Origin of the sequence: Alistipes sp. Marseille-P2263 (genome assembly GCF_018101075.1) — a bacterium.
In the GTDB taxonomy this organism is placed as follows: Bacteria; Bacteroidota; Bacteroidia; order Bacteroidales; family Rikenellaceae; genus Alistipes; species Alistipes dispar.
This window is the reverse complement of the sequence record NZ_JAGQEJ010000009.1, coordinates 1-57,254: the sequence shown is the minus strand read 5'-3', so window position 1 is coordinate 57,254 and position 57,254 is coordinate 1. Positions and strand designations below refer to the sequence as shown.

Annotated in this window: 57 protein-coding genes (1 of these 57 running past the window's edge); 12 read left to right on the top strand and 45 right to left on the bottom strand. The window is 56.4% G+C overall.

Features of this window, described 5'->3' with window-relative positions; all coding sequences use genetic code 11:
* The 21 genes from KB554_RS11005 to KB554_RS10905 form a co-directional block, all read right to left on the bottom strand.
* Window positions 1-698 carry the beginning of a hypothetical protein gene (locus tag KB554_RS11005; protein WP_211036128.1) on the bottom strand. Its footprint begins 1,795 nt before the window's first position, so 698 of the gene's 2,493 nt are visible here — the first part of the coding sequence; its start codon is at window positions 696-698; its stop codon lies off the left edge, out of view.
* Between the two features lie 43 nt (window positions 699-741).
* Window positions 742-2,376 (bottom strand): RagB/SusD family nutrient uptake outer membrane protein, encoded by a 1,635-nt coding sequence (locus KB554_RS11000; protein WP_242116261.1) that lies wholly within the window; start codon window positions 2,374-2,376, stop codon window positions 742-744.
* 13 nt (window positions 2,377-2,389) lie between these two features.
* The gene (locus tag KB554_RS10995; protein WP_211036127.1) at window positions 2,390-5,599 is read right to left on the bottom strand and encodes a TonB-dependent receptor; all 3,210 of its coding nucleotides are present in this window, start codon (window positions 5,597-5,599) and stop codon (window positions 2,390-2,392) included.
* Between the two features lie 277 nt (window positions 5,600-5,876).
* Window positions 5,877-6,299 (bottom strand): hypothetical protein, encoded by a 423-nt coding sequence (locus tag KB554_RS10990; RefSeq protein ID WP_211036126.1) that lies wholly within the window; start codon window positions 6,297-6,299, stop codon window positions 5,877-5,879.
* A gap of 66 nt (window positions 6,300-6,365) precedes the next feature.
* Window positions 6,366-6,773: a hypothetical protein gene (locus tag KB554_RS10985; RefSeq protein ID WP_211036125.1), complete on the bottom strand. Its 408-nt coding sequence runs from the start codon at window positions 6,771-6,773 to the stop codon at window positions 6,366-6,368.
* Between the two features lie 48 nt (window positions 6,774-6,821).
* Entirely contained in the window at window positions 6,822-7,088 is a 267-nt protein-coding gene (locus KB554_RS10980) for a hypothetical protein (RefSeq protein WP_211036213.1), read from the bottom strand.
* On the bottom strand, window positions 7,085-7,588 hold the full coding sequence (locus KB554_RS10975) for a hypothetical protein (RefSeq protein ID WP_211036124.1): 504 nt from the start codon (window positions 7,586-7,588) through the stop codon (window positions 7,085-7,087). The genes KB554_RS10980 and KB554_RS10975 overlap by 4 nt, the downstream gene beginning before the upstream one ends.
* A gap of 80 nt (window positions 7,589-7,668) precedes the next feature.
* Window positions 7,669-8,010, bottom strand: a complete 342-nt coding sequence (locus KB554_RS10970) for a hypothetical protein (RefSeq protein WP_211036123.1) — start codon at window positions 8,008-8,010, stop codon at window positions 7,669-7,671.
* Window positions 8,011-8,028: 18 nt separating this feature from the next.
* Complete coding sequence (locus KB554_RS10965) at window positions 8,029-8,916, bottom strand: hypothetical protein (RefSeq protein WP_211036122.1); 888 nt, start codon at window positions 8,914-8,916, stop codon at window positions 8,029-8,031.
* Between the two features lie 560 nt (window positions 8,917-9,476).
* Window positions 9,477-9,638, bottom strand: a complete 162-nt coding sequence (locus KB554_RS10960; RefSeq protein ID WP_211036120.1) for a hypothetical protein — start codon at window positions 9,636-9,638, stop codon at window positions 9,477-9,479.
* Between the two features lie 25 nt (window positions 9,639-9,663).
* Window positions 9,664-9,951, bottom strand: a complete 288-nt coding sequence (locus tag KB554_RS10955; protein WP_211036119.1) for a hypothetical protein — start codon at window positions 9,949-9,951, stop codon at window positions 9,664-9,666.
* 23 nt (window positions 9,952-9,974) lie between these two features.
* Window positions 9,975-16,724, bottom strand: a complete 6,750-nt coding sequence (locus KB554_RS10950) for a hypothetical protein (protein WP_211036118.1) — start codon at window positions 16,722-16,724, stop codon at window positions 9,975-9,977.
* 51 nt (window positions 16,725-16,775) lie between these two features.
* The gene (locus KB554_RS10945; RefSeq protein ID WP_211036117.1) at window positions 16,776-17,261 is read right to left on the bottom strand and encodes a hypothetical protein; all 486 of its coding nucleotides are present in this window, start codon (window positions 17,259-17,261) and stop codon (window positions 16,776-16,778) included.
* Window position 17,262: 1 nt separating this feature from the next.
* A complete protein-coding gene (locus tag KB554_RS10940) occupies window positions 17,263-20,631 on the bottom strand; it encodes a hypothetical protein (RefSeq protein ID WP_211036116.1) in 3,369 nt (1,122 codons plus the stop codon).
* On the bottom strand, window positions 20,631-20,825 hold the full coding sequence (locus KB554_RS10935) for a hypothetical protein (RefSeq protein WP_211036207.1): 195 nt from the start codon (window positions 20,823-20,825) through the stop codon (window positions 20,631-20,633). Before KB554_RS10935 ends, KB554_RS10940 begins: the two co-directional genes overlap by 1 nt.
* 35 nt (window positions 20,826-20,860) lie before the next feature.
* Window positions 20,861-21,346: a hypothetical protein gene (locus KB554_RS10930; protein ID WP_211036115.1), complete on the bottom strand. Its 486-nt coding sequence runs from the start codon at window positions 21,344-21,346 to the stop codon at window positions 20,861-20,863.
* Between the two features lie 3 nt (window positions 21,347-21,349).
* Window positions 21,350-22,096: a BACON domain-containing protein gene (locus KB554_RS10925; protein ID WP_211036114.1), complete on the bottom strand. Its 747-nt coding sequence runs from the start codon at window positions 22,094-22,096 to the stop codon at window positions 21,350-21,352.
* Between the two features lie 372 nt (window positions 22,097-22,468).
* On the bottom strand, window positions 22,469-23,023 hold the full coding sequence (locus KB554_RS10920; RefSeq protein ID WP_211036113.1) for a hypothetical protein: 555 nt from the start codon (window positions 23,021-23,023) through the stop codon (window positions 22,469-22,471).
* Window positions 23,024-23,045: 22 nt separating this feature from the next.
* A complete protein-coding gene (locus KB554_RS10915; RefSeq protein WP_211036111.1) occupies window positions 23,046-23,546 on the bottom strand; it encodes a glucosaminidase domain-containing protein in 501 nt (166 codons plus the stop codon).
* 2 nt (window positions 23,547-23,548) lie between these two features.
* The gene (locus KB554_RS10910; protein WP_211036110.1) at window positions 23,549-24,724 is read right to left on the bottom strand and encodes a BACON domain-containing protein; all 1,176 of its coding nucleotides are present in this window, start codon (window positions 24,722-24,724) and stop codon (window positions 23,549-23,551) included.
* Window positions 24,725-24,752: 28 nt separating this feature from the next.
* Window positions 24,753-25,835 (bottom strand): head maturation protease, ClpP-related, encoded by a 1,083-nt coding sequence (locus KB554_RS10905; protein WP_211036109.1) that lies wholly within the window; start codon window positions 25,833-25,835, stop codon window positions 24,753-24,755.
* Window positions 25,836-26,005: 170 nt separating this feature from the next.
* Between KB554_RS10905 and KB554_RS10900 the strand changes: the two genes are divergently transcribed.
* The 7 genes from KB554_RS10900 to KB554_RS10870 all read left to right on the top strand — a co-directional run bounded on the left by KB554_RS10900 (window position 26,006) and on the right by KB554_RS10870 (window position 32,131).
* The gene (locus KB554_RS10900) at window positions 26,006-26,458 is read left to right on the top strand and encodes a DUF1804 family protein (RefSeq protein ID WP_211036106.1); all 453 of its coding nucleotides are present in this window, start codon (window positions 26,006-26,008) and stop codon (window positions 26,456-26,458) included.
* A complete protein-coding gene (locus KB554_RS10895; RefSeq protein ID WP_211036105.1) occupies window positions 26,455-28,026 on the top strand; it encodes a hypothetical protein in 1,572 nt (523 codons plus the stop codon). The genes KB554_RS10900 and KB554_RS10895 overlap by 4 nt, the downstream gene beginning before the upstream one ends.
* A gap of 1 nt (window position 28,027) precedes the next feature.
* Window positions 28,028-28,456, top strand: coding sequence for a phage protein Gp36 family protein (locus KB554_RS10890; RefSeq protein ID WP_211036103.1), 429 nt, complete (start codon window positions 28,028-28,030; stop codon window positions 28,454-28,456).
* 3 nt (window positions 28,457-28,459) lie between these two features.
* The gene (locus KB554_RS10885) at window positions 28,460-29,749 is read left to right on the top strand and encodes a DUF935 family protein (protein ID WP_211036101.1); all 1,290 of its coding nucleotides are present in this window, start codon (window positions 28,460-28,462) and stop codon (window positions 29,747-29,749) included.
* A 62-nt stretch (window positions 29,750-29,811) separates the two neighbouring features.
* The gene (locus tag KB554_RS10880; RefSeq protein WP_211036099.1) at window positions 29,812-30,957 is read left to right on the top strand and encodes a hypothetical protein; all 1,146 of its coding nucleotides are present in this window, start codon (window positions 29,812-29,814) and stop codon (window positions 30,955-30,957) included.
* A gap of 131 nt (window positions 30,958-31,088) precedes the next feature.
* Window positions 31,089-31,679, top strand: a complete 591-nt coding sequence (locus KB554_RS10875) for a hypothetical protein (protein ID WP_211036097.1) — start codon at window positions 31,089-31,091, stop codon at window positions 31,677-31,679.
* Window positions 31,676-32,131 (top strand): hypothetical protein, encoded by a 456-nt coding sequence (locus KB554_RS10870; RefSeq protein WP_211036095.1) that lies wholly within the window; start codon window positions 31,676-31,678, stop codon window positions 32,129-32,131. Before KB554_RS10875 ends, KB554_RS10870 begins: the two co-directional genes overlap by 4 nt.
* A gap of 3 nt (window positions 32,132-32,134) precedes the next feature.
* On the opposite strand, the gene KB554_RS10865 is transcribed toward KB554_RS10870, so the two are convergent.
* The 6 genes from KB554_RS10865 to KB554_RS10840 all read right to left on the bottom strand — a co-directional run bounded on the left by KB554_RS10865 (window position 32,135) and on the right by KB554_RS10840 (window position 35,041).
* Window positions 32,135-32,404, bottom strand: a complete 270-nt coding sequence (locus tag KB554_RS10865; protein ID WP_211036206.1) for a transposase — start codon at window positions 32,402-32,404, stop codon at window positions 32,135-32,137.
* Between the two features lie 128 nt (window positions 32,405-32,532).
* Entirely contained in the window at window positions 32,533-32,745 is a 213-nt protein-coding gene (locus tag KB554_RS10860; protein WP_211036092.1) for a hypothetical protein, read from the bottom strand.
* The gene (locus KB554_RS10855; protein WP_211036091.1) at window positions 32,732-32,923 is read right to left on the bottom strand and encodes a hypothetical protein; all 192 of its coding nucleotides are present in this window, start codon (window positions 32,921-32,923) and stop codon (window positions 32,732-32,734) included. Before KB554_RS10855 ends, KB554_RS10860 begins: the two co-directional genes overlap by 14 nt.
* Window positions 32,924-32,945: 22 nt before the next feature.
* Window positions 32,946-33,689: a BRO family protein gene (locus tag KB554_RS10850; protein ID WP_211036089.1), complete on the bottom strand. Its 744-nt coding sequence runs from the start codon at window positions 33,687-33,689 to the stop codon at window positions 32,946-32,948.
* Window positions 33,690-33,907: 218 nt separating this feature from the next.
* Complete coding sequence (locus KB554_RS10845) at window positions 33,908-34,276, bottom strand: hypothetical protein (RefSeq protein ID WP_211036087.1); 369 nt, start codon at window positions 34,274-34,276, stop codon at window positions 33,908-33,910.
* A gap of 117 nt (window positions 34,277-34,393) precedes the next feature.
* A complete protein-coding gene (locus KB554_RS10840) occupies window positions 34,394-35,041 on the bottom strand; it encodes a DUF3164 family protein (protein ID WP_211036085.1) in 648 nt (215 codons plus the stop codon).
* A gap of 70 nt (window positions 35,042-35,111) precedes the next feature.
* Between KB554_RS10840 and KB554_RS10835 the strand changes: the two genes are divergently transcribed.
* A complete protein-coding gene (locus KB554_RS10835) occupies window positions 35,112-35,345 on the top strand; it encodes a hypothetical protein (protein ID WP_211036084.1) in 234 nt (77 codons plus the stop codon).
* A 548-nt stretch (window positions 35,346-35,893) separates the two neighbouring features.
* Here the strand turns inward: KB554_RS10835 and KB554_RS10830 are convergent.
* The 12 genes from KB554_RS10830 to KB554_RS10775 all read right to left on the bottom strand — a co-directional run bounded on the left by KB554_RS10830 (window position 35,894) and on the right by KB554_RS10775 (window position 44,277).
* Window positions 35,894-36,529: a hypothetical protein gene (locus KB554_RS10830; protein ID WP_211036082.1), complete on the bottom strand. Its 636-nt coding sequence runs from the start codon at window positions 36,527-36,529 to the stop codon at window positions 35,894-35,896.
* Window positions 36,526-36,765: a hypothetical protein gene (locus KB554_RS10825; RefSeq protein ID WP_211036081.1), complete on the bottom strand. Its 240-nt coding sequence runs from the start codon at window positions 36,763-36,765 to the stop codon at window positions 36,526-36,528. Before KB554_RS10825 ends, KB554_RS10830 begins: the two co-directional genes overlap by 4 nt.
* On the bottom strand, window positions 36,762-36,938 hold the full coding sequence (locus KB554_RS10820; RefSeq protein ID WP_211036079.1) for a hypothetical protein: 177 nt from the start codon (window positions 36,936-36,938) through the stop codon (window positions 36,762-36,764). Before KB554_RS10820 ends, KB554_RS10825 begins: the two co-directional genes overlap by 4 nt.
* Before the next feature lie 205 nt (window positions 36,939-37,143).
* The gene (locus tag KB554_RS10815; RefSeq protein WP_211036076.1) at window positions 37,144-37,770 is read right to left on the bottom strand and encodes a hypothetical protein; all 627 of its coding nucleotides are present in this window, start codon (window positions 37,768-37,770) and stop codon (window positions 37,144-37,146) included.
* Window positions 37,767-37,928 carry a hypothetical protein gene (locus tag KB554_RS10810; RefSeq protein ID WP_211036074.1) on the bottom strand — a complete coding sequence of 54 codons (162 nt, stop codon included), beginning with the start codon at window positions 37,926-37,928 and terminating at the stop codon, window positions 37,767-37,769. Before KB554_RS10810 ends, KB554_RS10815 begins: the two co-directional genes overlap by 4 nt.
* Window positions 37,929-38,652: 724 nt before the next feature.
* The gene (locus KB554_RS10805; RefSeq protein WP_242116264.1) at window positions 38,653-39,300 is read right to left on the bottom strand and encodes a DNA methyltransferase; all 648 of its coding nucleotides are present in this window, start codon (window positions 39,298-39,300) and stop codon (window positions 38,653-38,655) included.
* Window positions 39,301-39,390: 90 nt separating this feature from the next.
* Window positions 39,391-39,855: a hypothetical protein gene (locus KB554_RS10800; RefSeq protein ID WP_211036070.1), complete on the bottom strand. Its 465-nt coding sequence runs from the start codon at window positions 39,853-39,855 to the stop codon at window positions 39,391-39,393.
* Between the two features lie 4 nt (window positions 39,856-39,859).
* Complete coding sequence (locus KB554_RS10795) at window positions 39,860-40,192, bottom strand: DUF4406 domain-containing protein (RefSeq protein ID WP_211036068.1); 333 nt, start codon at window positions 40,190-40,192, stop codon at window positions 39,860-39,862.
* Entirely contained in the window at window positions 40,192-40,842 is a 651-nt protein-coding gene (locus KB554_RS10790; RefSeq protein WP_211036067.1) for a hypothetical protein, read from the bottom strand. Before KB554_RS10790 ends, KB554_RS10795 begins: the two co-directional genes overlap by 1 nt.
* Window positions 40,843-40,873: 31 nt before the next feature.
* Window positions 40,874-41,752: an AAA family ATPase gene (locus KB554_RS10785; RefSeq protein ID WP_211036205.1), complete on the bottom strand. Its 879-nt coding sequence runs from the start codon at window positions 41,750-41,752 to the stop codon at window positions 40,874-40,876.
* A gap of 1 nt (window position 41,753) precedes the next feature.
* Window positions 41,754-43,829, bottom strand: a complete 2,076-nt coding sequence (locus tag KB554_RS10780) for a kinase (protein ID WP_211036065.1) — start codon at window positions 43,827-43,829, stop codon at window positions 41,754-41,756.
* A gap of 262 nt (window positions 43,830-44,091) precedes the next feature.
* Window positions 44,092-44,277: a hypothetical protein gene (locus tag KB554_RS10775; RefSeq protein WP_211036063.1), complete on the bottom strand. Its 186-nt coding sequence runs from the start codon at window positions 44,275-44,277 to the stop codon at window positions 44,092-44,094.
* A gap of 90 nt (window positions 44,278-44,367) precedes the next feature.
* Here KB554_RS10775 and KB554_RS10770 point away from each other — a divergent pair, with 90 nt between their 5' ends.
* A complete protein-coding gene (locus tag KB554_RS10770; RefSeq protein WP_211036061.1) occupies window positions 44,368-44,829 on the top strand; it encodes a hypothetical protein in 462 nt (153 codons plus the stop codon).
* Between the two features lie 777 nt (window positions 44,830-45,606).
* Here KB554_RS10770 and KB554_RS10765 read toward each other — a convergent pair.
* The 4 genes from KB554_RS10765 to kbl form a co-directional block, all read right to left on the bottom strand.
* Window positions 45,607-47,472, bottom strand: a complete 1,866-nt coding sequence (locus KB554_RS10765) for a hypothetical protein (protein WP_211036059.1) — start codon at window positions 47,470-47,472, stop codon at window positions 45,607-45,609.
* Between the two features lie 72 nt (window positions 47,473-47,544).
* A complete protein-coding gene (locus KB554_RS10760) occupies window positions 47,545-49,830 on the bottom strand; it encodes a hypothetical protein (RefSeq protein ID WP_211036057.1) in 2,286 nt (761 codons plus the stop codon).
* A gap of 1,112 nt (window positions 49,831-50,942) precedes the next feature.
* A complete protein-coding gene (locus tag KB554_RS10755) occupies window positions 50,943-51,416 on the bottom strand; it encodes a winged helix-turn-helix transcriptional regulator (RefSeq protein ID WP_141428308.1) in 474 nt (157 codons plus the stop codon).
* A 9-nt stretch (window positions 51,417-51,425) separates the two neighbouring features.
* Window positions 51,426-52,613 (bottom strand): glycine C-acetyltransferase, encoded by a 1,188-nt coding sequence (gene kbl, locus KB554_RS10750; protein ID WP_141428307.1) that lies wholly within the window; start codon window positions 52,611-52,613, stop codon window positions 51,426-51,428.
* Between the two features lie 276 nt (window positions 52,614-52,889).
* Here kbl and galE point away from each other — a divergent pair, with 276 nt between their 5' ends.
* Entirely contained in the window at window positions 52,890-53,918 is a 1,029-nt protein-coding gene (gene galE / locus KB554_RS10745) for a UDP-glucose 4-epimerase GalE (RefSeq protein ID WP_211036055.1), read from the top strand.
* A gap of 144 nt (window positions 53,919-54,062) precedes the next feature.
* Here galE and KB554_RS10740 read toward each other — a convergent pair whose 3' ends face one another.
* Complete coding sequence (locus KB554_RS10740) at window positions 54,063-55,373, bottom strand: DUF2807 domain-containing protein (RefSeq protein ID WP_211036053.1); 1,311 nt, start codon at window positions 55,371-55,373, stop codon at window positions 54,063-54,065.
* Between the two features lie 301 nt (window positions 55,374-55,674).
* On the opposite strand from KB554_RS10740, the gene KB554_RS10735 reads away from it, so the two are divergent.
* Together KB554_RS10735 and pth are read left to right on the top strand one after the other, a co-directional pair.
* Window positions 55,675-56,250 (top strand): 50S ribosomal protein L25/general stress protein Ctc, encoded by a 576-nt coding sequence (locus KB554_RS10735; protein WP_141428304.1) that lies wholly within the window; start codon window positions 55,675-55,677, stop codon window positions 56,248-56,250.
* Window positions 56,251-56,263: 13 nt separating this feature from the next.
* The gene (pth, locus tag KB554_RS10730; RefSeq protein ID WP_211036051.1) at window positions 56,264-56,827 is read left to right on the top strand and encodes an aminoacyl-tRNA hydrolase; all 564 of its coding nucleotides are present in this window, start codon (window positions 56,264-56,266) and stop codon (window positions 56,825-56,827) included.
* A 65-nt stretch (window positions 56,828-56,892) separates the two neighbouring features.
* Here the strand turns inward: pth and KB554_RS10725 are convergent.
* Window positions 56,893-57,254: GDP-mannose 4,6-dehydratase (locus KB554_RS10725; protein WP_211036049.1), on the bottom strand; the 362-nt coding region annotated here is incomplete at its 5' end.

Below are 57,254 nucleotides of genomic sequence, written 5' to 3'. Positions count from 1 at the left end.
ACCCTGTTCGGGTCGCGGGCGTCGATGATCGTCCACACGTCGCGGCTCTGGACGTTCATCTGCTGGCCGACCAGCGCCGTGACGAGGGTGCTGTTATAGACCTTCACGCGGTAGTAGCCCGGAAGGTCCGTGCGCTGGTAGATTTCGACCTCGACTTCGGGGTAGGGGTTGAACGTCGAGACGTCCATCGAGTAGATGTCGCCGATCACCTCGTCGCGCCATTTGCCTTTGGTCGCTTCCCCTTCGGTCACCAGCTCCCAGCCCGCGCGGAGCACCGAGAACGAAAGGCTCGTAGCCCTGGGACCGTAGATCGAAATGTAGTGCGGATCTACGATGCGGATGTCGCACGTGTAGGTCTCGCCCTCCTTGGCGTTGGGGAAGGAGACGGTGAATTCGGTCTCCTCCTCGCCCGGACCGAAGACGATCGGTTCGATTTCGAAAATCTCCTCCGCGCTGGTCGTGATCTCGACCGGAACCGTGATGGCGTCGAGATACCGGGTGCGGCGGACCTTGTAGGTGATCTCGGGCTCTTCCGCGGGATCCAGCTCCACCTCCGTCGGCGAAGTCTGGGTCGGGAAATAGACGCCGTAGTTATCCGGGTCCTCCTCGGAGCCGGCCGTGTAGGTCGGGTCGTCCGAGCAGCCGACGGCCGCGAATGCCGCCAGGAATGCCCATAAGATGTATTTGAGTGTCTTCACAATTCGCTGATTTAAATGTTAGTAAGCATTTTTGCGCAGCAGGTCAGCCCTTCCACGGCTCGACCAGTCCCGACGGGTCGGGGTTGTTCTGCGTGGCGATGACGGGGTTGTTCTGCGTCTCGGAGCGGATGATTACGAAATTCCAGTAGGGAGCGCGTCCCTCGACGTTGAGGCGGTACGACGAGGGCGCGTTGGTCCCGACGTAACCGCGCTTGCTGGACATGTCGAGCCGCTTCATGTCGAACATGACGATGCCTTCGCCCCAGAACTCGATGCGCTTCTGGAGCATCAGCTCGTTGATGAATCCTTCGAGCGTTCCCGACTTGCTCGTGCAGTCGTAGGTCGCGCCGTTCATCATGCGGTAGGAGGTCATGAACTCGTTGAGCAGGCGGATGCCGCCGGCCAGGTCGCCGGCCTGCGCCGTGGCCTCGGCCTCGATGAAGTACATCTCCTCGACGCGCATGCAGCAATGGTCGGCCGCGCCGCCCACCTTGTAGTCGGCATAGGCGCCCTGCGCCGGGCGGAACTTGATGTTGGCGAAGTCGGCCAGCGACTCCTTGAAGTAGGTGTCGGCATCGGGACGGCAGCTCTTGTAGGCGTAGGAGCTGCGGTCGGGGTCGAGCCACGAGTGGCGGCGGAAGTCGCGCGAGTCGATGCTGTAATAGAGGTTCCGGTTGATGCCGCGGCCGGCGTGGTAGGGAGCCCAGTCGTTTTCGCAGCTCATGTGCACGGTGAAGCAGAAGAGGTTGGCGACGCTCTCGCTCGGCAGGGCGAGGCCCCAGATCCAGGCGTCGTTCGACGTGGCGCTGTTGAAGCCGTTCGTGGGGTCTTCCCACTGCTCCTGCGTCAGGGGCGTGCAGCCGCTGGCGGTGATGGCCAGCCGGGCGTACTCGGCGGCCTGGCGGTACGACTCAGCGTCGTTCTTGGCCGTGCCCCGCTCGAGCCAGGCCCGGGCCTTCAGTCCGTAAACCAGCGCCAGGCTGATCGTGTACTTGTCGGGCGCGGTGTAGTTCTCGAGCAGCTCCTCGGCGTTGTCCAGATCGGGGAAGATCACCTTGTCGTAGATGTCATCGACCTTGGCGCGGGGGTTGTTCTTGGCTTCGGCCTCGGTGGTCTCGGGCAGCACGACGGGCACGCCCAGCCCCAGCAGTTCGGGCGCTTCGGTCACCGTGTTCTCCTTGAATTCGTACAGACGCACCAGATCGAGGTAGAACATGGCCCGGTAGGTGTAGGCGAAGCCCAGGTAGGAGCGCTGCGTGGCGTCGAGCGAGGAGAAGTCCGAGGCGTCGATCTGCTTGATGACGTTGTTGGCCATCATGATCCACGTGTAGTAGTTGTCCCACGTGAGCGCGCCCACGGCGTAATCCGAACCGAGCGATACGTTGGTTCCCCACTGCGTGAACCAGTCGTAGCCGATGTTGCCCGTAACGACCAGATCGCCCGTCATGGACTCCGTGGCCAGGTGGATGGCCGGCAGCGAGAAGTCCCATGCGGCGCCGTCCTGCGCGTAGCCGGTCGAGTTATACATGACGAGGGCCGCCGGGATGCCGCGGACGAGCGTCTCGAGGGTCACCTGGTCCTCGGTGGCGATCTGCGTGGGCGTGGCATCCTTGATACAGCCGCTCAGCGCGAGGGTCATGGCTGCCGCCGCGGCCGATATTTTGAGAATGTTTTTCATATGCGGAAAAGCGTTAGAATTGGATATTGATACCGCCCGAAATCGTGCGTACCGGCGAGTAGGCGGCCTGGGAAGTGGATCCCGTGTAGGAGTAGCGGGGATCGAATCCCTGACGCTTGGACCAGTAGCAGACGTTCTCGCAGGCGAGGTAGATGCGCAGGCGGTCCACGCCGAACTTCTGCGTGAACTTCGCCGGCAGCGTATAGCCCACGTTGATGTTCTGCAGGTTCAGGTAGCTGGCGTCCATGAGGAAACGGTCGGAGGTGGCGTTCTGGTCCTGATCCTCGTATTGCAGGCGCGGGATGTCCGACGAGGGGTTCTCCGGGCTCCATGCCTTGAGGATGTCCTTGTGCCAGTTCATGCCCGTCGATTTGTTGGCCGGCGAGTACATGGCCGCCGCATAGCCCGAGTCGTAGGCCAGGCCGCCGATCTGGTAGGTGAAGGCCACGCTCAGGTCGAAGCCGCGGTAGCTGACGCTCGTGCCGAAGCCGCCGTAGAGGTCGGGAATGGGGTCGCCGCAGAGGTAGTCCGACGCCTTGGCGAACTCGGTGGTCGTGACGCGCTTGCCCGTGGGGTTGCCCTTGCCGTCGGTCTCGTCCATGTACCACATGGATTTGCCGTCCTCCGAGACGCCGGCGTACTTCTTCATGTAGAAGGTGTACATGGGAAGTCCTTCGCCGTAGAAGCTCGTGCCGCTGACGTAGCCGTAGTACCCCTCGACCTGCTTGTTGCGGCGTTCGGGCGGCAGCATGGTGATCTTGTTGCGCAGGTGCGTCATGTTGAGGTTGATGTCCCAGACGAGGTTTTCGCGGCGGATCGGCGTAAAATTCAGTTCGATCTCGATACCGCTGTTGCGCATGTCGCCCACGTTGGCGTAGTAGGAGGAGTAGCCCTTCGAAGGCGGCACGGGGAATGCCAGCAGCATGTCGGTCGTCTTGCGGAGGAAGTACTCGATGCCGCCGGATACGAGGCCCTGGCGGAAGCTGAACTCCACGCCGGCGTTGAAGTTGGAGTTGGTCTCCCAGGTGATGTTCTCGGAACCCTTGTCTTTGAAGACGGTCGATACCTCGCCGTTGGCGTTGTTGATCGAGTAGGTGTCCGTATAGCGGAAGTCGCCGATGTTGTCGTTGCCCTGCGAACCGATCGAGGCCTTCAGCTTGAGGTTGTCGAGCCACTTCTCGGTTCCGGCCATGAAGCCTTCGCGGCTGATGATCCACGCGCCGCCCAGCGACCAGAAGTTGCCCCAGCGGTGGTCGGTGTGGAAGCGCGACGAGGCGTCGCGGCGGTAGGAGGCCGAGAAGAAGTACTTGTTCTCGTAGTCGTACATGACGCGGGCGAAGTAACCCTCGTTGTTGTACTCGGTGCGGTAGGACGCGGCCGACTGCTTGTCGATGATCGCTCCGGCCAGCTCGTCGTTGTCGTCGGTGAGCATGTGGCTCTTGCCGGCCGAGAGGACGGAGACGACGGAGTTGTAGTATTCGTGGCCGGCCATGACGTTGATGTTGTGCGGGCCGATCTGCTTGGTGTAGTTCAGAATCTGCTGCGTGTTGTACTCCAGTTGGCGCTGGTGGCCCTTCTGGAGCAGGCCCTCCTCGCTGACGAACTGCCCGAAGTAGGGGTTGTAGTAGATCGTCGAGCGCGCCTCGTCGAGCGTCACGCCGGCGTTGAACGTGAACTTGAAGTCCTTGAGGAACGTGACGTCGAAGTAGGCCGTGCCGTTGAAGGCGTTGCCTTCGCTCTCCTGCTTGTTGAGGCGCGACTCGGAGAGGGCGTTGCTGTTGGTGAAGAGCGAACGTTCCATGCCGGCGTTGTCGCCGTTGCCGTAGTCGTAGAGCTTGATGCCGTCTTCGTTGTACCTGATGCGGCCCTCGCCGTCGCGGATGTAGAGCGGGTAGATCGGGCCGACGGTCGTCGTGTAGGCGAAGACGTTGCCCGACGAGTTGCTGGCGCCGCTGTCGTCGATCTGGTTGTAGCGGTAGCGCGAATAGGTGGCGTTGGCGCCGAACTTGAGCCACTTCTTGGCCTGGTAGTCCATCTTCAGGCGGCTGGTGAAGCGCTCCATGTCCGAGTTGTAAACGATGCCCTCGTTGTCGAGGTAGCCGAACGAGGCATAGACCGAGGTCTTCTCGCCCGATCCGCTGATGCTGACGTTGTACTCCTGGCGGAGCGAGGTCCGGTAAGCGGCGTCGGTCCAGTCGTCGGGACGGACGTAGTACTCCTCGCCCTTGTAAACGAGGCGGCGGCCCAGCGTGGCCAGCGGATTGACCTTGCCGTTGATGCCGATGAACTGCTGCCCTTCGGGAAGCGTGTAGATCATGTAGCCCAGACCGCCGTCGCCGGCCGCACCCGTGAGGTTCTGGTTGGCCTTGTTGTGGGCCTCCATGGCGCTCATGTCCGAGCTGAGGTAATAGTTCTTCAGGGCGCCGTAATGCGTCTCGTAGAACTGCGCCGGGTTGGTGATGTACTCGTAATCCTTGACGGCGCGCGAATTGACGCCCCACTTGGCGTCCACCGTGACCACGGCTTCGCGCGACCTGGCCTTCTTGGTGGTGACCATCACCACGCCGTTGGCGCCGCGGGCGCCGTACAGGGCGTTCGAGGCGGCGTCCTTCAGCACGGTCATCGACTCGATGTCGTTCGGGTTGAGGTTGTTCAGGTCGCCCGAATAGGGCATGCCGTCCACGATCCACAGCGGGTCGTTGCCGGCGTTGAGCGAGCTGAAGCCGCGGATGCGGATCGAGGGGCTCGAGCCGGGCTGTCCCGAGGTGTTGGCGATCTGCACGCCGGCGACCTTTCCGGCCAGAGCCTGCGCCACGTTGGACTGCTGCGACTTGGCGATGTCGTCCGACTTGATGACGGCGGCCGAACCGGTGAAGGCCTCTTTCTTGGCCGTACCGAACGCCATCACGATCACGTCGTCGATGGCCTGCGCGTCCTCTTTCAGGACGATGTCGATGTGCGTCTTCCCGGCCACGGCGATCTGCTGCGACTGGTAGCCGATGAACGAGACGAGCAGCGTCCCGTCTTCGGGGGCTTCGATGACGAAACTGCCGTCCGCGTTGGAGGTGGTTCCGGATGCCGAGCCGCCGACCAGAATGGTCGCGCCCGCCACGGGCAGGCCCGTGTGGTCCTTGACCGTGCCGGTTATCCGGAGCTGCTGCGCGAAAGTCGCGAAGCAGACGCCCAGAGTGACCGTCAGTGTGATGAGGAGTTTTCTTGTCATATTGAAAAGTTTGGAAATTGCGTTTGCGCCCGAAAGTGCCGGCCGCGGGGCCCGCCGCCTTCGGGAAAGGCCCTGAAAATTTCCCCCCCCCGGTCCGGCCGCCGGGCCGGAATCCGGAGAGAGTATAATCGCCAAATCCAAATGTAGCCTTTATAAAAAACGAAATGTGTCAAACTTATGGCAAAACGAAATGCGAACCAAAAACCACACAACTACCATTTAATCGACATTCAAATAAAAATGGAATACAATTATTTTGTATTCCATTTTATTATTGTTACGACTGTAGTTTGAGACAATTACATTTACAACAAACGAAATCGTGAATATCGGCCCATAGCAGGCTGTTCACGTCTCCTGTCAGATAGGCGACCTCCTCTCCCTGCATTAGCATTCCAGAAGCGGCTGCGATGTCGTCGCAGAGGTGTCTGAGTTCGTGTTCGAACGAGTTGAGGAATTGCGCCTGCGAGGTCGCGAGGCCCACGACGACCACGGATCGGCGCATCGTCTTGTTCGAGTAGGTGAACCCCGAATCCATATCCGCCCGCAGGAGGTTTCCCCTCACCCGTTCCAGAATCGTGCCGGGACACTCTATCTCCTTCAAAGAGGAGAGGATAGAGCGCGTATGATAGCCATGCACGGCGAAATAGAACCGCACGCGCCATCCATACTTCCCTATCCTCAAATCCCGGATTTTCATAGCGTCGAATATACCTTTTCGAACCGCACCCACGCTTCGGCCAGCCGAGGCCGGCACTTCGTCCGATTACAGCACATCGTCCCAGGGCACATTTGTTCCCGACCCGATCAGATCGGCGAAATAGCGCGTGAAGGGCATCCCGGGATAGGCGTCCTCGTCGTCGATGTAGTCCTTTACGAATCGTGCGAGCTGCTGCTCGTCTCCGATCGACGATCCCCAATAGTCGGACTTCGCCATGTTGGCGACATATACGCAGTCGTATCCGTTATCGTGCTTGAGGACTATTTCGTATGTTTTGAGCAGCTTGTCCACCTGCTCTTTGGTGAGGGGTTCGAGCTTTTTCCCGTTGCGGTCCTTCATACGGCCGACGGCGAATTCGCACATCTTCTTCGAGAACGACCATCCGTTCTTTTCGAGATATGCCCGAATGTCGTCCGGCATCCTGTCGTGTGCATCCAGTCTTTCTCTGTCCATACTTCGGAAGTTTGAAGAGAGGGGATTTCTCCCCTCTCCGGATTCTACTTAGCGATAGCGGTATCGCGAATAAGGACCCGTTCCCTTCACTCCGCGCCGCTCGCCGTACTCGTCGCCGCCATACTCCCCGCCACGTTCTCCGTAGCCGTCGGACGTATAGCCGCCCATGTGGCGTTCTCCGTATCCGCCGCGCATTTCGCGCCGAGCATCCTCGTAGCCGCACTCGTAGGCTTCGCGCATCTTGCGCTCGATCTCCTCGCGTTCGCCGTACCCGTCACCGCGGTACCGGCCTTCAATTTCCCACATTCTCATCATTTGCTCGTTTTGGAAGGTGTCTGCGATTTAAGAAAGGCGTCCAGCGACGACTTCATCGAGAGGAATTCCGCCTGCATCTGTCGCAGTTGTCCGACCTCTTCGCGGAGTTTCTGCATGTCTTCGTCCCGCTGCGCCTGCCCGGCATACGCCGGACTGATCTCGCGCATGATCTGGTCGAAGAGCTCGAGATTGGCCTTGTGCCGCTCGTAGGAATCCACGACGTTCTGGCTTTGCTGCCGCGCGGCGTTCACCGCGTCGATGAGCCGTTCGCGTGTCGTGGTGACCGTGAGCCCGTCCTTCGTCACCATGTCGGCGTTCACCGGGACGACCCATTTCTGGTCGCCTATGGGAAAGCTGACGGAGGGCTGCGAAGGCGGGAAGTTTCCCGGTGCGGGGAAATAAGGCTGCGGCGCCTCTTCGAGCGTAGCCATGTAGTATTTGGGCGTTCCGCGCAAATCCAGTACGTACACCGGCGCGCCTTTCGTTAAATTCGCAAACATCTTCGGTTAATGGTTTTGTGAAAGCTCGGGGAGAGACCGGGGCCCCTCCCGTCGCCTTCGGTTAATTGTTTTTCGTCTCATCAGACGGCTCCCGTCATCAGTTGCAGCGTGTCGGTCTGTTTGTCGTACCAGAGCTGGAATACACCGGTTCCCGGAATGTCCGAGACGGTGACGTTCGCTCCGTTGTACGTCGTCAGATTCTTCGTCTGCCCGTTTGTCTCGAAGAGCACGGGGAGCGTTCCCGTCGTGCCGGCGGGAATGGCCTGCGCCAGTTCGACCAGCACGAGCCCCCGATACCACGAATTCGCGAATGCGTGGTTGGGGAAGGAGAACACGACGCCCGTGGTCTCGGCCGTCACGCCCGTAGTCTTCAGAACGGGAATGCCTCTGCGGTTTACGTATTGAAAAGGATATGCTGCCATAGCTACCTCCTTTCCGTACTAACCCCAGAAGCCGTTACCGTATCCGGGAGCCCCGAATCCGAATCCCAGGCCGTACTGCGCGGCCACGCATGCCGGCATTGCGTACACCTGTGGATTGGGAACCACGGTCGTGGGCGGCAAGCCGCACTCGATCTTCGCCAGGCGGTTGCTCAGATCGCTGATCGCGGCGTTCACGGGAGCCACGGTCTGGGCCTGCGACTGCATGATCGTCGCGGTTTGATGCTCCTGCGACAGCTGTCCGGCCAGCGCGGCGCTCTTGGCGCGCTCGGCGTCGAGCTTGTTCTGCATTTCACGCATCTCGAGCTGGCAGAACTTGTCGTTGATGATCTGCGTCTGGGCGTCGATCTTCGAGCCGAGGACGTTGAACTGCGTGTTGGCGTTGCTCGTCAGGGCGTTGGTCTGATTGAGCGTTGCCAGCTGGCTTTCGTAGCCCTGCCGCTCGATGGCCGTGCGGACGTCGCAGCAGCAGGATGCCATCTGCGAAAGGACCTGCGAGTTCCCGGCCTGAATGGCGTTGATGATCTGCTGCGCCGAGAGACCCGACTGTGCCTGAATGTTGCAGAGCGCCGTCTGAATCTGCTGTACGGAACAGCCCAGCGACGAGGAGAGCTGCGAGATGGCCGTGCCGTTGCCCTGGATGGCGTTCATCAGCAGCTGGCGCCCGGCGTCGCCGTTCAGCTCGGCCGGAAGGTTCGAAAGGCCTCCGCGGCCGCCGAAGCCGCCCCAGCCGTTGCCGCCCCAGATGGCCCAGAGCAGGATCATCCACATCCACTCCCAGCCGTAGCCGTTGCCATAGCCGTTGCGGTTGTTGCCGTTCATCAGGGCGGCCACGAGGTTGCCGTCCATCGCGCCGCCGTTGTCGAACACTAAAGTTTTCTCGTTCATGTTTTTGACTTTTTACATTGTACGCTCGCGTCGGGGAGCGCATGCCGTTGAGCTCACGATGCAAAAGTCCTAAATTAGGAACAGTCGGGCAATCAGTCTGTTTTCAGTTGTTTGCATAGTTGTTGATAGTTTATTTCGAAGATTCGGTCGCCTTGCTCCCGCCGTTTCTGGAATTTGCAAATGATACCACTAACCGCTTGCGGCGTAAGCCGTAATCTTCGGGCGATTTCGGCGGGGATGAAACCCCTGCTGCGTAAAAAATACACGAACAGATAACGTGCATCCACAATTTCCTTTCGGTGGCTTCGGCTTAGAATCTCATCAATGGTTATCTCTGTCTCCTGCGATACCGTATTGAGGATACGGTTGAAAATTTCGGATTTGCACATATTCGGGAAAGTTTGTAAATTTGTAATCCTCTTACATAAAAACAATAGGTGCCACAACACCGTAGGGACTATATGTCTCCGTCTTGGTGTTGTGGCACCTTTGTCGTTTGCAGGAGGTAAGAGGACTGCAAGCGAAGGCGGGGGCTTTTTTACGCCTGCCCCCTAAAGACGTTATTTGCGGAATCGTTCCTGCAACCAGCTCCAACAGATAGGTCCGTACACGGTTCCTATTACCCCGGCAACCATTCCGAGGATGAAGGGGATGGTGGCTTTTCCGATGAGCAGCAGGCAGATTGCCGCAACGATTGCGATGATGATAAGTGTCTTTTTCATAATGTTATGATTTTAAGGTAAGAGATTATTTTCCGTCCCCGGTCTCGGAGCCTAAGTTCTGCTCGAGGCTGTCGATGAATGCCGGCGAGAGGGTCTGCGCAAACTCCCTGAGCAGTTGCACATCCGCGTCGTCGAGCTCCACGGGTCCGTCGGAACGGTATATGCGCATCGCGAGGTCGTGCATGCGGATTCCTCGTCCCGCGAGGTAGAGCGAGTTGGCCAGCTCCTCGCGGACGTCGAACGGGCGTGTTTCCTTTCGGGATATTCCCGTGTAGAGCCTGAACTTCGTGAAGTCGATCTGTGTCTTGTTCATAGTCTGTATGATTGCATGTTCGTTTATGCTTCGTAGCTGAACCACATTACCCAAGCATCGAGATTTTTGCTGTACTGAATGGTTACGCATCGCCGCCCGGTCCACGATATTTGCGAACTGGGGTTGTTGCTTCCCGTCACGTAGATGTCTCCGTTGTTTTGCGCATTGATGATAATGCTGTTGCCGCTGTGGAGTTTCCGAATCTCGTATCGTTGGTCCGGCTGCGGATTCGAGGGCAGATAGAATGTCGTGCTTCCTTTCGACGTATTGACGAAAAACACGGTCTCTTCTTCGGTGCTATGCAGCGTGTATGTCCCGTTGCCGTATGATCTGGACATGGGGCGGAATCCGGAGAATGTTCCGTTGGGGACATATATCGCGGCATGGGAGTTGTCCCCCATATCGACGACGAGCCCTATACCCGTCGATCCGTAGTGGTTGTATAGGGTGGCCGCCACTTTCCATTTCTCACGATACATTGTATCGCCGATCATCGCATACGTATCCTTCTTTCCGTTTTTTATGACGCTCGAAGACAGGTAGAAATATTCGGATCCTGTCAAATTTTCCGATCCGATGTATCCAGTCCCGATCGTGAAGCCCGCAATCGTTCCGGCTTGTGCGACCAATTTGCTCGTGTATAGTGTTCCGTCCCCGTATATGCGTGTTTTCGCCGCCGCCACGTTCTGAATGCTGGTAGCGCCAGCGAACATCATGAGAATCCCGTGCGTTGTGTCCTTGAATCCGGCATTGTTGAGCGAATCTACGCCTCCTCCGTATAACCCGGCCACTACCGCCGCGGATGCCGACGTCCCGTTCTTGACGGCCATCAGCCGCGATAGGAACACGCCGTTGTTGTCCACGGTATTGTTCGGGAATACGAGCTTGAGGTAGTCGTAATCCTGCATCGTGGTCTCGATGTCGGCCACCTTTCCGTCGGTGTACTTCTGGCTTACGGCGTTGAGCACGTCGATCTCCTGCGCGTAATACGCCGTGAACAATACGGCCAGTCCGGCACGGTCGAATCCCGGGGTGTTCGATGCGGTGTATAGCGCATAGTCGTTGAGCTTCACCCGGAGGCTGTTTACCGCCGCGAGCAATCCTGCAGTGCTGATTCCCGCCGCTTTGGCCATGTCGCGCACCCGATAGTACGATCCGTTCGTCGCCGACAGCGAATCCAGCACCACATCCGTGCGGGCATACCCCGAAATGTTCTCCCATTGTGTCCGTATGGACTGTTTCTCCGAGACGTCGAAGATCGTGTCGTCGTTCATGTCGGCTATCGCCTTGCGGGTGGTCTCGGCCTCCTGCTGCGTGCTGTTTGCCTGCTCCTGAATGGATACGAGCGGTTCGACGGACGTTTTGATGTCTATTGTCTGCTCATTGACCGTATAGGCTTCGGTGTGCAGTACGGGTGTCCCGGCATTCGTCGCGAAGAACCGATATACGCCGCCGCCCCGGACATATATGTATTCGTTCGATGAGTATCCCATCTGTCCTACGGAGCCGATGGGAGGCGTCTCCGTCCATCTGTACTGGTATTCCTCGATGATCCGTTTGTCGTGGTTAGACCCCCACTGATTCCCGTTGTTGGACCATACGGCCTGGCATGAAAAGCATCCGGGCCGGTTGCTATATGTTGCCCACGCGGGATTTCCGGGCTGCGTGTCGCTCAGGTTCACGCGGACGGTGATTTTCGACCGGGCGATGCCGTTCAACTTGATCGTCACGGGATAGTACGTGTTCTGATCGAGCTTCGAGGCGTCGATTAGGGTCTCCACGCCGTTCACGGCCTCGTCGGCGTATTTCTCCTGATCCGCGATAGAGGGAGACCAGGATAGTGCGGGCTTGTTTCCGCGGACGAGTACTGCGCCTTCGTACCGAACCGAGTTTCCTGCCGTTGCGGCGTATTTTCCGGCATAGAAAAGCACTTTGGCTTTCTGCTTCGTAACGTCGCTTTTTATGGTGAATAAAGCAGTCCGCTCTTCGGCCGAAATCTCCACGTAGTTCGCCAGGTCTTTCGAGGCTCCTTCGTTGTACATTCTTACCGAGAGCTCTCCGGGCGTTCCTGCGAGTACCGAGATATTTTCTACGGATAGTGCGAACACCTCGCCGGCCTCGACCTCTCCGATGTCGAAAACCTGAAATTTGTAATTATCGCCACTTCCTGCCGTAACGGTGAACTCCCTGCTTCCGTCTAACAGGTTTACGCTTCCGATCTGTATGCCACCGACCTTGTCGTCCGTGTACTTTTCCTGATCTGCGATGGAGGGCGACCACGACAATGCGGGTTTGTTGCCTCGGACGAGCATGATCTCATCGAATCGGACGATGTTTCCGGATGTGGCGCCCGTCGGCCCCGCATAAATCAGCAGGAGCGCTTTTTGTGCGACAATATCCGTGTGTACGGAGAATACGGCATTACGATTGTCCGCGGTGAGTTCGGCGCTGTTCGTCAGCCATGTATTCTTATCCTCATTGGTGATTACCACGTTGAATCCTGCGGGTGTTCCGGCAAGAACCCCGATGTTTCCGACAGACAAGGCGAGCTGCTCCCCAGCTCGCACACCTCCGTTTATGGGGAAACTTCTGTGTGTGTAGTTTGCCCCGTCCGGTGCCGTAACCGTTATGCTTTTCGAACCGTCGATAAGGTTTACGGCGGAAAACTGAATATCATCCACCTTCCCCTGCGAGATCGCATCGGCCACGAGGTTCGAGAACCTGCTCACCTCGGCATCGTAGGCCGCGAATGCGGCATTGTAGGCGGATCGCTGTTCGGCCGATAGCGTCGTGTCCGTGTCGTTGTTCACGGCCACGGTGCCCGTGAGGAAATTCACGAGTGCGGAGTATGCCGCCGCAAGGTCGGCTATCGACACGCCGTATGTCGCGGCGTCGTTCTGATAGGAGGTATATGCCTTCTGAATCTGCGCGAGACGGTTTCGCAGGGATGCCTTCTCCTCGCGCGAGATCACGCCGTCGGAGGACATCTGCCGCAGCCGCACCTGGCTGTCGTCCACTAACTGCCAGTCTGCGGCCGCTGCGGTTTCCTGCTGCCCCTTGTCGGCATTGGATATATAGACGGTCGTTTCGAGCGTTGCCCCCGCTCCGGACGAGCGGAACCATACGTCGTTCACCGAGTAGGGCACGGCGGGCGTCGTCGCCCCGAAGAATATCCGCGCCTTCGTCCCGGCCAGTCCGAGGGCCTCGCGTGCCGTGGCGATGGCTGCGGCGCCTCCGCTGTCGGCGATGCGCACCCATTGGTAGGCGTTGTTCTCGAAGGCGAACTTGTAGCGCTCGTAGGCCGCCTGGCCATCGACCGTGGTCTTGCGGTCGTAGTAGTCTCCGATATGCCGTTTGCGCTCGGTGTCCGAGGTCCATTGGTTCGCCGGGTAGTTCGAGAGCGTCGGAACCTCTTCGCCGCCCCACGAGACGATCGACCCGTCGATCTGGGCTTGCAGGTCGGGGAGGATCGTCTCATTGATGTTGTTCACGACCCCCTGCAACTCCTGCGAGAGCTGCAAGGCTCCCTGCGAGGCGGTGTTCACGGCCGTGAGCATGTATTTGTTCGCCTCCTCCAAGCGTGTCCCGAAAGTCCCGTAGGCGTTGTTGAATAGGGCGTACTTCGCGTCCACGTCGGCCTGCTCCCCGGGGGATGCGATGCCGTCGTCGGCCGCCGTGGCGATCGCGGCGAGCAGATCGGCTGCGGCGGTGTCGAAGGCGCTCTTCGCGGCCTGCAGGTTCGACTTCGCCGTGCCGCCCAGCAGCGGGTTGCCGTATATCTCCGCATAGGCGGCATCCGCAGCCTTCCGGGTTTCGTTCACCGAGTTCGTGTACTTCCCGATGGCGGCCGCCTCGGCGCGGTCCACGATGCCGTCGGCGAATGCCTCGTCGGTGAAGTTCTTGAGCGAATCGACCCCTGCGGCGGCATTGTCCGCGGCCTGCCGTGCGGCGTCTATGGCTTCTTCCTGATCGGCGATAGAGGGAGACCACGACAATGCGGGCTTGTTTCCCCGGACAAGCATGATCTCATCGAATCGGACGATGTTTCCGGATGTGGCGCCCGTCGGCCCCGCATAAATCAGCAGGAGCGCTTTTTGTGCGACAATATCCGTGTGTACGGAGAATACGGCATTACGATTGTCCGCGGTGAGTTCGGCGCTGTTCGTCAGCCATGTATTCTTATCCTCATTGGTGATTAACACGTCGAATCCTGCGGGTGTTCCGGCAAGAACCCCGATGTTTCCGACAGACAAGGCGAGCTGCTCCCCGGCCCGCACACCCCCGTTTATGGGGAAACTTCTGTGTGTGTAGTTTACCCCGTCCGGAGCCGTAACCGTTATACTTTTCGAACCGTCGATAAGGTTCACGGCAGAAAACTGAATATTCCCGACCTCCTTCTTCGCCTCCTCGGCCTCCTTCCGGGCGTCGTCGATCTGCTGTTGCTGAGCCTTGAACTCGGAGAGGTTTCCCAGCCCGGACGAATCGGCCCCGAACGTGACGTCAGCCTTGATCCGCAGCCTGCGGCGCTCCTCGCCTTCCTTCTTCTGGTAGGTGATCCAGGAGGACTTCGAATCGGCGAGGTCGCGGTCACCGAAGAACATGTCTCCGTAGGCATACATGTACGCTTCGCCCGTCTGGGGATTCACGCCCATGCCGACGTAGTTCTTCTCCGAGAGCGAATAGGCGTCGATATGGGCATACACCTCGACCGATCCGCCGTCGAGCGGGTTGATGACGATGGCCGACTGACGCGTTATGTCGCTGCGGTTGCCGAACTGCGCGATCTCGTCGCCCGCCTCGGGAGAGGCGGATCCGTCCGCGTCGCTCTTCGACAGCTCGACGTAATCCTCCCCGACGGCCGTGACGAGCCGCCAGTAGTACTTTATGATCGTGTGCTGCGTGGGATCGTATTGCTGACACCGCACCTGGTCGCCGGCCGTGAGACCGCTGTAGCGCCGCCCCTCCTTGTTGTCGTAGTAGCAGCGGAATGCCGTTTCCAGCTCCTCGACGCGCGTGATCTCGCAGCCGCCGTTGGAGAAGACCGTGGCGCCGACACGGAACGTCACCTGATTGATGACCGCCTCGTTGAAGATGGCTTCCTTGCGGATTTTCAGGATGTCCGCCTCCAGCACGGCGTTGCCGTTTTTGTCGCGGTAGGCGCCGAATCCCGACCCGGAGAAATCCCCCTGACGGAAGTCTTTGGAGACAACCGAACCGCCTATCATGATGTCTTTGTCGAAAATTACATCAGCTTCAACCGTTCCTCCACGTCGTTTATTAAGGAATTCCCGCTCGCTTTTACGCGATGAATAAAGGGTCGTATCGCTTGCCGGGGTCTCTTCCCAAGAGCGAATGATATCCGGAAACTCCGACGACACCTGTTTCGTCAACCGCTCAACCGAGGCGATGTTGCTCTCGATACGGCTGATGCGGCCTGTTGAGAGTACGTCGCTCATCTTGAGTGTCATGCTCCCAGGCCGGACAACCGAGCGCGAGATCGACACGATGCGGGTCTCGCGGAATCCCGTATCGGGGAATGCTTCGGCTGATTCCAGTCGGATCCGTTGCCCGGGCTGCAGGTCGAGAGCCCGGCGTTCGATGACCGTGAAGTCGGTCGGTGCCTGCCAGACGGAGACATCCTTGCGATTGTCGGCCATGAACCGGTCCACAGCCTCCTTGTACTCCAGCTCGGCGGCCGGGTAATAGCTTTCGGGCATACGGATGTTCCAGAGGATGTATTCGTCGCCCGGTGCCGGGATCAACGGCTCGGACGGCAATTGCAGATCGTCGTCATAGGGCCACTGTGTGATGATCTCGAACTCCTTTTTCTCCGTGTCGTAGTTCACCTCGAACTCGCGGCCGCGCAACTCGCCCGACTGGAAAGTCACCCGCTTGACCAGCCCGCCGATCTCGTATTGATTCGGATCGAACGGGATGTCGGGGTCGGTGAAATACCAGATCGTAAAGGGCTCGCCGTCATCGCCCATCGCCTCCTCGTGGCGTACCGTGCCGACCTGTCCGACGCGCCGGGGGAAGATACCCTCGAAAGCTGCCTGCTCGTAGTGCTCGATGATGCCGAGCCTGGTGTCCTGCTCGACATATTTCACCCCGCCGGGCAACTGCAGGCGGGCATGGCCGTAATAGTCGGGATCGATATTGCGCGAGGAACCCACCGGGAAGAGCCGCGTGAAGAACTTCACACCGTCGGCTGTAGTGCGCGAAATGCCGCCTATCAGCCCGTTACCGTACGACAGCGGGATGGGCTCGCCGAACTCGCAGCGCGAGATATTGAGGGTCATGCCGTCGAACCACCATTCTGTTTTTGCCGCCGCGGAGAGCTCGGAAAGTGCATCGGAGGCGTATTTGCCCGTGTATTCGATATCGATGTACTCCGAGACGACTACTTCGCCGACTTTCCATTCTGTTGTACCGGTTCTGCGATTCATGTTCGCGACAATGAGCGCGGCATGTTCGCGTGCCGGAGCAGAAAGTGTCAGTACGGGATTGTCGTCATCCTCCGGATTGACCATCAGGGTTTGACCTGCCAGTCCTTCAGCTCCGGACATACGGATAGAATAGGTCCATTCCCGCCGGGCGTTCATCTGCGGCAGGTAACGTTCGAGAATCCAATAGCGCCGACCTTCGAAATCTGCATAGTCATATACTTCGAGCGCTATACACTCGAACGCAGTAAAGGAGACCGCCAGAATACTCTCTTCCTGAATACCACAGGAACAGGCCCCATTATCTCCGGGAGCGACCGATAATTTCAAACGTCCGTCTTTTGAATATATTCCGAGTTCCATTCGAAGATTGTTTGAACGTTATTTTCCTGTTTGCTGAACGGGGCCGAAAAACGTAGGTTTCGGCTCGCGGAACTTGACTGAGAAAGATGCTGCGATCTCTCCGTTGCCGAATGGGATCAACTGTGAATAATCCGAGAATCCGACGGCGTAAACCCGAAATTCCATTCCCACATCGGCGAGCCGTAGTGTCAGATAGCCGTTGTCTCCCGATTTGAGGAAGTTCACGAATGCGACATACCGAGAAAGGAAGGCCGTATCGTCCGGGGCCGTAATGGCGAACCTGAGCATGATATCCCGGGCATCGAACGCCTGCGTCAGCGTATCCGGTGTCCGTACGCCGTTTTCCTCCCGAAACGAGACCTCGGGTTGTTCCTTGAGCGTCGGCGGTGCAAGCAGTGAGTCGTAGTTGTCGTGTCGGTCCTCGGCTGTCTCTGCAAGGAAAGCCCCGAAGCGGGCATATACGTCCGTATCATTGATGAAAAACAATCCTTCGAGTACTTCCATGTCAGTTTACCTTTAGGCCGTCGCGACGTATCGCTTCGAGCAGTTCATATATTTGGGGTAGCGATCCCGTATGTCCGGCGATTGTTTGCAGTGCGTTCAACGACTGGCCGAGCACCGGAACGATTCCTTCGAGGTTGTCGTCGAAATTCGCCGAATGAATCTGGATCGACGTAACCAATCCTTCGACTCTGGAAAACGATTCCTGCGACACGGTCTGCATCGCTCCGGATTTACCGCTCTGTTGCGTGGTATTTTCCATGCTGTCTATGGAGATACCGCTTTCAGCTGCTATGCGACGAAATTCGGCCCATAGCTTGTTGAATTCATCCTGTTGTCCGAGCGCATCGGTCATGAGTTGCTGCATGGCTTCGGACCATTTCGAGAACCGTTCTTCGTCGGAATAGCTTTCCCTGTTTATCTCATCGAAACGTTTTTCCGCATCCTCGAATACCTGTCCGAGGGTGTTCGAGTAGATCATATCCTTGGCCAGTTTCCGCATGGCCTGTCCTACGCTCTCCACGAACGAGTCGGCCGCATCCGTACCGTTCTCGAACGCATCGACCAAGGCATCGGTCAGTGTATTCCCCAAATCTCCAAATATGTCCTGCAGATAATCGTTTACCGCACCGATGGCCTCCTCGTAAGTTTCCCAGTCGTCGACCAGAGACTGCAGCAGCTCCCGGTTTGCATCTGACAGATGCTTAAAGGTATCTCCACCGTTCTCGACGAACTCCTTGAGCGCCTCCATGTTGAGTTCCCCGTCGTCGAACAACTCCGGAACAAGGCTTCCCAGCGACTTGTATTTGGCCGAACGAAACCAGGTCGAGTGGCGGGTCTGCACCTGCATGTTGTAGACCGAGTCGGCAACCGTTTCCCAAGTCTTGGCCACCTTATCGAGGTTAGCCAAACCCGTGGAGCCTTTGCTGAACGGCTCGAAGACCTCCTTGCCGCGGGTCATGATCTGCTCCTGCGTTTCGCTCAACCCATCCAGGGCAGTCCGCACGACCTCGACATTCTGCCTGTAACGATCGTATAGCCGATCTCCGAAGATCGAGTCGTAGGTGTCCGAATTGATCTTCGACCGTTCCTTCATGATGCGCAGTTCCTCATTGAACTCCCGGGCCAGCCGCAGGTTACGCTCCAACGAAGTCTCTCCGCCTTTGAAAAGGCTGAAAATGGATGTCAGGGCACTGACTCCAGCTGAAATACCTCCCAAAATACCCGATGCCATGCCAAGTTTATTTCCGTTTGACTTTGCCGTGCGGTAGGCTTGGATGGCATTGACCATCTGCAGCGTCGAGGCGGAAACCTTGCCTGCTACCGAAATGATTTCTCCGGCGGCACCCCCGATAGCTTCGCCGACCTCATTGAATGTATCGACGACATCCGTAAGCACACGGTGTAGTTCCGTCCAGGAGGTCGTGTCCATAGCTCTTTCCTCTTCCTCCTTCTTTTTGGCGTTCAATTCAGCGCGCCTTTTTTCAATCTTCTGTTTCGCTGCCTGTAGTACAGCGATAGCATTATTGTCGCCGGGAATTTCGCCCTGCAAGTTTTCCAACTTTTCTTGGACTTCGATCAATAGCTCATCCAGTTTCTTGACCGAGGCCATAATGATCCGATTTGACCAGGTTTCGAACTCCGGAAATTGTTCGGCAAAACGTTCCGTGAAGTCATCAAGAGCCTTTTGTTTTGCTCGACGAGCGATCTCTTGGTTTTCCGGATTCGCTGCGAGTTTGGCAATCTCCGCATCGTATTCCCGGGCAATCCGCAATCGTCCCTGCTGGTAAGTTTCGTATTTTTCCAGCAACTTATCGAACGATTCGGTCTCTTTGCGATCTACCTCTGCCAACTCCTGGTCCCGGAGTTCAACCGCACCCGCCACTAAGGCGTCCGTTTCGGCCATCACCGACTTCTCAGCATCGGAACCGATGTTCGCACCGGCAGTGCGCAGTCGTTTTATGAGAGCGAGTGTTTCGTGTTCCTGCGTCTCGTATTCCCGGCGTTTTTTCTCGTAAGTCAGACGGATTGTCGCCCTCTCTTTGGCGAAGCCGTCCTCCATCTGCGCTACGGACTGTTCGTCGATTTCTTCCCTGAATTTTCGTTGTGCTTCGGCATATTGTCGGAGAAGCGGTTCTACCGAGCCGGAGCCAACGGTCTTTCCCGATATTGTGTCAGCAGACAGGATTCCGGCATTTTCGAGTATCTTGTTTCCGGCCTCCTCTTCGGATCGCTGTATCTGCAGCAGCGACGACGCATAATTGTCGGTTTCGGCCTTGAGCTTACGGAGCTGTGCTGCTTCGTCCTCGAACGATTTGGCCCGCTCCTCCGCCAGTTCCGAGGCGCTGCGGGCTCCGAAGCGGGTATCCGCAGCATAAGCCGTCATGTCGATCTCCTCGTTTTTACGAACATCCGCAGCTTTATTCTCCAGCTCTTGGGCTTTGATTTCGTATTCGAGGCTTTTCTTGTATTGCTCGGCGGCGAGTTGCTGGGCCGCCACAGCCCGTGCCCGTCGCTCAAGGGATGCGACGAACGCATCGGTATTAGTCACCAGCAGGTTCTCGGCATCGTGCACATTACCCACTGAGACTCCGAGTTTGTCGAATTCGGACTTGTTGTCTTCGATGAATTTTTTCCGGGTTTCAAGATCGTCTCCGAGGGTTTTCCATGCGGCACTCAAAGACCGGACCGCGGCGACCTGTTTGCCGTAATCCGCGGCATCGGCGATCATCGTTTCATTCACTTCGCGTTGTGCATCGGCCATGGTTCGTGCAGCGGCCTCGCCCCGGAACAAACTCGAGACGAAATTTCCGATCTCCCTTCCGTAAGCGACGGACAGGGCTATCCCTATGGCCATGAGCGTTTGGAACGATCCGATGGAAGACAACACCTGTTTCCATACGGGAGTTGCTTTTTGACCACTTGCCGTCAGCATCTCGTATTCACGCCGCGCTCGGGCTAACTCGTCGGTGAAGATCGGCAGGTTGTTCGAGATGGCCATGAAAAACATCTGCGGGCCCATGGACAATACCGGCAGCTCACGGGCAAGTTGCTGAATAGCCATGTTCAGGCCATTATAACTCCTTACGGCCTTCGGAGCGCTTGCTGGCACCAGATCGGTGCTTTGGGCCGTTGCCTGCAGAGCCTGAAGCTGCCGCTTCAGGCTCTCGATCTGACGGATATTCTCCGTTTGATCCATCTGCGGGGTTTGAGAAATGACGTTTTGCAGACGGGCGATCTCGGCTTCCAAAGCCTGAATGCTCTTCTTCGTCTCCGTGGCGTCCTTCTCCACGCCGTCGATCCCGCCTGAGACTTTGGAAAGCCCCTGGCGGGTATTGTTCTTGACAAGGAATTCGATCTCGACGGGTTTCATTACAGGTTCAGTTTCGATTGAAAGAGTTGTGCGGTATCGGGGCTTTCTTCCGGAGACGTCACACCCGTGCGCTTCGCCGGGAGGGTTTCATAATGCGGCGCATCGGCCAGCATCATCGCAAGGGTCTGGAAGTTCACCTTCCACAGAATATAATGCAGAGTCCATCCTGTAGCCGACGCGATCTGCCAGACGATTCCGAAGGGGCTATGAGAACTTTCGTAAACAGTTCTTAACTCCCCTTTCCTGCTCTTGTGGGGCGGCTCGTCTCGTACCGGAAGGGATTGATCCTTTCGGCCGATTCGATAATACTCGTAAAATCCCGTGTTCCCCGCATCTTGCGGAACCACCGCTGCGCCTCGATCCGATATTCGGGCGGAACCTTCCAGCGGATGAGCCATGCCACGAGCGGTGCCAGCAGCATCCCGGAAAGATACCCCCGGCATATCGTCAGCGCCAGCATCAGCGAAAGTCTCTTTGCATGCTGGCGGAAAAATATACGCTCTTCGTCTTCGGAGAATGCGGCCCATTGCTGAGCCGTAATCCCCAGTTTCAGGTAGTGGCGCACGATACGCATCTGACCTCCCAGGCACGGGCGGCGCATCGTCACCCGCAGAACCCATTCGTGCCTCCGCGGCAGGCGGATACGGAGCAAAGGCAGCAGAATCCCCGCGTCGAGCAGGGCTTCCGCCGCCTCCAGTTCGACATTGCGTTTCATGGCCTAAGCGTTGGGCTGCGAGAGCGACACGGTAGCCTTCGTTTCGGGATCAGCCTCCAGAATGAACTCCAGACTTCCGGAACGGGGAGATTCCCCGTCGTTGGTCTCGGCGATCACCGTGACACGCCCGTTGACAATCTCTACCGAGAATCCTTCGGGAACGGCTCCTACGGAGAACGGTCCGGATGCCTCGATGTCGACGGTCTTGCTCCCGCCGGCCTGTTCGAAAGTGAGCGATGTCGGTTCGGCCTCGATGAACGGCTCCGTAGGCAGAATTGAACCGGGAGAAGATCCGTCCTTCGGCGCCAGGACTTTCAGTCCGAATTCGATGCCCAGCACGTTTTCACCGCCCAGTCCGCCGCGGATCTTCGAAGCGCGCAGCGATACACGCTTGAGTTTTACGGTTTTGCCCGTGCCGACCAGAATACGTACGTCACCCTCGACACGCATCGAATTGGCGGGCATCTGCCACTCCTCACCGACGACCTTCCCGCCCATCAGATCTACGCAGTTCTGGGGGATCATCTCGATCATCTTTCCGGTGATTTCGTTCGTCGCGGCACGCGTTTCGATGTCCAGGACAGGATTGGTACGGATCTGCGCGGCCCACAGCTCGACAGTCTGGGCATCCTCGCCGCTCCAGTCGAGGCCTTCTTCGGAAATGTTGCCGATACGCTTGCCATTGAAATAGACGGCGTCGAGCAGCATCAGGTAGCCATCGTTACGTTGAATTACAGATCGTTTAGACATAATCAGAATATTTTAAAAAGTTTTTCGAATAGGTTTGTTTTGCGGGCCCACCATCCACCCAGGCAGCCTGCCGCGAGTCCGAATGCGAACCACCAACCCCGGTGCGAAGACGTACGGGTCCGCTCTTCCGAGGTGCGTGTATGGTCCGAAAAAGCGATCTCGGCGAGCAAGTCGTAGGCTTGTCGAGCCTCCGAAAGCCGTCTTTCGAGGGAGTCGATCCGTTCGGACTGCCGTGCGGCCGTCGCTTCGAAATATTCCGTACGGCGGGACAGCGAATCACAACGGGCCAACAGACGGAGGGTATCTCCGTCACGGCGTGCTTCGAGAGTCAGCTGTCCGTCGCGTGCCGTGAACGATGCCCCGTCAGGAAGCCTACGGAGGTTCTCTTCCGTCAAGTTCACCCGGGCCGTCCGCTGCGGCACCGGTTCCGTCCGTACCGAGCGTAGAATCGAGTACTCTGTCTGCTGCAGGGTCGTCGCCGTTTGTGTCGTCTGCATGTCGGCAATTCGCTCTGCGACGTGTATGCTCCGTGCGGAGTCTGTTCGAAACTCCGTCCTGCCGCGGATCGTTTGCTTCGTCGGAGCGCATGCCGCCAGCAGAAGCGCGGCGAGCGGCAGAAGTCGTCTTGTCTTCATAACCGGTCTTTTTCCCGATGGCTTTCCGGAGGCGTTCGACCTCCTTGGTCAATCGGTCGATGCGCACGAGCATCTCTTCCTGGTTGGCCTTGAGGTCGACGTTCTCCCTACGCAGCAGGACGTTCTCCTTGAGAATCTCCTTGTTTTCGTTCGACAGCAGGTTGATCGAATCCTGCAGTTCCCGGAGGAAGTCGTTGTTCCGTTTGCGGCGGGAAAAGATCCAGGTGAAGACGCTGCCGAGGAATCCGCCCGGAAGGGCAAATGCCAGTATTTGCATCCAGAAGTTATCCATCGTTGAATCGTTGAAAAGGTCTTTACACTCGTTCGAGCATGCGGGCAATCGACGAGATCAGATCGGCATACTCGGCCGGGTCGGCCGTGCAGTAGCCGGCCTTGGCGATCTCGTAGGCGAAACGCGCCACATCGTTCTTATAATCCATCGCCGGCAAATAGCGGCGGGACGAGAGGATCGCGGCATGGTCGCGAACGGCCTGCTCGAGGGTATCGTAGTCGCGGAAGTCACGGTCTACTTCGTAGCGGAAACGCCCGTCGCGCAGCGGCGTGATTGAATACACCTTTTTGAACCTGCCGCCCTGCCGATCGTCGGGGAAGTATTCGAATGTCCGTACGGTCTGCCGTCTACCCGTCCATTTGTCGCCGGCCGTGATACCGAAGAGGTTGTTGCCGATGGACGAGTCGCCCCATCCGCTCTCGAGCGCGGCCTGCGCCGCCACGAACAGGGGATCCAGCCCCGTCTCGGCGCAGACTCGCTCGATAGCCGGATAGTAATGGCGTTTAAAATCCGCGGGTTTCATAACTATGCGGAATAGGCTGCCTGTTTGACTTCGAGGTTCTTGGTCACCCCACCGAGTTTCACGGTTACCGATCCGGTGCGGGCTTCGCCTTCTTCTTCCTGTGCGGGAACGACGACCTTGAACTGTCCCTGCTCCTTGGTAGCCGTGATCCACGCCGCGGATGCCGTTACTGACCACTCCTCCGAGGATGCTTCGACTTTCACGGTCTGGGTACCCCCGTCTTTGGTGAATTCCGTGAGTGTCGTGGGCGTCAGCTTGACCGTCCGCGTGTCGAGCAGGACGGCGAGCTGTCCCCACACGATGTTGGTGTCGATCTTCATCAGCATCTTGAAGAAGAACCGTTCTCCAGCGTTGGTCACACGGTCGACCTTGATGGCCGTGGTATCGGACACCAGGTTGCAGGCGGCCCAGAGGTTCGAGTCGATGTCGAGGCTGGCGACTGTCGCCACGATCACTCCGTCGGGCCAGTTTGCCAACCCTTCGATGCGCTTGCCCTTGAACCGGGGCGCATTGACGGCCGTAGGGTCTTTGCCTTTCGACGAATCCGTGATTTCATCGTCGTAGGCATCGAGGTCGTTGGCCGACATCAGGAAGCAGAAGTTGGGGTTGTTGCGCATCGCCGCAGGAACCTTGGCCCATACGGCACGCAGGCGTCCGAGCTGCTTGGTCGACGTCGTGGTGGCCTTGATTGTCTCCGAGTCGGTGAAAATGCGCGTCAGAATGCCGTTGAAGAACTGGTCCTCGCCGTCGCCCTGCACGCCGTTGATGAAATGGTAGCCCAGTTCGTTCTTGGCGACCTTGGCGATTTCGAGCAGCATCTGCTCCTGGACGTTGGACGGGAGCTCTCCGAAAACCAGTTCACCGGTAGGCTGAAAGGGCTTCCAAAACTTTTCGAACGAGCGCGGATTGAATTCGGTGTAGGCCATTACGTCCTGCGGCTGCAACACGCGTTCGTCAATAGTGAATTGACCTTTCGAGTTCGCCTCCGTAGGCTGTTCGACGCGTTTCTGGAGGATCTTCGAGAGCTGCATGCGCGGGATCGAATATTTGTCGCTCACGTTCTGCTCCATGTGGATCAGTCCGCGCTCGAACAGTTCGTTGCCCGTGGTCACCAGCGTCAGCAGGCGGTTCAGAAATTCACCGCCGTAGTTGGTTTGAATAGAGGGGTTCTGTGCCATAATCGTATGAATTTGATGTTTTGGGGAATCAGCGTCCGAGACGTTTGCGGACCTCTTCTTTGCGCTCCTCGAGGGGATCGGACTGCACCCCGTCGCCTTTGTCGAGTCGGTCGATGATGCGACGCTTGGGCTTCAGCGAGTCGAAGTACGCCCGGGCCGTCGCTTTGTTGGCCCGCAGCATCGCCAGCGCGTTATCCTTCTGATCCGCGGGGATGCGGCCGTCCTGAACATATTCATCGGCCATGTTGCGGATCTCTGCATCCTTGGCTTCCTGCTCCCTGCGGATGAACTCTTCGTTTTCGGCTTTCAATCGGTCGCGCTCTTCCTTCAGGGCGTCTCGCTCGGCGCGCAGAGTCTCCGCTGTGGCAGCTTGGTTCTCCAGTTCGGCCACTTTCTCAATGGCTGCAGCCTCGTCGGCGCAATCAATGAAGCGCGGACGGGCCTTGAGTTTGTTGAACATAGTCTTGTCTTTTGAAGTTTGTGTTTCGAGTGAATTGATATATCGCTGCGTATAGGCATCGCAGATCTGCCGGGGAGTTACTCCCGACGGTGCCATATCATCCGGATCTTCAGTATCGAATACCTCGTCGACAAACCCCAGGCGCAAAGCCTCGGAAGCCGTCAGCCAATGGTCTTTTCCGTCGAAATAGGAGTTTCGGATCTGTTCAGTGCTCTGTCCGGTTCGCTGTGCGTAGATGTCGCACAGGATCGCTTCGAGTTGTTCCATCTCCGCTACGTGGTTCCGGATCTCTTCGACGGTTCCTTCAGCATATCCCCGAACCGAATGGATCATCAGACGGCCGTTCGAGGCGATCTTCACTCGACGTCCGCAGCCGGCAATCACAGAGGCAGCGCTGGCTGCCAAGCAGTCGATGTAAATAGTGATGTCCGCCCGCGAAGCGCGCAGGGCATTGAAGATCGCCAATGCGGCGTACACTTCGCCGCCGACGCTGTTGATACGCACGTCGATCCGGCGGCCTTCGCTCTCGGCTGTCATCAGCTTCTTGACGATGTCCTCGGGCTGTATGCTTCCCCAGTCCCCAATGTCGCCGTAGAGCATGATGCAACACTCGTCGGTGCCGTCGATGATGTCCACGATTCTGTGCTCCATGATACGTTAGATTTTGCCGCAAAATTGAGCGCTATTTCATCGCTTTGCAAACCGACAAAACATGATGAAACTTTATAAATCAATAATATGATTATAAAATTGGTTTGCTGTTCCAGCAATTTGAATCCCTCCTTTTTAGATGTCATTTTTGCATCAAAATCCGACGACAGATGAGTGCGATATCCCGACAACAGCAGAAAGAATTCGCTCGTACGCTTTACCTGCGCGAAAACCTCACGCAGGCCGAGATCGCCGAACGTGTGGGCGTCAGCCGCCAGACTATCATCCGTTGGATGGCCGCCGAGAAGTGGGATGAGTTGAAAGCATCGATCTCCATGACGGCCGAAGAACAGATTCGCAACCTGCACCGGCAGATCATCGAGATAAACACTACGATTCTCAACCGGGAAACGGGAGAGCGTTATGCCAACGCCAAGGAAGCCGACACGATCGTCAAGTTGACAACGGCGATCAACAAATTGCAGACCGAGGCCGGAATCCATGAGATAGTGGGAGTAGGAGCCTCGTTCATCGACTTCCTGCGTCCCGTGGATTTGGAGAAGGCCAAGGAGTTCACCCGATTGTTCGATGCCTTCATCAAGGCCAAAATGACGAAACGATGAAGCAGGTCGACCGTGATGCTCTCCGTTACTGGGATGAGCTCAAACAATCCGTCTACAACGCCACCACGATCGACGAGACCAAGACTCAGTCCGAGATCGAACGGCACCGTATGCAGTTGGAATCCGACCCGCTGACATGGTTCCTCTTTTTCTTTCCCCAGTATGCCAAGTATCCTTTCGCCCCCTTTCAGGTGCGGGCCGTGCGCCGCGTGCTGGCACATCCGGAATGGTTCGAGGTTCGAAGTTGGAGCCGCGAGCTGGCGAAATCCACCATTGGGATGTTCGAAGACCTTTACCTTGCGCTGACACGCCGAAAACGGTTCTTCGTGATGGCCAGCAACACCCGGGAAGCCGCCGTGCGTCTGCTGATGCCTTACCGCGCCGAACTGGAGGCGAACCGCCGCATCAAACAATACTACGGGGATCAGCCGACGCTCGGGAAATGGTCGGAAAACTTCTTCAAGGCCCGCTGTGGCGCAACATTCATGGCCATAGGTGCCGGGGAGACTCCGCGAGGCGTCAAGAACGAGTCCGTACGTCCCGACGTGCTGCGCGTCGATGATTTCGACACTATTCCCGATTGTTTGAATCCCGATATTCTCGGTAAGAAGTGGGCATGGTGGGAAAAGGACCTCTATCCGACCCGTTCCGTCTCGGAAGGGACGCTGGTCGTGTTCAACGGCAACATCATCGCCGAAGACTGTTGCGTGAAACGGGCCGGAGCCATGGCGGACCATTGGGACATCGTAAACCTGCGGATGGTCGACTCCAAACGACCGAACGGAGTCGCAGATTACCGCGACGGACATTCCGTATGGCCGGAGAAGAACAGCGAGGAGATGATCTCACGCGTGCTGTCGAAGATGAGCTACGTATCGGCCATGGCCGAATATTTCAATACACCTATCGCCGAAGGCAAAATCTTCGAATGCCAGTTCTTCGGGAAGGTCCCGCCGCTCACGAGATTTCCCTTCCTGATGATCTATGGGGATCCCGCGCCGTCGCAGCGGCGCACTGCAGCAGGGGGATCGTATAAGGCCGTATGGCTCACCGGAATGTTCAACGATGTATTGTACGTCATCAAAGGAAGATTGTTCCGCGGGTTGAACGACGATTTCATCAGCGCCTATTTCCATTTGTTCCGATATGCCGGGGCAGGAATGAAGGTTCCAGTGTACTGTTTCATGGAGAACAACTCCCTGCAGGACCCATTCTTTCAACAGGTGTACAAGCCGCTGCTGGCGCTAAAGCGCCGGGAAACCGGCATCAATCTCTCGATCCTACCCGACACGGCGATCAAGGGCGACAAGGCCGCACGCATCGAAGCCAGTCTCGAACCGCTCAACAGAGCCGGGCAGCTCGTATTCAACGAGGCGGAGAAAGACAATCCCGACATGCAGGAGCTCGTGAAGCAGTTCCGACTCTTTTCGATGAAGCTCTCTTATCCGGCCGACGGCCCCGACTGCATCGAAGGCGGTTTCCGCATGATACGCAGCAAACGAAGCGTCCTCGCTCCTGTAACGATCGTGGCAGCGAAGGACTATCTGATCAACAAACACCTGATTTGACATGGCTGAATTCATTACCCCCGACGACTATGATGCCACCGTGCATCGGGAGATTCTCGACTCCTTGGTTCGCGAGGACCGGAATGTTATCGAGATCTGCGAAGACCGCGCGATCGACGAGATGCGCTGTTATATGTCGCAGGTATACGACTGCGACAGCATCTTCTCAGCACGCGGAGAACAACGCAGCCAGCTCGTGCTCATGTTCGCCCTTGATATCTCCGTATATCACATCTTCTGCATCCATAATCCGCACAACATGTCGCAGATACGCATTGACCGCTACGAACGGGCCGTCGAGTGGCTGAAAGGAATTCAGAAAGGGCAGATACGTGTCGACGGGCTTCCTTCGGCTTCTGTTACCGAAGGGAAAAGTCCCTCGACGCCTTATCTGGTGTCGAGCAATCCGAAACAACATAATTTCATGTAAGCCATGACCCGAAAGAAAGACAAGAAGGTGACCGTGGGCTCCGGGCAGGCTCCCGCGACGATCATCCTCACGGCGCCCCAGATCGGAGGTGTGGATATCGCCTCCTACATGCGTGCGATCCGCGATGCCGACCGGATCGACTTTCCCGACAGGGTGCGCCTGTACAACCTTTATATCGACCTGCTCAATACGGATGCGCATCTCAATGCCGTAATCAACAAACGTCGGGCGGCGTTGCTTGACCTGCCGGTCGTCTTCCGCCGCAACGACCGTGTCGACGAGGCGATGCAGGAACACCTGCGGTCCCCTTGGTTCGGAAACTTCATCCTCGACATCCTCGACGCGAAGCTGTGGGGGTTCTCGCTCTTCCAATTCCGGCGCGACGGCGAATGGATCGACTACGACCTGATTCCACGCAAACACGTAGATCCCGTACGGCGTTTGATTGTCAGGCGCGAACAGGACATCACAGGCGACAGTTGGGACGAATATGCGGATCTGCTTTTCGTTGGGAAACCCCGCGATCTGGGATTGCTGGCGCAGGTGATGCCTTATGCCATTTACAAGCGCAATTGCCTGGGATATTTTGCTCAGTACACGGAATTGTTCGGGCAACCTCTGCGGGAAGGGACGTACGACATATACAACGACGAGGCGCGCCGGGCCATGCTCCGCGACCTGACGGCGATGGGCGCCAGCGGAATATTCCTACATCCCGAAGGCACTGAGCTCAAGCTGCACGAGGCATCCCAAAAATCCGGAAGTGCTCAGCTCTACGAGACCCTGCTGGACTACTGCGACAACGCAGAGAGCAAGGCTCTGCTGGGAAACACCCTCACCACGCAAACCGACGATACCGGGACGCAGGCACTCGGAACCGTACACAAGAACGCCGAAGAGGCCATAAACCACATGGACCGACTCTACGTGCTGAACGTGCTGAATTACGACATGACGGAGATTTTCGCCGCGATGGGCATCGACGTCGCAGGAGGAAGATTCGAATACGAACAGCCCAAGAACATCGACCTGACGGCACGAATTGGTATCGACCGTACACTACAGGCCATGGGGTTGCCCATCGGAGACGACTATCTCTACGAAACCTACGGCGTGGAACGCCCGGCCGACTATGCCGAGATGAAGGCACGAATGTCGCAAAACCGCGCCACGGAAGTCATAGAGGCTGCCGGAGCATTTCCGCAAAACCGCATGACACCGGGATTCTGGAGCCGCATGCGCGATTTTTTCGGCTTCGCCCCCGACCGCGATGCGGGGGCTTCAGGGTGGTAATGGAAAGTCTGTACGGAAATGCGGTCGCGAAAACTGCGGAATCTTTCGACTCGACGGTTCTGATGCGGATGCTCCGCGACATCTACGAAAAGAAATTCGATCCCCGAACGGAGATCAATCGCGAAATGTTCGAAGAGGTATGGGACGAATTCAACCGCGCCGTAACGGACGGATACGGCAAACCTGCCCATGCGGAACCGGGATTCGACTTCTATCAGGCACTGCGCCGCAGCAATGCCGTGTTCTCTGCTTTCAAGGTGCACCGCATGCAGAACGATATGGCAGCGCAACTGCTCGATGCCGACGGAAAGCTGAAATCATTCGAGACGTGGCGTCGGGACATCGCACCGATCGCCGACCATCAAGTAGGAAGCTGGCTCCGCACCGAGTACGACACGGCCGTGACGCGGGCGCATCTTGCGGCTGACTGGCAACAATTCGAAGCCGAAGCCGACCTGTTCCCGAATCTGGAGTGGCTCCCAAGTACCAGCGCGGAGCCGCGACTCGAACACATGGCCTTCTACGGTCTGATTCTGCCGATACACCACCCATTCTGGCGGGAATATTTCCCCGGGAATGTCTGGGGATGCAAATGCGGTATCCAGTCGACCGATGCCCCGAGAACCCCCGAAGAGCGGATTCCTGTCGCATTGTCCGGAAGCGGCGCCGCTCCCGGGCTCAACGAAAATCCGGCCTATACGGGCGAGATCTTCAGCGGCACGCACCCGTACTACACCGAAGCATTGAAAGGCGCCCGAAAAGCCGCGGAAGTACTCCTCGACGAGATATTCCCCGATTATGCCGATGTGAAGGTCGTGCCCCGACACACCGAAGAGTATACAGCACGCGTGAAGGAGCTGCGGAGGTTGGCCGGCCCGCTCCGGGAAAAGCCGCTGACGAATTCCGAATTCGGACGTTCGATCGAAGTGACTATGCGTGGCATCAAGGAATATCTGAACCAGCCGCATGCGCACTATGCGCACAAGAACGAACTGCTGTTGAACATGCGGGAGGTCATGCGGCGGGCCAGATACATGGGGGCCGTGCCGAATTTCAAAGAGGTGCCCGGTCTGAAACGTTCGCATATCTTCGAGATCCGGATTTTGGGAGACAGGAGTTGGATCGTCGTGCGCGAGACCACGGACGGACAGATTCTGTTTTACAGCATATCGGACTCCCCGAGGATTCTGGAGGGTGTGAAAAAGTGACGACCCCGAAACCATTCTCGCGGAACTACAATCCGCGCCGCAGGTCTCGAGGCCGTCGTTACAATGCAAAAATAAGATGTTTTTCGACGGATTCCAAATAATTTTTCGAAATCCGTTCAAAGAGCGATAAAATGACGATAGAACAACTCCGAAAAGAACTCAGACAGTTCCAAACCGCGGCCCGAAAGCTCCTGCGCGACGAAATGCCCCCAATTATCGGGCGGCTGGCCGTGAATCACTACCGGGAGAATTTCCGGAAGGGCGGGTTCGTTGACAGTGCACTCGAACCGTGGCCCGTCACCCGGCGACAACAGTCGGGAGGGAAATTCGCGGCACAACGCTACGGGCCATTGTTGAGCAGCCGCAACCACTTGATGAAATCGACCCGCTACGAGACGTCCGCTTTCCGGACCCGCGTGTTCAATGACGTGGACTACGCCTCCATCCACAACAGCGGAGGCGTGACGCATCCGACCGTTACGCCGAAAATGCGGCGCTTTGCGTGGTACCGGTATTTCGTGGCCGGGGGCGGCAAGACGAAAGCGCCAGACCGGACCGAGGCGAACGAAACGGCGGAAATGTGGAAAAGACTTGCGCTGACGAAGAAAACGAAGCTGACGGTGCGCATTCCCAAACGGCAGTTCATCGGGCCGAGTGCCGCACTTACCCGTCAGATACTCCACAAAGGAGAAGAGAAACTTCTTAAAATCATGCCGAAATGAACGAAGTATTGACCGAACTGATCGCACGCTTGGGGCAGAAAGTTCCCGAGCTGCGCTTGATCGACGAGGATTACGGACAGCTCGAACCGAATCCCGGTGACCAATATCCCGTGGTATTCCCCTGCGTGCTGTTAAGTGCCATAGGAGTAGAATGGGCCGATATGGGGATACCGGGACCGAACGTGCAGCGCGGAACGGCCGAGATCACCGTACGGCTGGCCATCGACTGCTACGACGACACACACGCCGGGTCGGGAACCACCGACCGGATCGCCGCCCGGGCACAACTGAACCGTCGCGTGGTGAAGGCTCTGCACGGGTACCGCCCCAAAGGCTCCATCGGCCCGATGTCGCGGGTACGCAGCGACAGCTCCACGACGGTCTATAACTGGAAGATTTACGAAACGACGTTCCGATGGACCGCGAAGGACGACCTCGGAAAACCCGAATGACGACTATTCGCCGGCGAAGAGCGCCAACTGGGCCGCCGTGATGCGCGGCTTGCGGACCTTCGGGACGGGCTGCACCTTCAGTTCCCGGCATTCGCGACACGCCTGGCGGATGATCGCCATGATGCGCTCCTCGGAGAGGAAGAACTCCTGCTCCGAGAGGATTTTCAGCGCGTCGTCGAAGCGCAGGCGCTGCAATTCCGTCCAGTAGTAATACCGGCGGATCAGCGCCGCATTGCGCTGCTCGATCAAGTGTTTGTTACGACCGCGGGGCATGGCTTCGAAATCAAAGTATCCTCCCTGCAAAGATACGATTTTTGTATCTTTATTTTTCGAATATATTCAGTTATTTAACAAAAACCGCCGGATCAAATCCGGCGGTTCAACAATTTATCGGGAATGGCTTAATGTTCGGTCATCCTGCGGGCCGTTTCCCATGAAGGCATCATGTCCCCGAGCAACTGCGGAAGGTAGGCGAAGCCGTCCTCCGGGCAGTTGTTTTGATCGACGAGGCTGATCAGGTAGCTGATCTCCTCGTGCAGTTTCATCCAGCTTTCGACGGGATTGCCGCCGGTATGCACTTCTATCACGTAGCTGTCATGCTCAAAGCGTACCATTCGAACCTCCTTTCTCGACAGTTAGTCGTACGGGCTGCGCTTCGCGCAGCAGTTTGCGGAAATCGGACATGAACGCTTCGCGGCGCTCTTCGTGGCGCACCTGCATGATCTCGGCGTAAAGCCGGAACAGCTCGCCCTCGGTGACCATATAACGTTTGCGGATTTTATTGTGTCCCATGATGATTTACTTGTTTGAAGGTTCAACGGTCGGATCGGTGTTTGCGGGCATTCTGATTTCCCAAAGAACCTCCGCTACCGCGGTTGAAATGCACCGCAGGAAGCCGCAGCGGCGCGGGTAGCGTCGCAGATTCGCTCGTGAGCAGTTGCGCCATCTCGCGCGGAGAGCAGTACAGACGATCCGCTTCCCGGTTGGCCTGTGCCCGCTTGTAAAGAGCCATCAGGATTCTGCTGCTCTTCTGTCCGCCGTTCAGAACGCGGCTTACGGTCTGACGCGATACCCCCAATTCCAAAGCGACGGCGATCTGGTCCCCTTGGTGAAGACTCTCGCCGATAAGCCACAGCAGGTGGAGAATATCCGCCGTGATCTGTTCCCCACGACGGGGATAACGTATTGATTCCCGTTTCCGGACCGATGGCAATTCGTAACGTCCCGTTCGACGAAGAGTCGGCAAGACCTCTGAGGTCACCCACTTGCGGAAACTCTTCGCCTCGGGCTTGTTCGAGCGGAAAATAAGGTTGTAAAGACCTGATTCATTCACTAACCACATCTCACCTTGACGACCTAAACTTTTCTTAGCCCGTTCGTCATCATCGAGCATCTGGATAGCTACGGACGGATTTGTATGCCCTAAAACGTCGCAGACATCCTTTGCGACGAAATAAGGCTGCCCGTTGAGTATGACGGTACGCACCTGTTGGTTCGAGGCGTTGAACGTAAACGCCTGCGGCAGTAAGTTGCCGGCTTCATTCTTATCGGTAGTCATAGAATAAGAATTATGATAAAGAGAACGCCCCCGTAGATGTGACTACCACATATACGCAGGGCGTGAATGCTGGCCGGTCGTTTCCTCCCGACCCATCATAGGGGCGTTCCTTTATCGAGTCAAAATCGTTTTTTTGATCTTTGCCCTCGATTGTATATGTAGTAGTCAAGGGCAAATATAGAAACAAATTTCAAATCGAGCAACTGCCGTTCAAATTATTATTGTTTTTCGAATACCATACCGCGTTCATCCGTCATCTTATCTCCGTTTACGGATAATTGCATGGTTGCAGTTTCTCCATCCATAGAAACTTTACACGTTACCGTTGGCGGAACATAGCTATACGTTCCTACGGCTTCTCCTTGATCCGTCGTCGTTGATCCGCTTTTTTCCAGATAGACATAAACGCATTTACCGTCACGTTGGAACTCAATGGCTTCAATCCATAGTAAACCGTTCGATTTTTCCTGATGAACCCAAAATGTTCCTTCAAGCAATTCATTTTGTACGTTGTCCTCATTGTCATCCGAACAACCTACGGTCGAAATGGCAATCATGGCCAGGAATAAGAAGAAAATCTTTTTCATAATGAATTTAAGTTTTGGTTATACAGGGCAAAGTTATGAAATTCCCCCCCCCAACAAATCTTTCGTGATTTTTGTTCCCGGCGGCGGAATCGAACCGCCGCAGAAAACCGTTCGGGATTATTCCATTGCGGCCATGGAAAGTGGGAGCGTCTGTTTTACGCCCTTCTCATCCTTATATGATACGGAGATGAACTGACAGGTGTCCACGGGTCGGTATGCGCTTTGGATGATGTCTGTGGCTTCGATAAGTTGGGGATACCCCGATCTGCGGGCAATCTCACGCAACTGGAGTACTCGACTGGCCTTGAGGTTTCCCTTGCGGTCCTTCGCCAGCAGGTTCATCACCATCTCGGTCAGGGCTGCCGAGTCGGCATCCTTTGCCAGCGAGCGGATGAACTCCTTGACCTTTGCTACGCCTACCTCTACCGTATCGTCCCAGCCGTCGTTGGTCCGGTTGCCCAAAGCGATGGTCAGCCGACCGTCGGAAGTGGTGAACTGGTCGCTGTGACGATCGGATTTGGTCCGGAACAAATCCTCCTTGAGCCGGATGAGCAACTCGGCATCGGCAAACACTTCGTCCTTGAGACGCCGCATTTGCTCGCTCAGTGTCTGTAGCCGTGAGAACTTCGTACGGCAGAACTCATCCACGGCGGACTTGTAGGCTGCGATGTCGTCTTCGCGTTTCTGTTTCTCGGCACGCTCTTCGGCCTCAAGCTGCGCCTTCAGTTCGGCGCGCTGCGCTGCTGTCATTTTCGAGATGTCCATATTACAAGGTTATGTTTATTTTCGTCACCCACTCATCGTCACAAATTGTCCCCATGAAACTCACGCGTCTATGGGTTCCGATCTGCCCGCTGATTTTATCCAGGGGCAAATTGTTTTCATGTGCGAATGCACGGATCAGACTGTCGATCGTTTTTTCGAGTTGCATTTTGGCCTCGACGAGGTTTCCTACTGTATTTTCCATAATTTTATTGATATAAAGGGTTTAGGTGTTTGGTTGATTCTGTCGCCGATTGTCGGGCGGCCTGTGATGCTTTCCATAATACCGAATCCCGGTGTGTTTTAGGAATCCAGTGCGGATATGAATCGGGTAGCGGATCATGGACGTAGATTCGCCTTTCGACAATTACCGGAGTTCTCCGACACGAGCAGCACCCGACTGTCAGCAGACAGCATAAGAAAAAGATTGTTTTCATAGTTTTTTCGAGGTTTTGCGAGAATCTCGCTATTTCTTAAAATGGCAGTTCGCATCCTCTGCACTTTCCGACATGTCTGAATAGTTCGGACCAGCGGCCGAACAAACATATATCCAAATATCTCCTCTTTCTATAAATGGGGTGTCCATCAAAACATGAACACTCAGATATACGTACACAAAATAATATCATATTATTGTAATTCAATTCTATTTACATCAGGTTCTTGAAATCCAGTCCTATCTCCGCACTCCGGGCATTTAACATACCAATATGTACATCTATCCCTTGAATCAATAAAAGAATTATCTACATCTTCTTTGTTAAACTCAAACACACATCCGCAATTGACGCATGTATGTCTATATATGGCTATGCCATATTCTGTCCCATGTGATATTACCTTCTTCATTATAAACTATTTTACTAATTCAAACTCGTATGCCACGACCCACGGATTCGATGCCCACGTTCCGCGGCCGGATACCTTATCGATAAGCGCGGCAAAGGCTTCGCGGGGAGTATTGAACCATAGTCCTGTACCCTTACGGTCGATATATCCATACATCCCAAGTATAGATTCTGCGTAGGCTTGTCTAAGCCCCTCCTTCAGGCAATCAGCGGTCGAAATATCCTGCAACCGCTCGCACTTGATTCCGGTGATTCGTATTTGGTGGGGCATCAATTGCGGATCGACGAACATCTTATTTCTCCATCCCGGCAACTCTGTTATGTATGCCAGCTTGTATCCGTGCACCTTCGAAAGTTGTAACAAATACGATCCTTTGTCATGATATATATTGGCTAAGTCCTCGTACCTTTGCGCCACGGCCACGACCTCGCCGAGTTTATATCGGCATTTATGCCTAAAAATTTCAACACCTTGACGGCACATGACAATATATCCGGCATCTTTCTCATAAAAGAATTCTTCAGCGCTATTAGCTGCTAATTGGAATTGATCGCCTCCCTCAATCCATCTCGTATTTGTCTTTATACCCTCGATCACCGCCTGCGTCAAGCCGTAGCGGTCGTTGAACATTATCTTTTTCATTCCTCGTTCAGTTTTTGGCTAAATTCGTCGGCTATATTTTGGGGCATATTGCCTTGAAAAACGCCTTCCATCATTTCCTTGATAATCTTATGTGCTTTCTCACGCATCCGCATCTCGGCATCCTGCTCGGCAAGTTCTATCGCCATGTAGGCTGTGGAAGCATCGACCATGCGATCTCCGTTGCGCATCACGATTGCATCGTTATCGATGTACTTCTTTGCTCTTTCGCTTTTCATTTTCTCTTTTCTTTTAGCTCCGCAACGCGGAGGAGGATATGATTTCTTATCGCTTCATTGACAAATTTTAATGCTCCGAAATAGCCCTTACACTCGGCAAGCATTAAAATCATATCATCCGGAAACTCTTTGCGTGCTTTACGCCGCAGCCGTTTCAGTAGTCGTGTTTTCATTATTATGTAGTTTTTTCGAGATTTTGCGAGAATCTCGCTATTTTTCAAATTCCACTGTGCAAAATTTGCACTTTCCTGTCTTTCTGAACAGTTCGAACCAACGCCCGAACAGACACACGTTCCAATATCGCCGACGCCTCACAATACGCCGTCCTACGCAACACACGCATTCCTCTCTGCTTACTCTGAATATTGCCATATCCCGTCATTTCACCAATTCGAACTCGTATGCCACGACCCACGGATTCGATGCCCACGTTCCGCGGCCGGATACCTTATCGATAAGCGCGGCAAAGGCTTCGCGGGGGTTATCGAAATAAAACACTTTTTCTCGGCGTATATCCTCGAAATAGAACTTGTCAATTTTGGGAAAATACTGAAGTCCCTCCTTTAAGCAATCATCACCCGAAATATCCTGCAACCGCTCGCCTTTGATTCCGGTGATGCGGATTCGGTGGGGCATCAAATCTGCTATGACGAACATTTTATTTCTCCATCCCGGCAACTTTGTTATGTATGCCAGCTTGTATCCGTGCACCTTCGAAAGTTGTAACAAATACAATCCTTTGTCATGATATATATTGGATAAGTAATTGTAACTCTGCGCCACAGCCACGATCTCGCCGACCTTGTAGTGGTATTTTACCTCCATAAGGCTCTCCCCGCCATTGGCGATAATGCTGACAAAGCCGTCAGGACAGATGCTGGCGTCTTCGATACGGTCTTCCGGCAGTAACGGGTATCCCGAGATCATCCGCCTCGTCATGGTCTTTCGCCCCTCGATCACCGCCTGCGTCAAGCCGTAGTGGTCGTTAAACATTATCTTTTTCATATATCTATCGTTATCTGCTCTGCTGATTTATTAATGGACAACTGATCCTCTCCGGGCAGATCATACCCGAATCCATATTCACCCATCCAATCAATTCTTATGTCGTAATCCTCAGCCCCATTCTCTACGGCCCATTCGTAAAATTCTTTCGGTGTCATATCATCCTTGTTTTAAGTTGTTCAGTCGGTCTATCTCGGCTCGTAGTTCCTTCTGTATTTCCTTAAAAACCTCATGGATTTTAGCAGTATTCCACATCAGCTTTATACAAATTATGAAGATAACGACCCCGAATACGAACGTAAAAGTATTTCCTGGGTCAGTAATGACTATCTGTATTCCGTGTTCCATTACATACTCAGTTTTTGGCTAAATTCGTCGGCTATCTTTTGGGGCATATCGCCTTGAAAAATGCCGCCCATCATTTCCTTGACAATCTTATGCGCTTTCGCCCGCATCCGCTCCTCGGTTTCCTGCTCGGCTAATTCCTTGTTACTTGGTCTGTCATATCTAATCTTCGTTTTTCTGTTCTATGCTCCCGAAAGATATTCCCCCTCCTTTGGCGAATGCCTGTGCCCATATTTCAGCCGTTGTTCGGGTAAAGTCTCTTGAGAAATGAACATATCCGTCGTCCATCACTTCGAACTTGCAATAACATTTGGCGCACCACTTCCCTATATTCGACGTGCTTACCTCATAGCCGCACCACGGACAATGCACCACCTCCAATACGCTGCCATTCCCGGGTACTTTCCTGCAATGGCTGTGTTTTCTGCATACTTTCATCTCAGTTGTTTTGTTTCGTATTCTTCGATCGTCTTGAATATCTGCAACGCCCCAAATCGAAGCCGCCGATGCCGCTGAAAAGGGAAGCGTGTGTCATGGTCAAAATAGTTTCTGTTGTGCCTGATGCCATTGAAGCCTCCGTTTGGCCCCCTCGTAATAATCTTTGTCGAGTTCTATGCCCATTATTTCGAATCCGAGATCGTCGCAGGCTATACATATCGAACCGCTGCCCAGATGCGTATCGAGAATTTTGTCGCCCGGTTTGGCATAGTTCGACAGCAGCCATTTATAGAGCGCTACGGGCTTCTGGGTGGGATGGATTCGACGCTCATTCAGCATTTTATTTCCTTGTTGTATGCGCCCTTCGGAGATAGATTTTCCTTGACACATTCCGTTCCACATGAATGCAAACAGGCGAACCGTATCAATCAAACTGCAGTAGGCTATTTCGCAATCCGAAAAAGAGCTTTTTCCATTGACTTTATCCCATACGATGCGGCCGGGGCCGAAGGGATAACAGAAATAATTGCATCCCCAAATGATCTGGTTTTTCGATACACGCTGCAATTCCATGAAATAGTTTTTATCGGGAACCGTCCAATGTTTTGCCTCGTAGGCTGGTCCTTTTACTCCTATCGACGATTTAGAAGTTCCGTAATAACCCAATTTCTCAGGACCATCGAAATAGGGCGGATCGACAATCGCCAGATCGAACGATCGGTCTGGAAACTCTCGCAGGAGATTCATACAATCAGCGTTGTGCAGTGTAATATTTCCTAATTTGTCCATCTCTTAAAATTCGATCTTCGATTACGACACTTCAGGTCATCCTCTTGGTTAACTTGGTATCTGATCTGTGCGAATAATTATCGGGATCATTGCTTTTCTGGGACGTGAGTACCCTTTACGGCCCATAGCTTCGAGTTTAGGAATCATCAATTCCAATTCTGAGAGCGAAAGACGGGCGAATTCTTTTCCGGCAATGCGATTGCTCAAACAGAATGTGTCAACAATGTCCCAGTCCGATGTGTCGATTCCAAGCCGCTGCATCCGGTGCAATACGGCAGACCTCAAACGCTTCCGTTCACGGTGGAATTCTTCGCTGCTCATCCCGGGATGTTCGAGTTCCGCTTCGATCGTTCGGCACATAGCCTCGTATTCCGACGTCCGCATATCGCGCAGAGAGGTCGTGCGGCCTTCTGTAAACCGTGCGACAAGAGTTTCCTTGATCTGGCTTCGATCTCCCGGCATTCGGTTCAGGAGTGCGTAAAACCGGGCGTAACTGGTCGGTTTGCGTTTCATGGGACTATTGTTTTGTGAGATCTTCTATTCCTGCATGGGCCTCGAATGTCTCGGCCAGGAATATCCGCATCCGTCGTTGTCTGGCAATCAGATATTCGAGGGTAGCACCCTTGCTCTGCTGCCATCCGGGGAGCATATAGATCGCATCGCACCGGAGCAGCATGGCAATATCCTGCCCCATCTGATCCTCCCATTCCGTGTCGGCTGGCAACCCGTTGTTCATCGGATTGACCGGAATAAGTCCGAATTTGCGGATTTTGGCCTCCGCTTCACCGAATTCCGCCTGCGCCAGCTTGGCGGGACGTCCCGATATGCGGCCACTGATGTATAGTTTCATCACTTCTCGATTTTTGAAAATGGTTTCTGACTTTGCGGTGTCCCCCAATATTCATCTGCCTTCTCGCGCCAGATAGTATACTCTCCAGTCGGACCGAAGAAACGACCGTTACTGAATGCCTTATACCCCTCTACCCAAATTTTCAGTCCGGCATCGTACATTACCGATCGGGCGGCCCGGCCCGCCGGTTGTTTTCCGTCGGCATGGCTCACGAAGACGAGCATCTTGTCCGGATGCCGTTCCTTGAATGCGATGTACTGACGGTAGTCGAGTTGTGTGTACTGGAATGAATCAATGATGACGAAGTCCGGAGACTTGCGCTTCGACAGCCGTTCGTCGAGTTCTTCCATGGATTCTCCGGCTACTACCTGGAACCGTCGTCCGCAATCCTGCATTGCATGACGCCGCAGAGTATTGAGAAACGATACGGAAAGGCCTTCTTCGAGCGAATCGTAGAGCACACGTCCGAAGGGCGTCAAGGCCTTGCCGAAAGACATGACGGCAGAGGTTTTGCCGTTTCCGGATTTTCCCCAAAAGAATACGACGCCCGTGCGGTCTATCTCACCGACGCAGTCTCCCCATCCGCCATCGGGTCGAATCGTATGGCGACGAATCGTGAGAGCCTGGGTTACAGAAAGAGATTTAGCCATGATAAATGGGTTTGAACAGGATTCGAAGTGATTATTTTACTGCAATAGCTGCCAGTCTTTTCTGTTTGTGAATCTCCCGGCGTACACGCCGAAGGTCGAACTCGCATCCGGCAGCATCTTTGACGACCGTTTTAACCGTCCGATCGTCCGTCAGACCATTTGCACGGGCGATTGCGGCGACTTCATAGGATGAAGCCGGCGTCAGTTCGATGAATTTGCGGCAGATGCGCGAATGGATTTCGTCGTAGCCTTTCTTGTTGTACGAAAGTCCTATCTCCATGCGTCGTTTGATATAGTGCGTAGAGATGAACACGATGCCGCAGAAATTCTCCAGCCGGTTGTAGATCGTAATGAAATAGTAGAAAACCGAATCGGAGAGTTTGTCCCCTTCGTCGAATATGAGCAGCGGAGCTTCAAGCGTCAGCAGATGCCGTGTAATCCGTTCGAGCAGTTCGTGCATGCTCCGGTCCGAAATGCCGATGCCCAAGGCTCGGGACATTTCTCGGATGAAGTCGATACGGTGCATGTCCTCCGAACAGGGGATCACGAAAACGTTTTCGTGTTGCGATGCGTAGTCGCGTGCCGTTGTCGTTTTCCCCGAACCTGCCGGAGCGATGGCCCATGCAACATTCTGGAATTGCTGTGCGTCGGAAAACAGTTCGGAGAGTTCCTGATACATCCTCGTCCTGCAGAGCTGCCATCCTTCGGCCCGCTGTCCGGAGATCTGCGCCCGCAGCTTCACAAACATCTCGTCACTGATTGACTCGTACCGGCCATTGAGAATCGTTGATACCGTGCCGGCCGAGATCCCGATCAGGGAGTTTGCTGCTTTGTTTTGGCTCGGGTAGCGGCCGACATAATTTTGGAGCAGCTCGCGAATTTCGTTTTTCTGTTCGTTCGTAAGTTTCATATCAGAATCGGTTATAAAATGATGCTTCATCGAAAGTCATATTGCTGATCTGTTTCTCGGTCTGACCGATGGAAATCGGTTCACAGCTTTCCGCCGCTTCCGTACCGGTAGGAGTCAGCGTATGGACCGCACGTGTGTCGTAGAGACGTTCCTGATCCCGGCGCGATAGGCCTTGCAGGCGTGGTGTACGCAGTCCGTGTTGTTCCGGGGCAACGCCGTGTTCCAGTTCGAGCCTGTATCCTTCCATCTGACGTAGGATGCGCTCTTGTTTGTTCGCTTCGAGCATCGCCCGCAGAAATATCTGTTCTTCGGAGGACTGCTCTTGAATGGCCCGGTGTACGGTTGCGTACGGTCCTGCCGGGACGACCATCCGAAGGCCGCCTACTGCCGGTTTTGTGCAGAGCCATACCTGCGTCATATCGTCCGGATCGTAGCGGACAAAGAATTTGCGGGTCGTATTCTTGCGCCGGAACTCCATATCCGGAAGTCCTGCCGCGTCGAAGACTTCGTAAGTGTAACGTTGTCCTTCGACCTGAATGGTAATACCTGATGACGTGAATTCGCTCGGACGTTCTGTCTCGCGCCAGAACATTTCCATATAGTCGTATCGGGATAATGCCGGAGCCTCGGGATTCTCCGAGCGGAGATACATCTCCCGACGGCTCATTTTCGAATCCGGATGACGCATATCGTTCCAACGCTCCCGATAATCGGCATACGCCCTGCATAATTCCTCGAAGGTGTACAGCCCGTCCGCATTGGCTTCGACAAATTCGAGATTAGGGCGCGAATCGCGACTCGTAGCCGTGATATTTTGTCCTGTGAATCGCCAGTCGGCATGCAGCACTTCGCGCTGGAATCGGCCGAAAAGCGATTCGATCGTCTTGGCCTGCGGCGTATGTGGTGCCGTATTGCGGCTGATTCGACAGATTCGGGACATGAATTCCTTCGATTTGTCCGTTTTCTGCCCTCCCTGATTGTCCGTAACAATCTCGAACGGTTTATGTCCGGCCGTCTCGACTGCCATACGGAACGCTCTGCGCTGCATCTCGGCATTCTCGACCTCCCCGATGCAATAACCCAACAGCATTTCGCTGTAGGCGTCGATCACCTCGTAGACCATTGCCGTTTTCTTGACCAAACGCCCGCTCTTGTCCCGTCCTTTATAATAAAGGTTCAGCTTCGTACCGTCGCCATACCACAAGGCATCGCGAAGAGCCGGCATCACCGTTTGCTGCTTGCGGTCGAACTTCTGGCGTGCAGCCAGTTCTCCATAGACTGCCGCCCACCATTTCGGTGCAATATCCGGACGATCCAGGTAGGCCGTGACGGAATTCATCGACTCGAGTGTTTTCCATCCTTTTTGCTCGGCCCGACGATTGTACTCCTCGAATATCTGGCGAAGCGTATAGACCGGTATGCGACTGCGACGCAGTGCGACCAGCAAACGCCCTCCTTCCGGGGTAATTTTGGATTTGTTCGCATTGCAGAATTTTTTCGATACGAGACTTGCAAAACCTTCACGCTCATAGGCTCTCAATTTATCCTTCAAACGCGCGGCATTCTCCGGAAGCGTGTGGTGAAAGTCATTGCGCATCTGTTCGGCCGTGGCGAGGATATTCTCCCAAATAATCCGGGTCGAGTTTTTAAGACGGTTCCGGCCGATCCGCTGTTCCTGAACCTTTTCCACCAAAACATCGAGAACCGACGCGTTCAGCGTATACTCCTCGATCTTTTCGGCCGGAAGCCGCTCTCCGTTCGGCAATCGGAAGGAGCCTTCTTCCAAGCCCGCAAAGAATTGGCGGGCCGTAGCATTGATCGTAATCATCGGTTTGTTGTTGCTTAGCAATTCTTCCGGATCGCCGTATTTGGCTTCGAACTTATGCCGGAAGCGTTCCGGCAATGATGGGTATTCGATCAGAGCGCAACAACCCAGTCCTTTACCGGGGCGAAGGATATTGAGTTGTTTACGACGTACAAGATTCCGATAATTATTCATGGTCATTACCGGTTCCCCATCATCGCTACGTGTCAGATCCTCTACTGTAACTACTATCGTATGACCAAATCGTTGCATCGTTTTACTTTTTTACCGCTCCTGTGTTGGTATCGCTCCGGATAATACTTTTGTGTTTTACGGAAAAATTAGGGAGCCGATTGTCATCCCTGATTTTCCAACTGTTTTGCTTCCCGCCACAGAACCCAGCTTACCGAACCACTGATTACAGTGGTAAGCAAGTGAATTGTATTCCCGGCACACATGCCAAGAGCGCCTCCAAACGCCAACAGCCCGAATATCGCAGCCCCGACGTAGTTTTCGCGAATGATCCACCTATTGTTCATTGCTGAGTAGGATTTTGGTTCGGTTTTAAGACACCGCCCCGGTCGAGGGCGACCTTGCGAATCTTTTTCGCGAGGTCTGTATTCGTCTTGCATGATAACGCTCTACGGATGGTGAGCTGGCTCACATTGAAGATCTCGCCGAGCACCTTGCGCTCTCCGTACTCAAGAATGATTTTTGCCATAACTTGCTTTTTTGCTATATTTGTCCGCCAGTTACACATTGGAAACTGCATTGCAAATATAACAAATATATTCCCTAATTAGCAAGCGAAATGACAAATAAATTTGGTAGTATTAAAGACAGAATATTACAACTTGCTGAAAAGTCAGGACTTGGAAAGAAGAAGTTTTGTGAAAAAATTGGTATGTCATACTCTAATTTCACGGGAAAAGCCAAAGACACACCTCTTAATTCTACCGCAATAGGGAATATATTGTCTATAATTCCAGAGGTCAATCTTATGTGGCTTATTACGGGGCAAGGAGATATGCTGCGTCTCGATGAGTTTGACAGTACAAAGTTATCGGACAAAGAGACGGTGGCGCAATTATTGACTTATCTTCGGGAAAAAGATGCTGAAATCAAAGACCTTGCAAAACAAATAGGACATCTCGAAGCTGAAAATGAATTAATAAAAGCGGAATCGGAATCCCTCAAAGCTGAAATCAGAACAGCAAAAAAGGCCCCTTCTATGGATGCCGAGGATGCCATCTCTGCCGCTGCAAACGAATAAATAGCATGTGCGTAGTCCCCAAATATTGAAGCACATGATAATTCTTTCGCACACATAATTTGCATGATTTTTCTGCGTAAACATGCAGCAAAATGCTAATATGCAACGTATTACATATTTAAGTTGAAGTAATGCAATGTGTATTATCCATCCATAAAACCGCTATTTACATGCTATTTTTGCATAAATACGACCATTATGCACACACTAATACAAATAAATATATGTTGTAATTGAACATCTAAACGAACATCTAATATATCTTTTTCGTTTTTACGGACGTGATTAATTGAACATCTTAGTGAACATCTTAATGAACATTTAAACTCGAAATGGGCCATATTGCTGGAGTCAGAAAATCGGCTCTCTGAAGATGATTTTCGGACGATTGAACGGTATCTTGAACAGTTCTTGAAGCATACTCGTTGCGGGAGTAACAACATAATAAAACCCCACCGTAATCATCATTTTACCGATGTATGGCGGGGTTTTTCCATACGGAATCGAGGATATCATCGCCGGAATTTGAGCTGTTTTGATAGCTTATTTCGGGGCGTGTAATATTTTCCGCTCAAACGGACCGTTTAAAGGCATGTCAAAGTAACACGAAAGTATCACTAAAGTCGCATTTCGATCGAGCGGCTGTCCGGGACGGTCTTGTGCTTATCTGTCTGTGTTACACGGTATTTACGGGTTTATTGCTCTCCTCTGGTTTGTCACATTTCGTTTTTACCCCCACAAGAGGGGCTGTTTTCAGCGGCAGTTTACTTTAATGCTTCAATAGTCCGCGTCGGTCATGTCGTTCTTTTGGGATCCGGTGTATTTGGTGGCCGGACCCTTCCATTCGATCGTCAGAACGTTTTTGGTTCCCTGTTCCGTGTAACCGAACATTCCGTAGTCCAGCATGGTGAAGGTGAATTCCCACTCCTTGTCGTTCTTCTTGACCGTCAGGGTGGCCTCGTTGGGACATTGTTTCATCCAGGAGTTGTTGCATCCGTATCCCGTGCTGTACCGGCTGAGGTTCGAGTTGTTGAAATTGAACGCCCACTTGCATTCGGTGTCTTCGGTCAGATCGAAGTTGTCCCTTCCGACGTACGCGTCGGGCAGGCGGAACATGGGTGTTCCGATGAGACCGTCGATGCCGAAGTTGTCTTCGGTCTTGTCGGTCCGGAAATAGAAGATGTAGGCCGCGTCGATCATGTCGCCCGTATTCGAGTCGCGGAAGTTCGTGTCGTGACGCAGTTCCAGCGCCGTGACTTCCCAGTCCAGGAGCGTTTCGCCCGTCTCCGACTTGATCGAGACACGGGGGCGGAACGGCTCGACGGGCGTCATGTCGGTCTCCTCCTTGACGGTCGTGAACGTTCCGAACCATTCGCCTTCGAGTTTCGGACCCTCGGGGAATTCCACCGAGAAGCGCAGGTAGGTCCGCTCGCCGGCCTGGATCGTCGTCACCGTACCCGTCGCGCCCTCGACTTTGGCGTTGTCCCACGTCCGGTAGGCCCGGTAGTCGAAGATCCGCACCTGTGCCTCCTGCTTTCCGAAATCGACCGTCGCACCCTGTAATTGGGAGGTCGAGAGGTTGAACGAGACGGCGTAATGGCCCTTCGTCAGTCCATCGGGAGCCTCGGCATCGGCGACCTGTCCGAACGTGAGGACGTTGGTGGCGGCGCTCTGGTAGAGGAACACCTTCTTCAGATCGTTCGTTTCGTGCGTTTCGCCCTCGGTCACCGTCAGGCTGTTCGTGCTCGCGTAGCCCACGACGGGATCGCCCGCATAGGCGGCACGCAGACGGCTCGCGCCCTTCTCGGCGTCGAGCGTCAGGGTGAGCTTCGAGCCCGACTTGGCCAGGGAGAGCGTGCCGGTCATGCCTTCGCCGCTCTCGAACTCGCCGCATGCGATCCGGATCTTTTCGGCGTCGGCCGTCGCCAGATCGACTTCGGCGGTCTCCACGCCGTCGGCGACCGTGATCTGCAAGCCGGCCGTTTCCTCGGAGGGGGCCGTCACGTCGGGATCGGCATAGAAGCAGTAGGTCGTCGCGGCGGCCGCGGCGGCGTGCCATTCGACGGCGCTTCCGATGCCGGTCACCGTCTTGTCCAGCTCGTACTGGTTCGTCAGCTCGGCGGGAACGGCCTCGGTGCAGGTGTTGTTGTACCGCGCCAGCAGCGTCTTGCCCGACTTCATCGTCACCTCGACATGGAGGTTGAGCTTCGAGGTCTCGGCGACCAGGTCGGCCTGCAGCGACACCTTCTCGACGTCGGTCTTCAGCGTGTTCCTGTTCACCGCGATGTCCTTGTAGGCGATCTCGAACTCGTCGGTCTCCGTATTGACGGTTCCCTTGGGGTTGCGGACCGCAATGCGCAGGAAGTCGTTCACCGCGGTCATGTCGTCCATGCCGGTCACGCCGTTCGAGGGCGAGAGGTAGAACGTGTAGAGGTCGGTGTCCTCCACCTCGTAGATCGCCGACTTGATGTCCACGGGATCGCCTCCGTCGTATTCGAACTGGTCGTTCAGCTCGACCGGATCGGGCGGGGGCGTCGGGCCGTCCTTGCCTTCGTTATCGTCGGAGCACGACACGAAGCTTCCGGCGGCGAGCAGCATCGCCCAGGTCAGGACGCGTAGTCCCGAAAGATAGCTCTTTTTCATAAGCAAGAGGGTTTAAAGGTTTTTGGGTGTAACGGCGCGGGTGGGCCGCACCCGCGCCGTTTCGGGGTTCCTCTACCGGAGCGAGAGCCGGCGTGCGGGGAGGGCCTGTGCGGGTTTCGAGTCCGCGGCGTCGCGCATCGTCGGGAAGCGCTGCTTTTCGGACGCGGGTTTCGCCTCCGGTGCGGCCGCGGCCGCGGGTTTGAACTCCTTGCCCGAGGAGACTACCGGGGTGACGCCGTCGCCCAGCACGACCGGGCCGGTCCACGTGCCCGTGATGCTGTGGTGCAGCACGTCCTCGCCGTCCACCTCGAAGGTGAACCAGTTTTCGCCGCCCTCGGCCTTCGTGATCGTCACGGTTCCTTCGTAGATGCTGGCGTATCCCTTCATTGAGGCGATGTTGAGCCAGCCGTCGATGACGATGTGATCCGGATTGCTGTGGTATTTGGGATAGCCGTTGCCGATCGCGCTGCCGATGCCCAGCCAGCGTGTACCGATATGGCCTTCGCCGCCCTGGTAGCCGCGGAGTGCGACACCGGGCCGCATCTGGGCCGGATAGCGGTTCGGCGAGAGGGTGTAGGTTCCCGGAGTGATCTTGCCCTCGTCGCCCGGCTCCACGAGCAGGTCGAGACGGACGATGTCGCCCTCGACGAGTTTGCCCGGATCGTTGTATTCGCCGGTCGGATCGTGCTTGTAGGTTCCCGTGGCGAGACCGAGGTCGATGAACTGGTAGCCGCAGGCTTCCGGAGCGGGCGGAGTGACGGTGGTGAGATCGGCCACGTCGATCGTGCCCAGTCCGGGGACGAAGATCTGCGTCTGCGGGAAGCAGTGCGCTTTCTCCAGGTAGCTCAGGTCCATGTCGAGATCCTCGGTGAGCGTCGAGGAGCCGTCGTCTTCGCTGTCGTCCGACTGGTCCTCGAGCGGAATGTCGCCCTCGAAGCTGCCCTTGAACACGTAGCCCGTCTGCGCCTCGATTTCGAACGTGACGCGGTGACGGTTGTTGGCCAGCTCCTCGATTTCGATCGTGCCCTCCGAGCCGTACGAGTACTGGCCGTTCTGCGTCTGGTCGTCATAGGCGGCGTAGGTTCCCATGGGGATCACCATGCCGAGGATGGTCATTTCGGCGGCCGGCATCCACGTATCCTTCTTGTAGGTCGTGGCGGCCGTGTACGTGCCGGGGGTGAGCTTGCGTTCCTTCTTCGGGTCCAGGAACTTCGGACCGATGACAGTGAGCTTCACCGCATAGCCGAAGGGCTCGCCGGCGTCGCCCTTCTCGTCGTAGAAGGTCATTTCGATCATGCCGCCGCCGGTGTCATAGACGTCGCCGCTGTACACGCCCTGGGCATATACGCCCTTGAACTCGATGTCGTGCATCAGGTGCGGCATGGTGGGCAGCGTCGTGCCGTTGCCCACGCGCAGGTCGCCCTCGAACGAGATCGGATACTCCGTGCCCGCTTCGCCGACGATGCCGTCCTCGTCGAGGAACGTCGTGGAGATCTTGGCGATGTTCTGCGCGTCGCGCGAGATCGTGATCGGGCCCGAGAGGTGCATCTGGTTGTAGTTCGTTCCGTCGAAGTAGAGCACGAAGCTGTTGTCGAACGAATAGGTGTGGTCCTCCAGCCCGGGGCTTTCGTTGAAGACGCCCGTGGGGAAGGTCTTCCACTTCTCGCCGCTGTCGAGGTAGCAGTCGATGACCAGCATGTAGCCCGGCTCGGTGAGCGCGGCCTGAACGCCGCTCTGGATCGTGTAGGGCGCGTCGGTTACGGCGATGTAGTAGTCGTTGGCGCCCGAGGCGGGTTTCTCGCTGCCCAGCCACCAACTGAACACCGGCGTATCGAGGACGATGCCTTCGCCCTGCCCGCTCTGCTCGCTGTGGCGGGAGCACGTGCCGTTGTAGGAGGCCGTGAGCGTCTCGCCGGACTTCATGGCGGCGTCGAGGGTCATCTTGACCGTCGTCAGCGAGGTCAGTTGCAGCGACAGCGTGCTTTTGGCCGTGTTGTCGGCCGAGGCGGCGGAGATGTCCACCTTCTTGTAAAGCAGCGAATTGCCTTCGGCGAGCAGGTCGATGTCGCCCGTCGGGGTGTCGGTTTCGATCTTGATGTAGTCGTCGGCCAGCAGCATGGCGTCGAGGTCGAGCAGGCCCTCTGTGGGCGAGAAGTAGAACGTGTAGGTTTTGCCCGTTTCATCGACCTGATAGACAACAGAGCCGATTTTGCTCTCGGTTCCTTCGTAAACGAACGAGTTTTCCCCTCCTCCCGGAGGCGGAGTGTCGTCGTCGCCGTCGTCCGAGCACGACGACCACAAAAAGCTGCACATTCCCAATACGGAGAACAGCAGGCACCACGGATAGAATTTCTTCATAGAGCTGATGATTTATGAAGGCCGGGAATCCCGACCGGGTTTGTCCTTGTCCGGCCCCGCGGCGGCCGGAACCGCCGCAGGACGAAAATGCTCACTGCACCGCGAAAGCAGAAATAAGGGTTTTAAAAAAAAGGAAGCGTGGTGCCGAAGACTTATTTTAACAGTGAGGTTCTGGAATACCTTGGAGATAAAATAAGCAACAGCCCCACGCCTGTATCCGAAGAGACGGGTACAACGTAGAAAGGAGTCAGCTCATTCTCTCTCCAATTGAATTTTCCAGATTCCACTGTGAGAATAAACTTGCGCTTCCGCATCAAATATGTCGTCCAAATATAGGGAACAGATTTGAATTATGCAAGTGACCGCCTTTCATTTCGGAGCTGTTGCAGGGCAAAATTCGACAAAAAGTTTGTGAAAATCAATATTTACCCTTAAATATGTAATTTCTAAACTGGGAAATACCGTCCTTCTCCGAACCGTTTTCCGGTCGTTACGGACCGTTTTTCGGCCGTCGTTCCGGGCTGTGTGTTAGTCGTTTATCCGGGTATGCCGCCGGGAGCGTCCGCACGAGGGGCACTCTTCGGTGCGGAGGGGTGCGCCGACTTCGGGACGGAAAATGCATTTTTCTCGTTTTTTTTGCCGAGACCGGCGCCGAAGGACCGGATTCGGCCTGATTCCGTGTGTTCTATGATACGTAGGCCGGGGGACCGGAGGGAAGACCGGGCGGAATGTAGCGGGGATTTCTTCGGGCCCCGGGGCCGGAAACCGCCGGACCGCCGGGAAGAACGGGAAGGCGGAAGAGACCCGTCCGGTCCGGCGGGACCGCTCGTTCGGGTGCGGAAATTCCGCCGGAAGGGTGTCGGAACGGCCGGAAGGAATCGGCCGAACGGGCGCAATGATCGGCTAAAAGGGCGTATCGGCGCGGGTGAAAGGACTGCGGAACATGCTGAACGGGCGGAGGAGAAACGGCCGGGCGGTTCGGGCGGATACCTATTATATTAGGGGAATGTCCGGCGGGCGGAGGGTTCCGTCCGCCGAAAAAAATACCACCCCGGAGTGTTCGGGGTGGTATTCGGAAACGCTTCGGACCGGGTTCGGCGGTCCCGGGGGCGTCACTCCTCGATGAAGTCGATGTTGATTTCGCGCTGGAAAACCTCCTGTAGCGAGATCATGGTTTCGGTCGAGGCGAGGCCCTGGATGTGCAGGATGCCGTCGAAAATCGTCCGCATCAGGTGTTCGTTGTCCACGCAGTAGAGCTTCGCGAGGATGTTGCCCGCTCCGGTGATGAAGTGGCATTCCACGATTTCCGGAACCTTTTTCAGCTCCTCGATGGCCTCCGACAGCAGTTTCGGATCGCGCAGCGTGATGCTGACGTGCGCGCAGACGTCGAAGCCCATCATCTTGGGGTTCACGACGAGCCGGCTGCCGAGAATCACGCCCGCCTCGTCGAGCTTGCGGATGCGCTGGTGGATGGCGGCTCCCGAAATGCCGCATTCGCGCGCGATCTCCAGAAAAGGCATCCGCGCGTTCTTTATCAGGTATTTGAGGATTTTGCGATCTATCGCGTCGAGTGCTACCTTAGGCATGGCGGGGGATCATTTAAGTACGTTCAACTCCTTGCCGACCTTGATGAAGGCGGCGATGCAACGGTCGAGCTGCTCGGTCGTGTGGCCTGCGGAAACCTGGACGCGGATGCGCGCCTCGCCTTTCGGCACGACCGGATAATAGAAGCCCGTGACGAAAACGCCCTCGTCCTGGAGCTTCGCGGCGAAGTCCTGCGAGAGTTTGGCGTCGTAGAGCATCACGGCGCAGATGGCCGACTGCGTGGGTTTGATGTCGAACCCGGCGTCGAGCATTCCCCGGCGGAAGTGTTCGACGTTGGCCACCAGCCGGTCGTGCAGCTCGTCGCTTTCGGCGAGCATCCGGAACATTTCGATCGAGGCTCCCACGACGGCGGGGGGCAGCGAATTGGAGAAGAGGTAGGGACGCGACCGCTGGCGCAGCATGTCGATGATCTCCTTGCGGCCCGTGGTGAAGCCGCCCACGGCGCCGCCGAAGGCCTTGCCCAGCGTGCCGGTCAGGATGTCCACCTTGCCGCGCAGGTCGTAGAGCTCGGTGATGCCGCGGCCCGTTTTGCCCAGCACGCCGGCCGAGTGGCACTCGTCCACCATCACCAGCGCGTCGTACTTCTCGGCCAGTGCGCAGATCTTGTCGAGCGGTGCGGCGTTGCCGTCCATCGAGAACACGCCGTCGGTGCAGATGATGCGGAACCGCTGGGCCTGCGCCTTCCTGAGACACTCCTCCAGTTCGGCCATGTCGGCATTGGCGTAACGGTAGCGCACGGCCTTGCACAGACGCACGCCGTCGATGATCGAGGCGTGGTTGAGTGCGTCGGAGATGATGGCGTCCTCCTGGGTGAAGAGCGGCTCGAACACGCCGCCGTTGGCGTCGAAGCAGGCGGCGTAGAGGATCGTGTCCTCCGTGCCGAAGTAGTCGGAGACGGCCTTTTCCAGCTCCTTGTGGATGTCCTGGCAGCCGCAGATGAAACGCACGGACGACATGCCGAAGCCGCGGCGGTCCATGGCCTGCTTGGCCGCTTCGATCAGGCGTTTGTTGTCCGACAGTCCGAGGTAGTTGTTGGCGCAGAAGTTCAGCACCTTGCGGCCTGCCACCTCGATCTCGGCCCGCTGGGGCGACTCGATGATCCGTTCCTTCTTGTAAAGCCCCGCAGCCTCGATTTCGGCGAGTTCCCGCTGCAGGTGTTCCTTGATTTTCCCGTACATATCCGTTAATTTTTTGATGAATGATCGCCTGTGAAGTGTCAATTTGTTACAAATATACGATTATTTCCCGAAAACAGCCACTTTCGCGCCGCTTTTTTCACCGGGGCGGGTAACGGATCGTAACCTGCCGTCCGTCGCAGCCCCGCGGACGGGGCGGGAAGCCGGCGCCGCGCGGTATTTCCGTCCCGGGCGGGACGGATGAAATTTCACGCGCCGCCCTTGCCGTCCCGCGGAAATTTGCCTATCTTTGGAATTCGAACAACTAAATGCGACACTATGAAAAAATCGTGTGTTTTGGTCAGCGGCGGCGCCGGCTACATCGGATCGCATACCGCCGTGGAGCTGATCGCCGCGGGCTACGACGTGGTTATCGTCGATAACCTTTCGAACAGCGACATCGCCGCCGTCGAGGGGGTCCGCCGCATCACGGGGACGGAGATCCCCTTCGTCGAGGCCGACTGCTGCGACCGCGAAGCGTTCCGCCGGGTCTTCGAACGGTACGAGTTCGACTCGGTGATCCATTTCGCCGCGTCGAAGGCCGTGAACGAGTCGGTCCGCAAGCCGCTCGAATATTACGGCAACAACCTCACCTCGTTCATGAACGTCATCTCGCTGATGCGCGAGTTCGGGCGGCGGAACATCGTCTTCTCGTCGTCGTGCACCGTTTACGGCGAACCGGACAAGCAGCCCGTCACGGAGCGCACGCCCCGCAAGCCGGCCACCTCGCCCTACGGCAACACCAAACAAATGTGCGAAGACATCCTGCGCGACTCGGTGGGAGCCTACGAGGGGATGAGGGGCATTGCCCTGCGCTATTTCAACCCCATCGGCGCGCATCCCTCGGCCCTGATCGGCGAGCTGCCGCGCGGCGTGCCGCAGAACCTCGTGCCCTATATCACGCAGACGGCCGCCGGGCTGCGCGAGTGCCTTTCGGTCTTCGGCGACGACTACCCGACTCCCGACGGATCGTGCATCCGCGACTATATCGACGTGGTGGATCTGGCCCGCGCGCATGTCGCCGCGATCCGCCGCATGATCGGGAACCGGAGCGCGGAGCCGTACGAGGTCTTCAACGTCGGCACGGGCCGCGGCGTCTCGGTGCTCGAACTGGTGCACCGTTTCGAGGAGGTCAATCACCTGAAGCTCAACTATCGGATCGCACCCCGCCGCGAGGGCGACATCGTCGCCATCTGGGCCGACCCGACCCTTGCGAACACGGAGCTGGGCTGGCGGGCCGAGCGCACGCTCGACGAGACGCTCGCTTCGGCCTGGAAGTGGGAGAAGCGCCTGCGCGGCATCGAGTAGCGGGTTTCCGGATTTCCCGTCCCGGTCCTTCGGCGGACGGGGACGACAGTACGGCGCCGGACGGAATTTTACAAGCAAATTCCGTCCGGCGTTCGTCGTGTGCGGGGCGTGGACCCTCCCTGCCGCAGCGTTCCGGGAGGCGGGTCACGGCCGTTTCCGAAGCCCCGAATTGGCGTCCTCCACCCTGCATTCGCCTCCGTAGTCGATCAGCGCGCCCGACGAATGGCAGGCCTTCAGCAGGCGCGTGCACCATACGACGGCCCGGCTCGACGACGTGGCGTTGATCGAATAGTCGGCCACCCGCAGGTCCGGCGCATCGAACCGGCTTCCCGAGGAGGCCGATACGCTGCCCGCGGAGACGCGGGCGTCGCCCAGAAGCTCGATGCGGGCCGAACTGGTGGCTTGCGCCTCGAACCGCTCTCCCGAAAATTCACCGCGGATCGCGCTGCCGCTGGTGGCCGTCAGCTCGGCCCGTTCGGCCGTCATCGCTCCGTCGAGGCGCGACGAGGAGGAGGCCGTCGCGTCGAGCGATCCGGTCCGGATGGCGCCCCGGAAGGCTGCGCCGCTCGACAGCATCAGGCGCGTGTCCGGTGCCGATACGGGTCCTTCGAAACGCGACGAGGAGGTGGCGACGATGTCCAGCGTGCCGTCGCTTCTGACCGGGGCGTTGAAACGCGAGCCGCTCGACAGCGTGATCTGCCCGCCGCCCGTCTGCACCGAACCGTCGAAAGCCGAGGAACTCGTCAGCCGGATATCGCCCGTTCCCGAACAGTGCAGGTCGGTTCGGATCCGCGAGCCGGAGCTGGCGGCGACCGTGCCGGTTCCGGTGCGCACCGTTCCCGCGAAGCGGCTCGATCCGGAGAGCGTCAGTTGCAGGTCGGAGGTCTCGACGTCGGCTTCGATCGAACTGCCCGAGGAGGCGAGGAGCACCGCCGAATGCCTTCCGACCGGGGCTTTGCAGACGATCTGCGCCGATGCCGTGGCGCGAAGCGTCTCGAGCCGCTTCGAAGCGGGTACGACGGCCGAGACCGAACAGTTGCTGACCGACTGGGCGTCGATCGAGATGCGCAGGTCGCCGTCCCGTCCTTCGACCGTCACGTGGTCGATCACGTTGTCGTCGGCCGTGACGAGAATGTCCGATGCGGCCGGATCGACCGTGACCCGGATTCCCCGCGAGACGTGCAGGGAGTGGTAGTTGCCCGCCCGGCCGCGCTGCTGCGTTTCCATCCGGCCGCTGCCTTTCAGCGTCCGGGTCCGCCGCCTGCCGTTGCCGGGTTCCGCCGCGGTGTATCCTGTGGCGGTGTATCCTGCCGGGACGTATCCTGTCGCCGCATGTTCCGTTGCGGAGGATCGGTTTTCCGCAGCGGCGGGTTCCGCCGCGGTGCGGAGGGGCGTTTTCGCCTCCGCGGCGGTCCAGGCGAGGAGGCAGAGCAGGGGGAGCAGTCGTTTTTTCATATCGGTTGTATTTTAGGTGTCCGTTCGATGCGCCGTCGTCCGGAGGGGAGGCGCATTCCTCTCCGCGGATACGCCGCTGTCGCGTCCGCCGGACCGGATCCGGTCCGGCGGACGATTTCAAAGATACGGAATTTAAATCCGAACCGGAAATTTTTCCGGGAAAATTCCGCCGCCGATTTTTAATTTTCAGTTATTTACACTAACTTTGCCGCCCGAAAGACAGGCGGATGTGGGATGCGGCCGTTTCAGGCCGCATTGAGAACCGCCGGTGGAAACATTAACCAAATAACAACACAACACCATGAAAACCATTTCGGTAAAGGCTGTGAAGCGCGCCGACTTCGGCAAGAAGGCGGCCAAGGCCGTGCGCCGCGAGGGCATGATTCCCTGCGTATTGTGCGGCAACGGCGAGACGGTCGCCTTTTCGGTAGATCCCCGCGAGATCAAACCGCTGATCTACACCCCCAATTCGTATATCGTCGAGTTCGACTTCGACGGCAGCAAGGAGCAGGCCGTGCTGCGCGAGGCGCAGTTCCATCCGGTGCGCGAGGAGATTCTCCATCTGGATTTCTACCGCGTGGCCGCCGGCAAGCCCGTTTCGATCGCCATTCCGGTGCGCCTGACGGGTAACGCCGAGGGTGTGAAGGTCGGCGGCAAGCTGACGCTGTCGGCCCGCAAGCTGACCGTGAGCGCTCTGGTGGAGAACCTGCCCGACGAGATCGTCGTGGACGTGACGCCGCTGGGCGTGGGCAAGACGATCTTCGTAGGCGACCTCCAGTTCGAGAACCTCCGGTTCGTGACGCCCGCCACGACCGCCGTCTGCGCCGTCCGCGTTACGCGCGCTTCGCGCGGAGCCGCTGCCGCCGAGGGCAAATAGCCGCTGACCGCGTATGAAATACCTCATCGTTGGATTGGGGAATATCGGCGCCGAGTACGCCGAAACCCGTCACAACATCGGATTCAAAGTGTTGGACGCCCTCGCAGAGGCGTCCAACGCTGTTTTTACCACGGCGCGTTACGGCGACGTCGCCGAGGTGAAATACAAGGGCCGGACGCTCGTGCTGCTCAAGCCTTCGACCTACATGAACCTCTCGGGCAAGGCCGTCCGCTACTGGATGGACGCCGGGAAGATCGCTCCGGAGAACCTGCTCGTCGTATCGGACGACATCGCCCTGCCGTTCGGCATGCTGCGCCTGCGCCCGAAGGGGAGTGCCGGAGGTCACAACGGGCTGAAAAACATCGCCGAACTGCTCGGTACGGAGGAGTACGCCCGGATGCGTTTCGGCGTGGGCGGCGACTTCCCGAAAGGACATCAGGTGGAATACGTGCTGGGCGAATGGACCGACGCTGAGCGCGAGGCGATGCCCGGACGGCTGAAGGTGTTCGTCGATGCGATCCGCTCGTTCGCGACGGCCGGCGTGGCTACGACGATGAATTTTTTCAACAAGAAGTGACCGCGGCCTTCCGCGGAGAAGGGAGGACGGACGGGTTCGCCGTGCGGTGAAGGGAACAGTCGGGGCTATCTTTTTCCGTACACATTATCGAAATACTTTTGGTACTCTCCGGAGGAGATATTTTCGAGCCACGCTTGGTTTTCGAGGTACCACCTCACCGTCCGTTCGATCCCCTCTTCGAACTGCAGCGAAGGCTCCCACCCCAGTTCTCTCTGGAGTTTTCGCGAGTCGATGGCATATCGCAGGTCGTGCCCCTTTCGGTCGGAGACATACGTGATCAGGTCGTCCGAATATCCTTCTGGGTTTCCCAGCAGACGGTCCGCCGTGCGGATGAGCACCCTTACGATGTCGATGTTCTTCCACTCGTTGAATCCCCCGATGTTGTACGTCTCTGCGACCTTTCCCCTGTGGAATATGGTGTCGATAG

Coding starts and splice junctions, on each gene's coding strand:
- KB554_RS10955 (WP_211036119.1), bottom strand. CDS start 9,951: ATGAACAAGACACAGATCGACTTCACGAAGTTCAGGCTCTACACGGGA.
- KB554_RS10875 (WP_211036097.1), top strand. CDS start 31,089: ATGACGATAGAACAACTCCGAAAAGAACTCAGACAGTTCCAAACCGCG.
- kbl (WP_141428307.1), bottom strand. CDS start 52,613: ATGTACGGGAAAATCAAGGAACACCTGCAGCGGGAACTCGCCGAAATC.
- KB554_RS10885 (WP_211036101.1), top strand. CDS start 28,460: ATGACCCGAAAGAAAGACAAGAAGGTGACCGTGGGCTCCGGGCAGGCT.
- KB554_RS11000 (WP_242116261.1), bottom strand. CDS start 2,376: ATGAAAAACATTCTCAAAATATCGGCCGCGGCGGCAGCCATGACCCTC.
- KB554_RS10870 (WP_211036095.1), top strand. CDS start 31,676: ATGAACGAAGTATTGACCGAACTGATCGCACGCTTGGGGCAGAAAGTT.
- KB554_RS10780 (WP_211036065.1), bottom strand. CDS start 43,829: ATGCAACGATTTGGTCATACGATAGTAGTTACAGTAGAGGATCTGACA.
- KB554_RS10755 (WP_141428308.1), bottom strand. CDS start 51,416: ATGCCTAAGGTAGCACTCGACGCGATAGATCGCAAAATCCTCAAATAC.
- KB554_RS10925 (WP_211036114.1), bottom strand. CDS start 22,096: ATGTCTAAACGATCTGTAATTCAACGTAACGATGGCTACCTGATGCTG.
- KB554_RS10820 (WP_211036079.1), bottom strand. CDS start 36,938: ATGAAAACACGACTACTGAAACGGCTGCGGCGTAAAGCACGCAAAGAG.
- pth (WP_211036051.1), top strand. CDS start 56,264: ATGAAATACCTCATCGTTGGATTGGGGAATATCGGCGCCGAGTACGCC.
- KB554_RS10985 (WP_211036125.1), bottom strand. CDS start 6,773: ATGGACAGAGAAAGACTGGATGCACACGACAGGATGCCGGACGACATT.
- KB554_RS10825 (WP_211036081.1), bottom strand. CDS start 36,765: ATGAAAAGCGAAAGAGCAAAGAAGTACATCGATAACGATGCAATCGTG.
- KB554_RS10895 (WP_211036105.1), top strand. CDS start 26,455: ATGAAGCAGGTCGACCGTGATGCTCTCCGTTACTGGGATGAGCTCAAA.
- KB554_RS10845 (WP_211036087.1), bottom strand. CDS start 34,276: ATGAAAAAGATTTTCTTCTTATTCCTGGCCATGATTGCCATTTCGACC.
- KB554_RS10960 (WP_211036120.1), bottom strand. CDS start 9,638: ATGAAAAAGACACTTATCATCATCGCAATCGTTGCGGCAATCTGCCTG.
- KB554_RS10865 (WP_211036206.1), bottom strand. CDS start 32,404: ATGCCCCGCGGTCGTAACAAACACTTGATCGAGCAGCGCAATGCGGCG.
- KB554_RS10840 (WP_211036085.1), bottom strand. CDS start 35,041: ATGGACATCTCGAAAATGACAGCAGCGCAGCGCGCCGAACTGAAGGCG.
- KB554_RS10880 (WP_211036099.1), top strand. CDS start 29,812: ATGCGGATGCTCCGCGACATCTACGAAAAGAAATTCGATCCCCGAACG.
- KB554_RS10830 (WP_211036082.1), bottom strand. CDS start 36,529: ATGAAAAAGATAATGTTCAACGACCGCTACGGCTTGACGCAGGCGGTG.
- KB554_RS10765 (WP_211036059.1), bottom strand. CDS start 47,472: ATGAAAAAGAGCTATCTTTCGGGACTACGCGTCCTGACCTGGGCGATG.
- KB554_RS10965 (WP_211036122.1), bottom strand. CDS start 8,916: ATGAACGAGAAAACTTTAGTGTTCGACAACGGCGGCGCGATGGACGGC.
- KB554_RS10995 (WP_211036127.1), bottom strand. CDS start 5,599: ATGACAAGAAAACTCCTCATCACACTGACGGTCACTCTGGGCGTCTGC.
- KB554_RS10775 (WP_211036063.1), bottom strand. CDS start 44,277: ATGGCAAAAATCATTCTTGAGTACGGAGAGCGCAAGGTGCTCGGCGAG.
- KB554_RS10795 (WP_211036068.1), bottom strand. CDS start 40,192: ATGAAACTATACATCAGTGGCCGCATATCGGGACGTCCCGCCAAGCTG.
- KB554_RS10860 (WP_211036092.1), bottom strand. CDS start 32,745: ATGGTACGCTTTGAGCATGACAGCTACGTGATAGAAGTGCATACCGGC.
- KB554_RS10905 (WP_211036109.1), bottom strand. CDS start 25,835: ATGGAGCACAGAATCGTGGACATCATCGACGGCACCGACGAGTGTTGC.
- KB554_RS10800 (WP_211036070.1), bottom strand. CDS start 39,855: ATGAAACGCAAACCGACCAGTTACGCCCGGTTTTACGCACTCCTGAAC.
- KB554_RS10790 (WP_211036067.1), bottom strand. CDS start 40,842: ATGGCTAAATCTCTTTCTGTAACCCAGGCTCTCACGATTCGTCGCCAT.
- KB554_RS10940 (WP_211036116.1), bottom strand. CDS start 20,631: ATGAAACCCGTCGAGATCGAATTCCTTGTCAAGAACAATACCCGCCAG.
- KB554_RS10980 (WP_211036213.1), bottom strand. CDS start 7,088: ATGATGAGAATGTGGGAAATTGAAGGCCGGTACCGCGGTGACGGGTAC.
- KB554_RS10900 (WP_211036106.1), top strand. CDS start 26,006: ATGAGTGCGATATCCCGACAACAGCAGAAAGAATTCGCTCGTACGCTT.
- KB554_RS10945 (WP_211036117.1), bottom strand. CDS start 17,261: ATGGAAGTACTCGAAGGATTGTTTTTCATCAATGATACGGACGTATAT.
- KB554_RS10740 (WP_211036053.1), bottom strand. CDS start 55,373: ATGAAAAAACGACTGCTCCCCCTGCTCTGCCTCCTCGCCTGGACCGCC.
- KB554_RS10990 (WP_211036126.1), bottom strand. CDS start 6,299: ATGAAAATCCGGGATTTGAGGATAGGGAAGTATGGATGGCGCGTGCGG.
- KB554_RS10920 (WP_211036113.1), bottom strand. CDS start 23,023: ATGGATAACTTCTGGATGCAAATACTGGCATTTGCCCTTCCGGGCGGA.
- KB554_RS10975 (WP_211036124.1), bottom strand. CDS start 7,588: ATGTTTGCGAATTTAACGAAAGGCGCGCCGGTGTACGTACTGGATTTG.
- KB554_RS10890 (WP_211036103.1), top strand. CDS start 28,028: ATGGCTGAATTCATTACCCCCGACGACTATGATGCCACCGTGCATCGG.
- KB554_RS10910 (WP_211036110.1), bottom strand. CDS start 24,724: ATGGCACAGAACCCCTCTATTCAAACCAACTACGGCGGTGAATTTCTG.
- KB554_RS10760 (WP_211036057.1), bottom strand. CDS start 49,830: ATGAAGAAATTCTATCCGTGGTGCCTGCTGTTCTCCGTATTGGGAATG.
- KB554_RS10785 (WP_211036205.1), bottom strand. CDS start 41,752: ATGAAACTTACGAACGAACAGAAAAACGAAATTCGCGAGCTGCTCCAA.
- KB554_RS10810 (WP_211036074.1), bottom strand. CDS start 37,928: ATGACACCGAAAGAATTTTACGAATGGGCCGTAGAGAATGGGGCTGAG.
- KB554_RS10835 (WP_211036084.1), top strand. CDS start 35,112: ATGGGTTCCGATCTGCCCGCTGATTTTATCCAGGGGCAAATTGTTTTC.
- KB554_RS10815 (WP_211036076.1), bottom strand. CDS start 37,770: ATGAAAAAGATAATGTTTAACGACCACTACGGCTTGACGCAGGCGGTG.
- galE (WP_211036055.1), top strand. CDS start 52,890: ATGAAAAAATCGTGTGTTTTGGTCAGCGGCGGCGCCGGCTACATCGGA.
- KB554_RS10805 (WP_242116264.1), bottom strand. CDS start 39,300: ATGAATCTCCTGCGAGAGTTTCCAGACCGATCGTTCGATCTGGCGATT.
- KB554_RS10970 (WP_211036123.1), bottom strand. CDS start 8,010: ATGGCAGCATATCCTTTTCAATACGTAAACCGCAGAGGCATTCCCGTT.
- KB554_RS10770 (WP_211036061.1), top strand. CDS start 44,368: ATGACAAATAAATTTGGTAGTATTAAAGACAGAATATTACAACTTGCT.
- KB554_RS10915 (WP_211036111.1), bottom strand. CDS start 23,546: ATGAAACCCGCGGATTTTAAACGCCATTACTATCCGGCTATCGAGCGA.
- KB554_RS10735 (WP_141428304.1), top strand. CDS start 55,675: ATGAAAACCATTTCGGTAAAGGCTGTGAAGCGCGCCGACTTCGGCAAG.
- KB554_RS10855 (WP_211036091.1), bottom strand. CDS start 32,923: ATGGGACACAATAAAATCCGCAAACGTTATATGGTCACCGAGGGCGAG.
- KB554_RS10930 (WP_211036115.1), bottom strand. CDS start 21,346: ATGAAACGCAATGTCGAACTGGAGGCGGCGGAAGCCCTGCTCGACGCG.
- KB554_RS10850 (WP_211036089.1), bottom strand. CDS start 33,689: ATGACTACCGATAAGAATGAAGCCGGCAACTTACTGCCGCAGGCGTTT.